The sequence below is a fragment of the Sporacetigenium sp. TC11 genome (genome assembly GCF_058146105.1).
On the sequence record NZ_JBYVNY010000002.1, the window covers coordinates 346029 to 403699 of the forward strand.

Genomic DNA, 57671 nt, shown 5'->3' on the forward strand with positions numbered 1-57671 from the left:
AATTAAATAATGTAAGTTATGAACTAAAAAATGTAGAGCAAGGAGTATTATTTACTATAATATTTTAAAATATATATTTACAAATTTATAATTTGTGTTATAATTAACTTTATTAAAAATAAATACAAAAAGATAGAGGTCGCGTTACCAAATAGTACTATTGTGGAGATAAGCACAGTGAAACGATAGGAAAGGTGTTGACGCCGAAATGTATAAATGATGCTTTAAGTTTATATGTTGGTGTTGTGTAAAATATGTACAACATTGTCACAAAGAGATTTGTGGAGAGCTATCTTAAGTTCGTGAATGCTAATAAGCAATATTTTTGAATTAGTATTTAAGGGCCTAAGGATAGTATGTTCCTTGGGCCTTTTTTATTACGAAGATTAAGATGTTACTGCAGAATCTCCATCTTATCAAAATTTATGGAGGGATTAATTATGATTGAGACAGTGAATGGGACGCTATACTTTGATGGATGTAATACTGTGGAGTTAGCTAAAAAATATAAAACACCGCTATATGTAGTTTCAGATAGTATATTAAGAGAAAAGGGAAGAGAAGTAAGAAATAGTTTTTTAAACAAATACGAAAATGTTAGAGCTGTTTATGCATCAAAAGCATTATTAAATTTAGCTATGTGTAAAATCGTACAAAGAGAAGGTCTAGGCCTAGACGTAGTTTCAGGAGGGGAATTATATATTGCTATAAGTTCTAATTTCCCTATGGAGGATATAATATTCCATGGAAATAATAAGTCAAAAGAAGAACTTATTATGGCGGTTAAGTATGGAGTAGGTAGAATAGTAGTAGATAGCTTAAGTGAGTTAGAGTTATTAGAAGAAATTTGTAAGAATTTAAACAAAGAGGCTAATATATTATTTAGAATTACTCCAGAGGTAAGTGCTAATACTCATAGACATATAAGTACAGGACAAAAAGATTCGAAGTTTGGAATTCCATTACTTCAAATAGATGAGGCTATAAAAATTGCTATATATTCAAATTATATAAATTTTAAAGGTATTCACTTTCATGTAGGATCTCAACTATTTTCAAATGAATCACACTTAAAAGCTTTAAGAGTAGCTATAGGTTGGATAGAACACATAAAAAATGAATATGACTATGAAATAGAGGACTTAAATATAGGTGGAGGATTTGGTATAAAATACGTTGAAGGAGATATAGAAGTTGGTTTAAATGAGTTTTTAGAACCAGTAATGAATGAATTAGAATGTGAATTTGAAAGAAGAAATTTAAAAAGACCGTGTGTAATAATAGAGCCAGGTAGATGGTTTGTAGGAAGCGCTGGAATAACATTATATAATGTAGGAAGTATAAAAAATATAGAAGGCGTTAGAAAATATGTATCAATTGATGGAGGACTAAGCGATAATCCAAGAGTTGCACTCTATGATGCTAAATACTCTGCAATAGTTGCAAATAAGGCTAATACTATAGAAAAAGAAATAGTAACAATAGGTGGAAAATGCTGTGAATCAGGTGATATACTTATAAGAGATATAGAGCTACCTATAGTAGAAAGAAACGATATATTAGCTGTATTAAATACAGGTGCATATAATGACTCAATGGCTAGTAATTACAATAAAGCACTAAGACCTGCTATTGTTCTAGTAAGTGAAGGAAATAGCTATGTTATCAAAAAAAGAGAAAGTTATGAAGATTTAATATCTAAGGATGTTATTCCACAGTGTTTAATAAACCTAGATGAAGTTGCATATAGTGAAATAATTTAAAACCTTATTGTGGATTTTTCCACAATAAGGTTTTTTGTTTTTTATTAACTTGATCTATATACATCTAATCCTACTCCAAGTAAGGACGATAATACAACTAAAGCAAAAAGAGCTATTAGATAGACTCTATCAAAGTCCTTACTAGCAATACTTTTCTCCCCAGCATAGATACAAAATAAGAGTATACTACCTAATACAAATATTATATATGACCCCATACCAAAAGTATTTATAAAAGACTGAATAATGTTAAAAAAAGCGTTAGAATTATTCATAGAATCCCCACCCCACAAAGTAATAATTAGCAATTAAAATATAAATAGTTATATATTTAAAAATATTCAACTATATATAATACTATAGAAAGAATTATATATAGTTGAATATTTTTAAATATTGTAAAAAATCTGAAAATTCAAAAGGCTTGTTATACAATATTTTATGCAGGGGGAAGTAACTTGAGTCATATAAAAAATATAAAAATAGAAAATTTTAGAAAGCTAAAAAGTATAGAGCTAAAAGACACAAAAGATATAAATATACTAATAGGAGAAAACAACAGCGGAAAAACTAGTATACTTGAATCAATAATGTTTTTAGAATATCCAAATGATATAAATAGATTGATTTTATTATATAAAGTAAGAGAAGTATTAAAAAATAACGAAAAATCAAGTTGGTATAAATCATTTATAAACATGTTTAATAAAGAATTTGATAAAAAAAATATATCTTTGAGTGGTGAGGTTGAAAATAAGAAAATACAAATAAGTATAGATGGATATGAAGAATATCTATTTAGATTAGCGGAAGAAGAACTTCCTGTGTCAGTGTTTAGTGGAAAATACAAATTAATTATAAATAATAAGGAATATGAGAAAAAATTTTCAGTAAGAGAAGATGATTACGAAATCTTATACCAAGATAATAATTCGTTTATTCCTATGAAGTATATATCTCCTATAGACCACTATATGCAAAGTAGATATGTTGAGTATATAAGTAAATCTATAAAGCTAGGGAAAAAACAAGATATACTGGAAATGATGAAAATATTTGATAAAAATATAGATGGCTTTGATTTAATAACAGAAAACAATATTACATCTTTATATATTAATCATAAAATAAATGGAATTTTACCTATATCTGCATTTGGTGATGGAATAAAAAAAGCTATAACAATATCATCATCAGTAATAGAAGCTATAGATGGAATCCTACTTATAGATGAAATAGAAACTGCAATACATGCAAGAGCCCTTAAGGATTTCTTTAAATGGCTTATGGAAATATGTAAAAGATACAATACACAGATATTCTTAACTACTCATAGTATAGAAGCTATAGATGCATTAATAGAGGGCGGCATAGATTATATAGCTGATATAGCATGCTATAGATTAGAGAGTGATAATCATGATACTTACGTTAATAGATTTTCAGGGGAGCAATTATATAGTATAAGATCTAATATGGGTTTGGATGTGAGATGATATGAGATATTATTATTTTTTAGTTGAAGGTCCTCATGATGAGGCTGCTATTGGGAAGGTACTTCAAATATTAGGATTAAGACAAATAAAAAATAAAGAAGATACACCTTATATATGGCAAGGATTAATTCCAAATAAATATCCTTTTATTGAGGGTAGATTAGAGAAAATAAGTCCTATTCCAGATTTTTATAAGTCTGAAGATGTATGTGTTGCTATAAAAGCAGCTTTAGGAGAAACGAGAATAATATCAGAACTAAATAACACTATAGCAATAATGCAAAGAGAACAATTAAAGCAATTAAATGGAATATTAGTAGTATGTGATGCAGACAACAAAAGCGCCAATGAAAAGTACAATGATTTCATATTAAATATAACAAAAAGAAAAGAATTAAATTTTGATGAATCTTGCTTTATAAATAGAGAAGGATATTTTAAAGATATAAAAATAAAATGTGATATTTATGTATTTCCTAATAATAAAGACAGTGGAACTCTAGAAGATATATTATTGGAAGGAGCAAAAGTTCAATACGATGATTTATTAGAAAATGCTTTAAACTATATAGAAAATGTTGATAATAAGTACAAAAGTAAACTGTCAGTTTCAAAAAATAAAAAGGCAATTATAGGAAGTATGGCCAGTGTATTAAGTCCTGGAGTTGCAAATCAAGTTTCTATAAAAAATGATAAATGGATAGATCAGAGTAATATATTTAAAAGTGAAAAAATACAAATATTATATAAATTTATTGAGAATTTTATAAAGGATTAATAAAATCCGCATAAATAGATACTTTATAATCTATTTATGCGGATTTTAACTTGCACATTTCTAAAACTCTAAGCATATCATATTTATAAATCTATATATTATAATATTTAGATAAAATAATTTGGGGGGGTTGTTATGGTGTCATTTAACATTAAGACTAATCGTGCATTTACATTTATTAGAAAATGGGCATGGATTTTTACTTTGTTAGTAGCTCTAGGTGGGCTTTACTATCCTAGGTTAGGTATTTTGGTTTTACCTATTATGTTGTCACTCACTATTATGTCTTTTTTCAAGGGTAGATATTGGTGCGGAAATTTTTGTCCACATGGAAGTTTATATGATACTGTTTTATTAAAATACAGTAAAAATAAAAAGATACCTAAATTTTTTAGAAGTAGAATACTAGGAATTTTATTTTTTTCCTGGTTTGGATTTAATATTATAAGAAAATTAATTAAAGTATCTTCAATTTATGGTACAGCACCGTTTTTAGATAAATTAGGGTTTATATTTGTTGCAAGTTATTTAATGGTATTGATTATAGGTGTTCCTTTAAGTGTAATTTTAACACCACGTACATGGTGTCAATTTTGTCCAATGGGGATGCTTCAAACACTATCATATAAACTAGGGAAGTTATTAGGAGTAGCAAAAGTAACTGATAAGAAAATAACTATAAAGTGTAAGGAGATGTGTCATAACTGTGGTAAATGCTCTAGAGTATGTCCAATGCAGTTAACCCCATATTTAGAATTCAATAATAATAATCAATTTGATAATGAAAAATGTATAAGATGTTCAACTTGCATAGTTAATTGTCCAGCAAAAGTACTTTCATTATCAAGTAAAGAAGAATCATGTAGGTTTATAAATGAGACTGATATTACATCTTGTAAAGACAGAAAAAATATAAAAGCTAAGATTATTAATATAAAAGAATTAACTGATAACATCATAGAATATACATTTAAATTTATAAGCCCTAACACGGTAAGTTATAAGGCTGGTCAGTTTATTCTTATAAACATACAGGATAATCCTTATATGAATCGAGCTTATTCAATATCATCATTTAATAAAGATGATTCTGTGTTAAGTATAACAGTAAAAAACATGGCAAATGGATATGGGACTCAACTAATGTACAAAACCTTTAAAATTGGAGATTATGTTGAACTTCAAGGTCCAATGGGAAATGAACTTGTTGTTGACAAAACAGCAGAGAAAATTCTATTACTTGCAACAGGTATAGGAATAACGCCATTTTTACCAATAGTTAAGGATATAATAAAAAATCCTAGAAACATAAAAAATGTTAAACTCGTATATGGTGCAAGTTATGAAAGGGATTTTATATATGACGATGAATTTACTAAAATATCTTGTGATAACAATGTTTTTGAATATATAAAAGTGACTTCACGTGATAAAAACTTTAAAGGGGCACATGGGCGTATTACAGATGTTATTAAGGATATTGACTTAAATGATTATAAAATTTATATATGTGGATCAGAGTCTGTCGTTAAGTCAATAATAGAATTTTTATGTGACTTTGGAGCTAATAGAATAAATATATTTACTGAAGGTAACTAAAATTATATAAAATTTTCTAAGCAATAATATAAGAGGCTTTAGATTTAATCTAAAGCCTCTTATTATTATCCAACTATTACTAACTCTTTGTTAGCTTTATTTAATATTTCGCAACCATCTTCAGTTACTAAAACTAGGTCTTCTATTCTAACTCCAACTTCTCCTGTTAAGTATATACCTGGTTCTACAGAGAATATCATACCAGGTTGTACTGTATCAGTATTTATAGAAGATACATCACCCATATCATGACATTCTATACCTATAGAGTGACCAGTTCTATGAGTAAAGTACTTACCATAACCTTTAGACTCTATATAATCTCTAGCAGCAGCATCTATATCACAGAATCTAACGCCAGGCTTAACTATTTGTATAGCTCTTTTGTTAGCTTCTAATACTATATCAAACACTTCTCTTGATTTATCTGATACAGATTTGTAGAATACAGTTCTAGTCATATCTGAACAATAAGAATCTTTTACACATCCGATATCTATTATAACGCTATCTCCTTCTTTAACAATAGTATTATCTGGTTCATGATGAGGGTCAGCGCCATTAGCACCAAAACCTATTATTGGGTCAAATGAGAAACCGTCAGCTCCTAATTCTTCATATATAGAAGTTAGTTCTTGAGCCATTTGCTTTTCAGTAAGTCCTTTAGGCAATAACTCTATCATTCTTTCTACAGCCATATCGTTTATTCTTGAAGCTTCTCTCATGAAATCCTTTTCTTCATCATCTTTATACATTCTAGCTCTATCAACTATTTCAGAACCATTTACAAATGCACTTCCGCCTCTTAAGTCCATAAGTTTTAATAAGAAACGAGCTGGCCAATTTTTATCAACACCCATTGGTTTAGTTTTATCAACATATTGAGATATTATCTCTACACCATCTTGAGTATCGTTAAACCATACTTTTTCAACGCCTAAATCTTCATAAACAGGGAATAATTCATTTATAAATAATTTGTGATTTCCATCTAAATTTAAGTATAGCGCTAATAATCTTTCGCCAGTATGAATCCATTTGCCAGTTAAATAGAATATAGCTGATGGGTCTGCAACTAATAATTGAGGAATATTTTTCTTTTCCATTTCGCTTAGTACATAATTAAGTCTTTGATGTTTCATAAAAATTGCCTCCTAAAATTTGCTTATATTTAGCGTATATGTAATTAAAATGCAATTATATAATCTCGATTATTATATAATTGATTTTAATTATATCATATTATGCAACTTTTCTTGTAGTATTTTGTTATTTTTTTTTCAATTTATTCAATATATCTAAGTTAATAAATATTATTTAGAAAAGTTATTATTTAATATATAATATACATAATTATTGAACTATTATGAATAGTATAAGAGTAGAGTCTGTTTTTAGGGGGTTAGGATATGATAGATGTTTTAAATAAGGAAATAACTAAAATAAGAGAGAAAATGAGAACAAGGGATAAGCTAAAGCAGAGATTAAATAAACTAGAAATAGAATTAGATGAAGAAGAAGAAAAATTAGAAAGTTTTAAAATAGAACTAAGTAAAGAAGAGAAAGATGTCGAATCATTAGAAGGAAAAACTTTAAATTCTCTCATACAAACTTTGTTAGGAAAAAAACAAGCAAAGTTAGAAATAGAAAGAGAAGAATATATAGTAGCTAAAATAAAGTATGATGAATGTAGGAATAAAATCAATACGTTAATTATTCAAAAAAATAATATAAAGCTTAAATTGGAAGACTATAAAAATGTAGATATTATATATAGTAATTTATTACTAGAAAAAGAATATGAAATAATGAATAGTAATAAAGTAGAGAATATAACACTAGGAAGAATAATAGATAAGATATCTAATATTAATTTAGATATTAAAGAAATAAGTGAAGCTTATAGTGCAGGAAATAAGTTGCTAATGACGGTTTATGATACTATAAATTTCCTCCAAAAAGCAAAAGATTGGGGAACATGGGACATCATTGGTGGAGATGTGATTTCGACATTAGTTAAGCATGATTACATAGATGAGGCAAAACGCAATAGCTATAAGATAAAGGAGTCTATAAGTTCTTTTAAAATGGAACTAAGTGATATAAATATAAATTTAAACATAGATATAGATTTAGATTCTTTTACAGTTTTTGCAGATTACTTCTTTGATGGTCTGTTTGTAGATTGGTATGTTCAATCTAATATAAATAATGCACTTTACAACGCACGAGAACTAAAACAAAATATTATAGTTATATTACAAAACTTAGATAATAAAAAGAAAATATCTGAGGAAAAACTAGATAGATTAAAAGAAGAGTACATGCAAATTATAGATAAATACTAATATTATTTCCGGGGAAAATAAATTATAGGTGAATACAATGGAAAAAATAATATTAAATAATTTTAAAGATAAGATATTAAAGCTTAAAGATAAAAACCAATATGATAAAGAAGAACTCTTAATTGAAGACTTTTTAATTAATAAAGAAGATAATATAGAGATATACTATGCAGCGCACAATGAATATATAAATAAAGATGCTAAAATATTTATAGTGAGCATAACTCCAGGCTGGCTTCAAATGGAAAGGTCTATATATACAGCTAGAAAATGCCTAATCCAAAATATGAATTATGATGAAATAACAAAAATATGTAAAATAGAATGTAGACTGTATGGTACTTCAAGGACAAATACTATAAATATGCTAAATGAGCTAAAGCTTAATAATTATCTAGGGTTAGATGATTGCGAAGAATTATTTGGATATGAAAATGCATATCTTCATACTACATCAATTATAAAGCATACTGTATTTATAAATGAAAAGAATTATACAGGTCATAATCCTAGAATATTAAAATCAAATATACTTAGAGAATATGTATATAATGATTTTTTAGATGAATTACAAATGTTAAACAACAGTTTTATAATACCTCTTGGAAAATCAGTAGAGGAGGTAATGAAACAATTAATAAATGAGAATATAATAAGTGAAGATCAATGTTTATTTGGATTTCCACACCCATCAGGAGCCAATGGACATAGAAAAACTCAATTTAATAAAAATAAAGAAAATATGATGGAGAAGATAAGTTCATATTTAAAATGATAATTTAAAAAGAGGTGCAATAATCTGCACCTCTAATTTTTATTAAACAATATTATTTTTCAAACAAATTCTTATCTATATTTTTAACAGCTTTATCTGCAAATTCTGTAGTAACTATATTGTCGTAGTCAGCACGCTCATCTAATTGACCAGCAAGTTCTATTATATCCATTAAATGTTCTAAGCTATCCTCAGTCAATACTGGTGTATCAGACCAAGCATCTATAGCTTTATATCTATCAACAACAGTTATTAAATCTTCTAAAGATAAGTCAGTAAAAAATGGTTGAACAGCTTTAGCTATATCTTGAGAAGAATTGTTTTGAACCCATAACTGACCTTTGTATATAGCATTTGTGAAACTTTGTATTACTTGAGGGTTTTCTTCTATATATGATTGTGTAGCAGAGTAAGCAGTATATGGTAAGTCTCCTGATTCTTCACCTATTGATAAAACTATATGACCTTTACCTTGCTTTTCCATTTGAGTTGCAACTGGTTCAAATAAAGAAACATAGTCTCCCTCGCCAGCTGCAAATGCTCCTGCGAGTACCCCAAATTGCACATCTGTACGAATGTTTACTTCGCCAGTTGCTGTATTTTCACCTATTTTTAAATCATTGTTTTTTACAACATATTCTAGTGCCATTTCAGGCATTCCACCAGCTCTTCCGCCTAGTATTGTTTTTCCTTTTAACTTATCAAATGAGAAGTTATCATCTGCTTCTCTAGCTACTAAGAAACTTCCATCCCTTTGTGTAAGTTGAGCAAAGTTTATAGCATGATTATTACTATCCTTGGTAGATACATAAACAGAAGCTTCTGGCCCCATAAAACCTACATCAACTTCTCCAGAAAGTAGAGCAGCCATGGTCTTATCTGCGCCTTGTGTATTTATAAGCTCTATATCAAGACCCTCTTCTTCAAAGAAACCCTGACTTATAGCAGCATATTGTGGAGCATAAAAAATTGAGTGTGTAACTTCAGCTAGTTTTATTTTTGTAAGTTCTTTAGGTTTGCTTTGAGTACACCCTGTAAGTGCTAATACAAATATAAGCATAACACTTACAATTGCTGACAATTTTCTAAAACGTTTCATAGATAATCCTCCTTGAATATTTTGTATCGTATACACATATAATATTAAATTATGTTATTTTATGTGCTATTTAGATTTATATATTTTTTCAATTAGGTTCACAGCTTGATACATTACAAGGGCACATACAGCAAGAACAGCAACACCCATCATAACAATATCTAATCTAAATACTTGACCACCGTAAACTATTAAATAACCTATTCCATATCTTGAAACTAAAAATTCTCCAACTATAACCCCTACCCATGACATACCTATATTTATCTTTGTAATGTTTATTATGTTTCCTATATTTGAAGGTAGTATAAGTTTAGTTAAAACCTGATATTTACTAGCACCGAAGCTTTTTAGCATTTTGATTTTTTCTTCGTCTACATTTGTAAAGTAATTATATGCAGATAGAATTGTAACAACTAATGATAGTGTTATTGCTATTACTACAATACCTTTAACTCCAGCACCTGCCCAAATTATTAATATTGGAGCTAGTGCCGTTTTTGGTAGAGCATTTAATACAACTAAAAATGGATCTAATATCTTTGCAGCTGTTTCAAACCACCAAAGTAAAATGGCAATAATTATACCAAGTATGGTACCTAATACAAACCCTAGGACTGTTTCCCATACTGATATACCTACGTGTTTAAATAGTTCACCGGTTTTTACATACTCTACAAATAAGTTTGCTATATCACTTGGTTTACTGAAGAAGAATGTTTCAATTATATTAAAATCTGCAAGTAATTCCCATAAAATTAAAAATATTATTAAGGTCGCAATTTGCCAAAATAATATCTTGTATTTTTCTCTTTTTTTAGATTTTACGAATTCTGTATATGCCGAGGTTATATTAGATCTTTTCATAAACATCAAGCTCCTTCCATAATAAATCGAAGTAGTCTTTGAATTCTGGAGCTTTACGAGCAGCAAGAGGAGTTTTTTCTTCGTCGATTGTTAGATTTATATCGTAAACGTTTTTTATTGTGGTAGGGCGTTTCGATAAAACAGCTACTTGATCTGCCATGGATATAGCTTCTGGTATATATTTTAAATGGCAACTAAAGTCTAATAATCTAGAATAGATATTTATGTATATTTTTAATATGTAGGATAATATTCTAGAGTTGCTTTGTGTTAGGTTAAAGGAGAAAAATTCTTATACATAGAATAATTTAAGATATAGAATTAAATTATTTATAATTATATGCATTGTAAAGTTCATAAAATAAGGGAGAACGAGTAAAAATGAAGTTTATTCAAGGTTGGGTAAATAATAGAGGCGTGAAAATACAATATATTGATAATGGCATAAATGATACTAAAAAAGCTACATTATTAATTTGTTCAGGATTATCAGAATCAGCAGAAATATCTGAAGATACAAAATATCAAGATGAGTAAAATATATGTTGTAATTTACCAGTAACATTGTATTTTAGGAGGAAGTATATGAAAAGTAATTTATTAAAAAGATTAATCCCATTATCAGTAATTTCAACAATTGTTCTAGTGTCATTTTCAGGATGCGCTAAATCTGAAGAGAGTAAAGAGAATGTTAAAGCAACTTCGGTGACTCAAGCTACAAGCGAAGTTTATAAAAGAGATGAAGTTGTTACTTCAATTAGCACTGCAAAACAATTATTAGTTGATGGGAACAAAAGATATGTATCTGGAAAGGTTTTGAATGATGATTTAAGTAATGAAAAGAGAAAACAATTAGTTAGTAAAGGACAGCATCCTTTTACAGTGATAGTAAGCTGTTCTGACTCCCGTGTACCACCTGAAGTTATATTTGACCAGGGTCTTGGTGATTTATTTGTAATAAGAGATGCAGGCAATATTGTTGACACTGTAACTTTAGGAAGTATTGAATATGGCTCAGAGCATGCAGGCGCGGTACTCGTTGTGGTTTTAGGACATGAGAAGTGTGGTGCTGTAAAAGCTACTGTAGATGGTGGAGAAGCACCTGGCAACATAAAGGACATTGTTGAAAAGATTAAACCTGCTTATGAAAAAGTTAAAGATTCGAGCGATAAAAAAGAAGATTTATATGAAAAGTGTACTGATGAAAATATCAAAAACACAATTGCAGATATAAAGAAGAGTCCAATTATTCAAAAACTTGAAGAAGAAAAGAAAGTTGAAGTTATAGGAGCTAAATATCATATAGAAACAGGAGAAGTAACTTTTACTGAATAATCAGCTAGTATTAACTTTTACAGAAATAAATATTTTTTAAAAAGTAGGGAACCACCAAATTTTCATTGGTGGTTTATTCTTATTTAATTCAAATTCTATATATCTGTTCTTAATAGTGCATTTAGATAAATTTTTAGGGTGAAGTCCAAGTTTTCTAAATTTATCTCTATACATTCTTCCTAGTATAAGTACTGTTATATAAATAAAGTTGCCATCATAGTAGGAATAACATCACAAGCTTCATTAGCATTTTTATTAGCTATATTAAATTGGAGAAATAAATTTATATAAATACTATATTCTCAGAGATTCACCAGGTTTAAGTATCTCAACTAAACAATCATCTAAATGATCACTCAATTTTATAGGATCTTGTTTTATAAAATCAAATGTATCGTAGTGGATAGGTATAACTTTTTTAGGTTTTATAAATTTACAAGCAACAGAAGCATCTTTTATATCCATAGTAAATGTTCCACCTATAGGTAACATAGCAATATCTATATTTTCAAATTCTAGTAATTTCATATCCATAGTAAGGCCTGTGTCTCCAGCATGATAAATAGTAATATTTTCGTTACAAATTAAAAATCCACATGGGTTTCCCGCATATATAATATTATTATCTTCTTCTATAGATGACCCATGTAGCGCTGGTGTCATTTTTACAATGCCAAAATCAGTAAGTATTTTTCCTCCAATATGCATAGGAAGGGTATTTATATTATATTTAGATAAATATAAATGTATTTCATAATTACATATAACTTTGGAATTAAATTTTTTAGATATTTCTATTGTGTCTCCCAAATGATCACTATGTCCATGAGTAACTAATATATAATCTATACTAGGTAAATCATATATATTAATAGGACAGATAGGATTGCCTGATATAAATGGATCTATTAATATAGATAAGTTATTATAGTTAATTAGAAATGCAGCATGACCTAAGTACTTAATATTCATATAAAAAACCTCCTAATAAAATGTTACTTTTAAGTATAGTCTTAATAACAGAATTAGTAAACAAACAAAAATTAAGTCATTATATAGTCATTCACAAATATAGTTGTTATATAATAATGACTTAATTTTTCATATTAATCATCACAGCATCTTTCACACTCTACATGTCTAGGTGGAACGGGTTTGCCATATATCCAACAGAAAATAGTTTTACAAGGTTTGCTACATTTTGCTCATATTGTATGTCAAGGTAGAACGGGGGCATAACACATCGAACAGAAACTAGTTTGAGGAAGTTTATTTATTTTACAACTTTGTATATATTTATCAATTTTTAAATTAGAGATTAATATTTCTCCATTATTATTGCATTTTCTTTATCTGTAAGCTTTTCATATGACAAAGTAATGCTTTTTTCTTTTTCACATCCAGATAATATTAATAATGATAATAAAATAGTTAATATTAAATATAATTTTTTCAAGGTTATTCCCCCCTTTATGTTATTAAGGATAATTATACCATGATATGTATTTTAAATTTTGAGATAATTTTACTATATTTAAATACTAAAAAATCAATACGTTTGATATATTTAAGAAAATAAGTTTTAATATAATAAAGGTATAAATAATGCTCATATAACAATATGCATTTTAAAAAAAGTAGGGGGAATAACATGGAAAAAGATGATATTTGGATTACAGTAGTAATTATTTTAATTGTAGCTTTATTATATTTATTATCAGTTAGTCATAAACAAGCTAGTATATTGACTACTATTTTTTTAGAAGAAACAGGCAGTATGACTAATCTAGATGATCAATCACAAGCTATTGAAAGCGTAATCAATAAAAAGGTTACTAACAAAGAAAAAAATGAAATACTTAAAAGAGAGAAAGAAAATATATGCTCAGTAGCTTCTTGGTTAATTAGTTTATATAGATACTCTATTGATAACAAAGATATTAGGCATTTATCTGTTGAAGCAGCAGATGGCAGTTTAAAGATAACAGACTACATAAACACTCTTATAGATAAAGATATTAGTGATTTTGATGAAAAAGATATAAGTTTTTTGAAAAACTATAAAGCTAAGTTGCCTATAGTATCTAAAAATGCTAGTGAAATTATAAATAAAGTTGAAGAAGCATTTATAATTCCTTTTTATACTGAAAATCACATAAAAGACAATATTCTTAGTATTTCAAATACTGTTATAAAGTAATCATAATACAAAAGACCATATAGCATAAACTATATGGTCTATTATTTTTACAAGATGCTGAGGATTTCAAAAGCAATTTCCTTACTCAATTTGATACAACTGAACTAATTACAGAAATAACACTACCCATCATGAGTATACATGCCAACTTACACTTTCAGAAAACTTCTTCCAATTAAGAATATCAACTACTAGTGAAAACATAATAACTAATCCTATAATAGATACAATAGTAACATCTAAGGCTTAAGCTCATGGGTCCTCTATTCTATAAGTTTTAATAAATCTATCTATTTTTGTGTTATTTATATTTTGATTTTGGTTACGATTTTAAGTGCTATTTTACATTTTGCACCCCAAAAGTAAACTTGTTAATATTTATGATGATCTTTTAGGTTTACAATATAAGAATAAAATGATAAAATAAAACTGTATTAGCTGTATTACTATCGATAATACAGTTGATACAAAGGAGGGTGAATATGTTTGAAGTAGATTTAAGAAGTAGGCTTCCTATTTACGAGCAATTAGTAGATAAGTTTAAAGAACTTATAATAAGTGAAGTTTTGAAGACTGATGAACAACTTCCATCAGTTCGAAGCTTAGCACAAGAGTTAACTATAAACCCAAATACTATTCAAAAGGCTTATAGAGAGTTAGAAAGACAGGGATATATATACTCATTAAAAGGAAAAGGAAACTTTGTAAATAGGTCTATACAAAATGTTAACTCAGAAAAACTAAACAAATTAAAGGAAGAACTAAAAAAGATATTATCAGAAGCAATTTATCTCGGTATGAAAAAAGAAGAAATAGTAGACATAGTTTGTGAAATAGACAAAATGCTAAAAGGGGGGGAAATCCATGATTTCGATGAAGAATGTAAGTAAAGCTTATGAAGACGTATATGCTTTAAATGATGTTGATTTAAGTATAGACAAAGGGTCGATTTATGGTCTTATAGGATCAAATGGAGCGGGAAAAACTACTCTTTTAAAAATCATGAGTGGTGTTTATAAACAAGATAGTGGAAGTGTATTAGTAAATAGTGAAACTGTTTTTGAAAATGAAGATATAAAGTCAAAGCTTATATTTATTCCAGATAATCCTTATTTTTTTCCACAATATACAATAGATGATATGGCAAAGTTTTATATGAGCATCTATAAAAGCTTTAGCCGTGAAAGATACGAAAAGCTAAAAGATGTTTTTAAAATCGAAACCAATAAAAAAGTATCGAGCTTATCTAAGGGGATGAAAAGACAGGTTGCATTTTGGTTAGCTTTATCAATAATGCCAGAGATTTTAGTGTTAGATGAACCGCTCGATGGACTAGACCCAGTTATGAGACAAAAGGTGAAAAATCTAGTTATACAAGATGTAGCAGATAGAGAAATGACTGTAGTAATATCTTCTCATAACTTAAGAGAACTTGAGGATTTATGTGATCACATAGGTATATTACATGGGGGTAATGTTATAGTTGAAAAAGATATAGATGATTTAAAATCTGATGTTCACAAAATACAGGTTGCATTTAAAGAAGATATTCCAGATGAGTTTTATAATAATTTAAATATTGTTTATAAAGAAGAAAGAGCAAGTGTAAGAATTTTTGTTATTAGAGGATATAAGGATGAGATAATAAAACATTTTAAACAATATAATCCTTTAGTTTTAGATATGTTACCTCTGACGTTAGAGGAGATATTTATATATGAAATGGGGGATATCGGATATGAAGTCAAAAACATCATTGTTTAATAAAGGGATATTAATCAATTCTCTAAAAAGATTTTCGTGGATAGGGATATTTTACTTTATAGCTTTATTTTTAACAGTTCCTATGAAGATTTTAATGTATCATGATAATAATTTTAAGTATATAGATAGACCTTTTGATAATATTTTTAATTTTAACCCAGAAATACAGGCATTCTTAATATTAACTGTGCCAGTTATAACGGCTATGGCATTGTTTACATATCTTCATAGTAAGAAATTAGGGGATTTAATTCATTCTCTTCCTATAAAAAGGGAAAAAATTTATGACAACTACATAGTAATAGGAATAATGATTTTGATAATTCCTTTAATTATCAACGGTATAATCTGTATAATACTTAATTTAAGTTTAAATTTAGATAAATATTATATTATAAATGATGTACTTGTATGGTTTTCAGTAGCAAGTGTTATTAATATTACAGTTTTTTTAGTAAGTGTTTTTGTAGCTATGAATACAGGTATTTCAATAGCACAAGGGATATTAACTTGTATAGTTTTATTTTTACCTGCAGGCTTATTCATGTTTTTAGTTTATAATTTTCAGCTGTTTTTATATGGATTTAATGCAGATTATTATTTATTACAAAGTACAAAACTACTATCCCCTATAATTAGGTCATTTGAACTGGGGCATCAAAAGTATCCAATGACACTTACAGAAGGTTTTATATATGTATCAATATGTATAGTACTATACTTTCTATCTAAGTATTTATATAAAATTAGAAAAGTAGAAGTTTATTCTAATGTAATTTCATTTCCAAAACTAAGACCTGTGTTTAAGTATGGAATAACATTTTGTACTATGTTATTGAGTGGAACTTATTTTGGGCAAACTCAAAACAGCATAAAATGGGCATTGTTTGGATATTTTATAGGTTCGTTAATAGGATATTTTGTTGCACAGATAATAATTAAAAAGTCTTTATATGTTTTTAAGGATATAAAAGGATATATTATATATTCTTTTGTAATTATCTTAGTGTTGATTGGTTCTAAAATAGATATAATTGGATATGAAAAATACGTTCCAGCACTTAATGATGTCAAAAAGGCGTATTTAAGTGAGTCTGTATATTACGAAAATGAAGAGAATAGACCAAAGTTCTATTTAGATAAAAATAATATAGAGAATATAGAATTATTACACAAAAAAATTATAAAAGATAAAAACTACAATGAAATAGATAATAATAGACATGTTAAGTATATGAATTTTGTATATGAGTTAAAAAGTGGTAAAAGAGTAGTGAGAAGTTATGAAATTCCATATAAAAACTATTATAGTTATCTTAAGCCTATTTATGAATCTAGGGAGTACAAAAAAATTAATTATGAAATTTCAGAAATAGATGACAAGGACATAAATAAGATTGTAATTAATTCAATTTTAGATGCATCTAAAAATATGAATTTAGTTGATCCTAATGAAATAAAAGATGCTATTAATAATTTAAGGGAAGACATAAATAATGAAACCTATGAAGAAATAATAGATAACAGAGAGCCTCATGCTACTGTTATTGTTTTATTATCAAATGGAAAAGAAATTTATCTTCCATGGTATAGAAGCTATGATAAGTTTGAGAATTGGCTAGATAAAAAAGGATATATAGAAAATATTAAGGTTATGCCAAAGGACATCAGTTACGTTACTGTAGAAAAAAGAAGTAGTAAAGATGTTTATGTCATAGAGGAAAACAAGAGTAGTGATAGTCTAAAAATAAATGACAAAAATCAAATTAATACTTGTTTAGAAAATTATACGCAAGGAATTAATGAAGAAAGCGAATATATTATAGGTTTTTATTTAGATAATGGAGGCAATGTTTCAGCTACATTTGATAATAGCAATGTACCTGATTTTGTTAAACATTATTTTAATAAATAATATATATTAATATCTACTCTAGGGGTAGTGTAGATTAATATATTAATTGTATAAGGGGTGCTGGTTTTGGTTGTTATTTTTTATCATGTATTACTTTTTGTTGTACTAATGTGTACTATTTCCGCAGTAATACTAGGTAAATCAACATTTGTACTTATAGGGATTTGTGGGATAGTATTTTGTATAGTTGGTATATTAAAAAGAAATTTAAAAAAAGCTATAAAATAGTGGATTTTTTATTTGTTATATCATCTTTAGGAATTACATTACCTTTTATTTATAGATTTATACGATAGAATAAATAAGTGACCTAATTGAGGTCACTTATTTTTTAGGTAAAAAATAGAGGTATAACTGATTATCATCAGTTCCAAAATATTTTATTAACTTTAATGATATTTTTGGCAAAAAACCATACGTGCAAATTTTGTACTTAAATATTGCTTACAATAAAATTGCCTTCAATTATTACTTTACCTGTACCTCCAATTTGTACTTCAATATCTCCACCAACTCTACAAGCATATATATTAATTGCACATGGAACTTTAATTATATATCCCTGCTCAGCATTTATTGATAGGCTTTTTCTGTCAATATAATAGTTATTTAGCAAATATGCACCTAATGCTGCATTTCCAATTCCACATGCTGCATCTTCAATTCCTTCTCTTGGACATATATTTCTTGTATGTATATCAAATGTATCAGTTTTAGTTTCAAAGCAAAATGCTTGTACTTCCCTTACACCAATAGAATCACATAGACTTTTTAGTTGATTTATGTTCCTTTTAACTTTCATTAATCCATCGAAAGATTTTATAGGTACAACCAAGTGACCTAATCCGGTATTAATACATTGCATTGGTAAATTACTCATTATATCATCTTCACTAATACCTAAAACTTTAGCTACTTTGTTCTTTTCCTCAATTATTAGCCCAAACTTTGGTTTTTGTTGTTTCAATTTAACAAAAATATCTTTTTCATTCTGCTCAACAGTAACTTCTTTTATTCCATTTTTTGTCTTAACTAAATATATATCTTTTATTATAGGATTTATTTTTCCTTCCTTTACAAGTGCAATAAATGCAGCAACCGTAGGATGTCCTGCAATTGAAACTTCATTTTCTGGAGTAAAATATCTAATATCAAAATCTATTCCTTGTTCTTTGCTTTCGCTAATATATACTGTTTCAACTAAATTAAGTTGGCGAGCAATGTTTTGCATAATATAACCATCTAACTCTCCTATATCACTAAAGACAGCTGCTGCATTTCCTCCTTGTCCATTATATGTGAAACTATTTATAACACAAAATTTTTTAATTATATCCATGTTATCTCCCCTTCCAACTAGAGTTGCATTCAGCAACTGCTATTATTCTAACTTGATTTTGTTCACCCATTTCAAATATTTCCCTTTTATATTTATAGTTACATTGTAATCATAGCAGTAAATATATTAAATTAGTATATTAAAAATATAGTATAATTATTTAGGTAATAGATAAAATTTAAGATTTTAGTAGTTAGTAGATATATTTAGATTGTATTTTAAAAAAATCTTATTTTTTAATATATATTAATTTGTGATTTGCCATTTAGGGTGTATAGCCTCTGCTATGTCCCCTGAATGACAAAATGTTAATTAATAAAGAATTACTATAATTTAGAGATAATAGAAAAAAGATATAGTATAAGGAAATAAAATTAGAAACAGTATATCTTATTGATTTTGGTTAGGCAAGATTGGCAGATAATAATAAACATCCTTATGATATAGAATTTTCTTATTTAGGGGATTTTTTACTATATTTACTTTATTCTTCATTTGAAGGAAAAGAAGTCATAAAAAATTGCCATGGTATGAAGAATTAACACTAACAAATAAACAAAAACTATTTTTGAAAAAATTTTAGGCTTAGAGCCAGTATATGAAAGTATTAGCGAGATTGAAATAGATTTTATAGGAGCATATAGTGTTTAAAATTATCACTATTATTTAAAATAATGAAGACTCATAGGGCTTATAAGATACTAGTCCTATGGGTCTTTTGATATATATATTTATATTTTAATAAATTTATGGTAGCATATGATGTGGATATAGGTTCAGATAGTTTTGAAACAAGCAGTTTACATAAAACACTATAACTAACAAATTAATTATTAAGGATGGGTCTAGAATGAAAGAAAAGACAAAAGGGTACATATTAGTAATAATTGCAGGAATTTTGTGGTCCACAATAGGATTATTTGGAAACCGATTGATGGAAGAGGGATTGATACCACAGCAAGTAGCATTTATAAGATTATTTTTAGGTTTTTTAGTACTATTGATATATAGCATTATAAAAAATCCAAGAATATTAATTATAAACAAAACTATATTTGTGTATTGTGTTATGATCGGAATTATATGTCAAGCTGGATTTAACTTATTTTACTTTAATGCTGTTGATACTTTAGGGGTATCTGTAGCTGCAATTCTTCTTTATACATCACCAGTATTTTTAGCTCTATTTTCTAAAATAATATATAAAGAAAGTTTAAATAAAAATAAGATTCTTTCTTTGACTATTTGTTTAATAGGATCAATATTGGCAGTTACAGGCGGGAATCTGGACTTATCTAATTTAAGTAGTGTCGGAATGATTTTAGGTGTTTTATCAGCTATAACTTATGCAATTATGTCTATAATAAGTAAAAAAGCATTGAATGAGTGTAGTGGAACAACTATATTATTATATGGATTTTTATTTGGAGCAATACTAATGATGCCATTAGCTAAACCTTTGGAAATAATAAATACAGCTAATGTTAATATTTTACCGTATATACTAGGGTTAGGTGGTATATCTACAGCAGGAGCTTATATATGTTATATAGAAGGAATAGGAAAAAATATAGATTTATCTATAGCTGGTATTTTAGCATCTGTTGAATTAATAGTATCAGTAATTATAGGATGGGTATTATTAGGTGAGGATTTTTCTTTAATAAAATTATTAGGTGTAATGTTCATGATGATAGCTGCTTTAATAGCTGTTGTTATAAAGCAGACTGATACATGTGAAGACGGAGCCATTTATGAAGATTTAGAATATGTTGTTGGTATTGATTAAGAGCCACAATTATTATGATTCTTCCACACTATTAAATTTACTCTTTAATTTAAAAAGTTTTATCTTATTTATTTCATATGGATTGTTAAATTTGACCTTCATATTGTGACATTATTTTATAATTATGCTATATAAATTTGTATTGTAAAATAAAAAAATATCTATTAAATTAAGTTTAATCTGTTATCAATTTTAGATTGATTTATAGAATATATAAAATAAATATAAGATATTGAAATCTATTCTAGTTTAGTATAATATTTTATTATATTAAGGTACTCATAGAGTACCTTTTTTACAATACATAAAAAAGTACATAAATCAGTTGTTAATGATAACTTTTATTTAAAACAATAAAAAGAAAGAGGGATAGAATATGAGTTTTTTTTCATCAAGGTCATCAAAGGGAAATCATTATAGAAAAGGTAATTATGGAAGTAACCACTACAAAAAGAAAGGTCTTCTAGGAAATTTATTAAATATAATTGCTTCAAGAAGTAGTTCACATGGAAAATATAATAAAAATGGACATTATGGAAGTAACCACTATCAAAAGAAAGGTACTTTAGGAAACTTACTTAGCATAATTACTTCAGGAAGTTGGTCTCACAGCAACCATAAAAATCACTATCCTAATACAACTATACATAATCAACACTCACCAAATCAAAATTCTATGATGTGTAGTTGCTGTAACCATCAAATACCAGCTGGTTCAAAATTCTGCTTACAATGCGGTCAAAAAGTTAGTAATGCATTATTTTGTATGAGTTGTGGTGAGAAATTACCTCCAGGTGCAAAATTTTGTCTTAAATGTGGGAAGAAAGTAAACGATTAAAATTATGTTGTTAAATAAAAAACTAAAATATTCTGGTAAACAATTTGGTAATTATATAATTGAAAGACCTATTGGCGAAGGCCGATATGGATTGTGTTTTATTGCAAAATCAGACATGGAAGAGAAGGTTGTTATAAAGAAGTTTAAACCAGGTATTTTGAAAAAGTATGGAGAAAGAAACGTATATGAGGCAGTTATACTATCAAATCTCAGTGATAAAAGAATACCAGAGCTTTTAGGCGTCATAAATGAAAAAGGTTTTTATGGGTTTGTTTTAGAATTTAAGAATGGAGATACTGTAAAAGACTTGATCTTTAAGTATAATCAAAAATTCACTAAAGAAGAAATTTTAAATATAGGTATTAAGCTTATTAAGATTATAAAATATATTCATGAAAATGGCGTTGTTCATAGAGATATTAGAATTCCCAATGTTTTGATAGATAAAGAAGAAGTATATCTTATTGATTTTGGTTTGGCAAGGTGGGCAGATAACAATAAATATCCTTATAATTTAGATTTTTCTTATCTAGGGGATTTTTTACTATATTTACTTTATTCTTCATATGAAGGGAAAGAAAATCATAAAAAGTTGCCATGGTATGAAGAATTGACACTAACAATTAAGCAAAAACTATTTTTGAAAAAATTACTAGGCCTAGAACCAGTATATGAAAATGCTTACGATATCCAAATAGATTTTATAGATGCATTTAGTGTTTAAAATTATGACTATTATCTAATAAAATAAGACCCATAGAGCTGTAAGATATAAGCCCTATGGGTCTTTTTATTTATAGATTTATCTTCTTATCGATCTATGATAGCATATAATTAGAATATAGACTTACTTTGAATATAAGTAATTTACATAAAACACTATAAAATTGGTTATTAAGGATGGTATGAAATGAAAGAAAAGATGAAAGGGTATATATTAGTAATAGTAGCAGGAATTTTGTGGTCTACAACAGGATTATTCGGAAATAGATTGATGACAGAAGGATTTATACCAGAGCAAGTAGCATTTATAAGATTATTCATTGGCTTTTTAGTATTATTAATATATAGCATGATAAAAAATCCAAGAATTTTAAATATTAACAAAACTATATTAATATATTGTGTTATGATCGGAATTATATCTCAAGCTGGATTTAACTTATTTTACTTTAAGGCTATGGATAGTTTAGGGGTATCTGTAGCTGCAATTCTTCTTTATACATCACCTGTATTTTTAGCACTATTTTCTAAAATAGTATTTAAAGAAAGTTTAAATAAAAATAAGATTCTTTCTTTGATTATTTGTTTTACAGGATCAACATTGGCAGTTACAGGAGGTAGTCTAGACTTATCTAATTTAAGTAGCATAGGACTTATTTTAGGTATTTTATCAGCTATAACTTATGCAATTATGTCTATAATAAGTAAAAAAGCATTAAATGAGTGTAGTGCAACAACTATATTACTATATGGATTTTTATTTGGAGCAATACTAATGATGCCATTAGCAAAGCCGTTGGAAATAATACATACAGCTAATTTTACTGTTTTACCGTATATAATAGGATTAGGTAGTATATCTGCAGCAGGTGCTTACATATGTTATGTTGAGGGAATAGGAAAAAACATAGATTTATCAATAGCTGGTATTCTAGCATCTGGTGAATTAGTAGGCTCAGTAATTATAGGATGGATATTATTAGGTGAGAATTTTTCTTTAATAAAATTATTAGGTGTAATATTGATGATTATAGCTGCTTTAATAGCTGTTATTAAACAGAATGATGTAAGTGAAGATAAATATACTTATGAAGAATTAGAATATGTTGCTGATACTGATCAAGAACTAGAAAATGTAGATAGTAAATACGTTGAATAAACATATAAGTTAAAGTCACTAAGTTTAATCTTTTAGAATAAACTTAATGGCTTTATTTTTTGTACACAATAATTAATCTTGCCAGAGATTATTGAAAAATAAACAATATAACATGCTATAATATGAATATCAGATTCAAATATATAAGCCCTTGAAATGCTGTTATAATATTTAATTGCTAAAGGAGAAGTTAGATGATTGAGATTGTTATATACATATTAGGTTCTTTATCTTTATACACTATTTATTCTCTGTATAATTATTTTAAGTATCTAAAAAATGCAAAGAAAGAGATAGACGAGAACTTTGGGAAAAAAAGAAATACAAAAGATATCAAAGCAGATATGAAAAGAATAGCTAGTTACTTTAATAATAAAAAATCGGAGCAAGAATTTTTTATTGATGATATTACATGGAATGATACAAATATGGATAAGATATTTCTTAATATGAATTATACTCAAAGCTCTGCTGGAGAGGAAGTTTTATATAATATTCTAAGAATGCCAATATATAACGATGTTAAACTTAAAGAAAGAGATAATCTTATTAAATTTTTCCAAACTAATGAGAAACATAGAGTTGAGCTACAATATAATATTGCAAAGGTTGGTAAAATAGGATATGTAAATGTTTCGGACTATTTTTACAACAAAATAGAATATCATTCTAGCAATTTGTTGTTATATAGGGCGTTATCCTTAATTCCTATAGGAGCTTTATTATTAACAATAATAAGTAAATATGGGTTAATACTATTTATAGCATCTTTACTTTTTAATGCATATTTAAATAACAAAATAAAACGTAGAAGTGGTTATGATATAGAAGCTTTTATGTATATAATTTCATTAGTAAATTGCACAAAAAAAATACAAAAGTTAAATATAGAAGAAATAAAAGCTCAATTTCCAAGAATAGATGGAAATATTAATGAAGTAAAGGGAATTAGGAGCAAATGCTTTAATCCTGTTGCATATTCTACTATAAGTGATGCTATGATGATGGGTGAATACTTAAATATGTTTTTTCTTAAGTCAGTAATAAAATTTGAGAAAATAAAACATATAGTCTCAAATAACAAAGAAGATATTAAAGCAATATATGAATTTATAGGAAGTATAGATTCGTATATTTCAATTGCATCATATAGAGAAAGCCTAGATTACTATACTAAGCCTGTATTAACAAATAGTAGTAAAATTAGTGATAATCATTTAGAGTTTATAGATATATATCATCCTTTTGTTGAAAATCCTGTGTCTAATTGCGATAGTTTTTCAAGTTCAGTTTTGATTACAGGGTCTAATGCTTCTGGTAAATCTACTTTTTTAAAAACACTAGCTGTAAATGCAATTACAGCACAAACTATATACACATGTTTTGCAAGAGAATATAAGTCTTCTTATTTCCAAATTTATTCCTCAATGGCTTTAAAAGATGATATTTTCAGCAATGAAAGTTATTATATGGTTGAGATAAGATCTCTAAAGAGAATTTTAGATAGTATTAACAATGAAATCCCTTGCTTGTGTTTTATAGATGAAATACTAAGGGGTACTAATACTGTAGAGAGAATATCTTCATCTTGTGAAGTATTAAAGCATTTAGGTAATAGTAATTGCATATGTATTGCAGCAACACACGATATTGAACTTACATATATACTTGAAAATAACTTTAAAAATTATCATTTTCAAGAGTACATTACAGATAATGGAATTACCTTTGATTATAAATTGCACCCTGGACGTACTCAAACAAGAAATGCCATAAAACTTTTAGAATTTATGGGTTATGATAAGGATATAGTACAAAGGGCTGAAGAGAGAGCAAGTAATTTCTTAAACACTGGTGTATGGAGTGAGTTAGAAAATAGTAATTGAAATAAATAAAAAACACAAATTAGGGGGCTAGTATAAATAGCTCCCTAATTTGTGTTTTATAGTTAATTATTATATCCAGAGATATACACTTCTAATTTTTCTCCATCCCAAATAATTTTATCAACAAGCTGATTAAGATATTTTTTCTTTTCTTCAAAAGGTAAATTATCTATATTAGAAGAAAAATTATTTAGTAAATCTATATATAAATCAATATCCATTTTTTCAAGTAAAAGAGTTTCTTTATCATTATTAAATTTTTCAATTTCTTCTTTTACTTTACTTATTTTTTCATCAAATTCCTCAATTTGAGCTATTATATACCTAGAAGCTGAAGAGTCTTGATTTTGAGATAATTGTAATGTTAAGTTAGAAATTGATTTTTTGTAATCATTTAGCTCCTTTGCAAGATCAGATCTTTTATTTTCTACATTTTTAGATGATTTCTCAATAGATTGTCTATTATTATTGAGCTTAGAATACATGCTTTCTTTTCTAAAATTTATAGACTTTATCTCATCAATAACTGACTTGTCTGCCAAATATCCATTTAAATTAGCAATATCACACCTAGTTCCTTTAGAATGTTCTTTCATTAGACACCTATAGTAATAGTGAGTTCTAGTTTTTTTTCTATATATACTTACCCTCATTTTAGAACCACATTTGCTGCATCTAAGTAGAGGAGTTATCAAACCTAATGTACCCGTGTCTTGTCTAGGTGCTTTTTCGTAGTTTTCTTCTATAATACTTTGAACTAATATCCAATCTTTAGATGAAATAATACCTTTGTGTTTGGCTATTGAAACTATCCATTCAACTTTGTTTTTACGCTTTATTTTGCCTTTATTACTTTCATCATGTTTATTGTAAACCATAATTCCATGGCTACCGTCAAATTCATTTTTAGAGGATGCAATATCACATTTATTTTCTTTTAAATATTCATATAAAATATCATCAGCTGTAGAATACACAGGATTTGTAAGTATTATTTTTAAAGAACTTTTATCAAAGTCGTTATTATTTTTAGTTGAAATTCTATTTTCTAAGGTCCAACTTTCAAGCTTAGTTAGAGACCTAAACTCAATATATTTTTTATAAAGAATTTTTACTATATCTAGTTCTTCTTTAATAGGGGATAACTTAAACATTTTCTTCTTGTTCATTTCACTATCATAATACATTATAGGTTCGCTTCTAAATCCTGTAGGTGTTTGACCACCAAGCCATCTACCAGATCTAGCTAGTTGATACATATTATCTTTAATTCTTTCTGCAATAGTTTCTCTTTCTAGTTGGGCAAATACAGATGCTATATACATCATGGCCCTTCCCATAGGTGTAGAAGTATCAAATTGCTCACGGACAGATATAAAAGATATATCATTAGATTCAAGAAGGTCAATTATACTAGAAAAATCAGATATATTTCTACTTATACGATCAAGTCTATAGCATATTAATAAATCAAATTTCTTTTTCTGTGCATCTTTTAACATTTGTTGAAACTTGGGTCTATTAGCATTTCCACCTGAATACCCTTCATCTTCATAAATAACAAATGTTGAATCTGGAAAGTGGTTATTACAATATTGTTTACAAATATCTATTTGATTTTGTACAGATTCACCTTTATCTGTAAATTTTGATTTACGTGAATATATAGCAATGGTTTTCAGACAAATCACCTCATTTAATATAAAAAGCTAGAAAGAATTAGTTATATTAAATGAGATATTATTATAAAAGTAAGATTATGATTAATTGATAAAAATTTTATTTTTGTTCTAAAATTAATAGATATGCATAGTACAAGATAGAACATTCATAATTTAAAGAATAGGGGAGTGGTAGTTATGAAAGAAAACCTTGAAGTTGTTTTAAAGATTCCAGATAATGAACTAATGATTCAAGATTTAATGGAAAATGCTTTAATACAAATTATCATTGACAGAATAAATACATTTCCCGAAGAACAAATAGAATATATTTATGATGAACTACTTGATAAATTAAAGAAAACTTGTTAGATATATGGGACTGAGAAACTTTCAGTCCTATATGTCTTTTAATATTTAAGATGTTATATTAATAAATTAATAATTATAGTGATGAAATATTATACTCAAATTTTGTTTAATGTTATAATGTTAGTATATAATAATAAACTTTAAATAAGCTTAGTATTTAAACTTATGAATATTTTAATGAATACTTAGGGGGTTAAAATGAAAAAACACATAGATGTATTAGATGATGAAATTATAAGAGAATTAAAGTATTTAAAACTATTATCAAAGCAATATCCAACTATAGCTAAAGCTTCTAAAGAGATAATAAATTTAGAATCAATACTAAATTTGCCAAAAGGGACAGAACACTTCTTAACAGACATACATGGAGAGCATGAACCTTTTGTTCATGTGCTTAAAAATGGTTCAGGTGTTGTTAAAAGAAAAATAGAAGAAATTTTTGAAGATTCACTCAGAGATTGTGAAAAAAAGAGTTTAGCTACACTTGTATATTATCCAGAGCAAAAGTTAGAGATAGTATTAAAAGAAGAAGAAAATATAAATGAGTGGTATAGAATAAATTTATATAGACTTATAAAACTTTGTAGATATGCTTCTTCTAAGTACACAAGATCTAAAGTTAGGAAGTTACTTCCTGATGACTTTGGATATATAATAGAAGAATTAATGCATGAAGATTTTGGTAGAGAACATAAGCATGAGTACTATGAAAGAATAATAAGTACTATAATAGAAATTGACAGAGCAAAAGAATTTATAATAGCATTATCCAAGCTTATTCAACGACTAGTAGTGGATAGATTACACATATTAGGTGATATTTACGATAGAGGTCCAAGACCAGATATAATTGTAGATACACTTATGGATTATCATTCTGTTGATATACAATGGGGAAATCATGATATTCTTTGGATGGGGGCTGCGGCAGGTGAGAGAATCTGTTTAGCTAATGCTTTAAGAATATCAGCTAGATATGCAAACCTAGATATAGTAGAAGATATATATGGAATAAATTTACTACCTCTTGCTACATTTGCATTAAAAACATATAAAGATGACCCTTGTGAAGCTTTTGTGCCAAAAATATCAAACCAAGATGTTAGCAGTACAGAAATATCATTGATTGCTAAGATGCATAAGGCTATATCTATAATACAATTCAAGCTTGAAAGTGAAACAATAAAAAGAAGACCTGAGTTTAATATGGACCATCGTATTTTATTAAATAACATAAATTTTGATGAAGGCACTATATCACTTAAAGGAAAAATATACAAATTAAAAGACACAAATTTCCCAACTATAGATCCTAAAAATCCATGTAAACTAAATGAAGAAGAGAGTATTTTAATAGAAAAATTGGCATCTTCATTTGTAAATAGTGAGAAGTTACAAAAGCATGTTGCGTTTTTATTTTCAAAAGGAAGTATATACTTAAAATTTAATTCAAATTTACTATTCCATGGTTGTATTCCATTAAATGAAGATGGGTCTTTTATGAGTATGAAAATCCAAGGTAAGGAATATATGGGTAAAAAGCTATTAGAAAAACTGGATACCTTAACTAGAGAAGGGTATTTTTATAAGAAAAATACTCCACAAAAATCTTATGGAATGGATATTATGTGGTATTTATGGACAGGATCGGCATCACCATTATTTGGAAAAGATGATATGACTACTTTTGAAAGATACTTTATAGAAGAAAAAGAAACTCATAAAGAAAACAAAAATCCATACTTTAAATTGAGAGATGATGAAAAAATGTGTGATATGATATTTGATGAATTTGGTTTAAATCCAAGTGAATCGCATATAATAAATGGTCATGTCCCAGTAGAATTAAAAAAAGGTGAAAGTCCAATAAAAGCTAATGGAAAATTATTAGTAATAGACGGTGGATTTTCAAGGGCTTATCAGAAAAAAACAGGTACAGCAGGATATACCCTTATATATAATTCATATAGTCTTCAATTAGTATCACATCAACCTTTTGCATCTGCAGAAGAAGCTATTGTAGAGGAAAGTGATATTTTTTCTACTACAGTAGTTGTAGAACATCAGCAAAAAAGAAGACGTGTAAGAGATACTGATATAGGAATCGATATTCAAAATCAAATAGATGATTTAAAATTATTACTTTTAGCATATAGAAAAGGTTTAATAAAAGAAATGTAGGAAACTAAGACCCATAGAACTGATAACTTATCAGTTCTATGGGTCTTTTAATATTAATATATTCTCTTTTCTTCATACTTTTTTAATATATTTGATATACTAGCAGAACTTTTAATCTTTTTTAGTTGGGAATTATTGAAATTATCTATAGTATATATACCCTCAACTTCATTATTGTTGTCAGTTACTATAAAAACTTCATCTCCATAATACATTTGTCCTGAATACTTAGCTGTAACTTTACCTAAGGTATCGTTATATGTTTCAGATAATAATATTGGAGCAAAGTTTAAGTCCATACCTAAAGCTTCAATATCATATTTTTCTAGGTCTATTCCTGTTATTTCAAGTTCATTAAGATTAGATTGAACCCTTTTGAGATTAGTATATTCTTCTACTACACTAACTGAAGAATTAGCTCTATTTATTTGTTTTTTAAATAGATTTATAGTAGCTTTATCTTCAACTTTCTCATAATAAATAGTAGAATAATCATCTATATCTAATTTATATAAATTGTTATCAACTATCATAACTTCAGTTCCTGTAATTTGTAATGGATTAAATATGGATTCTTCATTTTCTTTTGTAACTATTTTTTCAGGATTTATTCTATCGGATATAGATATTTTAGATCCATTAAAAATATCAACTGGAGATACAAAATCTCCCTCACCATTAAAGTTAATATAACCACTTATTTTTAGTTTTTCTAATATATTATCTACTTCTGCAACTTTTAAATTTTTACTAGATTCAATAGGTTTGCTTTTAGTTAAGTTATCGCTAATTTCAACCTTATATACTACTTTATCTATAGTTTTTTCACTTATATTTGAATCTTTTATTATAGGATTAGCTACTTTAAGTTCAGAAATTTTATTTGTATCAATAGTGTCACTACTAAAAGTTATATCTTGAACCTTAGAAGTTTCCATTGTTTTATTATGTTCATTAGGTAATGCTGTTGCTGAATTATATCCAGCTAATAACGCCCCTGAAGTTATTGTGAAAATAATACCTTTTTTAATTATAGCTTTCTTTTTTCTTTTATTTTCCCTTTTCTTTTTTGCAACTCTCGACAAATCTATTCCTCCTAGTTGTAAATTACTATATTAAGTAAAAAATGTAATAATTTGTATATTTATGTAGTGCACTGATTAATACGTTTATAATTTAAAAAATTAAGGGGGTGTTTTTATAAAAAATTTATAAAAAAGATTAACATTTATTTATGATTACATTATTTTAATTGTTAGTTCCTTATCAATCGACATTGACAAAACTTTATCTTTCAAATTTAAACACAAAATATACATAATAAAATAGACAATTTAATATATATTGAAGTAAATAAAAATAACTTAATTGCCATTGTTAATATTATGAGCATTAAACAATTAAGTTTATACTACATAAATTCAACTCCAAAATATTTTAAAAAGGGGGGTATATTATGTCAACTGAGAGACTTTCTTTTAAAGAAGCATTACATAATCCAGAAATAATGTCTGTAACTTGGGAATTGGTACCTGGAAGAGGTTCACATGAAGAAGCTCAGGATAGTGTAGTAAAAATGGCAGAATTAGCATCTAAGGATCCAAGAATTCATTCAATTACTTTAACGGACAATCCAAGTGGAAAACCTGCGATATTACCTTATCCATTAGCGCTTGAGGCAAAAGAGGTAGGAATTGAAACACTTATACACTTTACTTGCAAAGATAAAAACAGAAATGACATAGAAAGTGAGCTGCATGCTCTTTCTAGATCAGGTCTTTCTAATCTACTGGTGATGACTGGTGACTATACTACAGAAGGTTTTTCAGGAAGACCACAGCCTGTATTTGACCTTGATGCAGTTCAAACCCTTAGATTTATTAACAAAATGAACGATGGACTTAATATACCAGCGCGTAAAGGATCTAAAAAGCTTAAAAATACTGATTTCTTTGCTGGAGGAGTAGTATCTCCTTTTAAATCACAAGAATCAGAAGTAATGGCACAGTATTATAAACTTCATAAAAAAATAGAAAATGGTGCACAATTTATTATAACTCAATTGGGATATGATGCTAGAAAGTTTGACGAACTGAGAAAATATATGGATCTTAACAATTTAAATGTTCCTCTAGTAGGAAATATATTTGTATTATCACTGCCTGTAGCAAAGATGATGAATAAAAATCTTATTCCAGGTTGTGTAGTTACTGATTGGCTGGTAGATACTTTAGAAGTTGAAAAATCTAAAGGAAATGCGAAAGAGCAACAATTATTGAGATCTGCAAAGCTATATGCTGTATTAAAAGGATTAAAATATAACGGCGTTACAATTGCCGGACATGGAATAGGTTATGAAGATGTTAAGTTTATAATTGAAAAGGGAGAAGAATTAAGTGCTAACTGGTTGGATTTAGTATCAGAATTTAACTATCCTCAAAAAGACGGATTTTATTTCTTTGAAAAAGATGAAAAAACGGGATTAAACACGACTCAACCTGTAGATACAAGTAAAACCAAGACTGGTAAAACTACAGCTATGGATACAATGTTTGGTATGGTTCATAAGATGGTATTTAGTGAAGGGGCTGTATTTTATCCTATTGTAAAATCTGTGGCTCAAAAAATTGATGATTCAGCTTTAGAAAAACCATTTACTAAATTTGAGTATTTAACAAAAACTGTAACAAATGAATGTCGATTCTGTGGAGACTGTGTTATGCATGAATTGAGTTTCCAATGTCCTATGTCTCAGTGTGCAAAGCATCAAAGAAATGGGGCATGTGGAGGTAGCCGTGATGGATGGTGTGAAGTGTATCCAGGGAAGAAGAAGTGTATCTACGTAAATATGTATGAAAAATTTAAAGCTGCAGGAAAAGAAAAAACTATGAAGGAAGGGTACGTCCCTCCTATAAACTGGGATTTATATAGAACGTCATCGTGGTTAAATTTCTTCAATAAAAGAGATTATAATTATAGAAAAGATCAGGATTAAAAAATTATATTTATCGGAGATAATAAGGGACAGTAAATCTGACCCTTATTATTTTATTAAGAATAAAGGTATATTATAATAATCGGAGAATCAAATATAGGAGATTCGCAATGGAGGTAACAGTATGATTGAACTTAAAGGGAAATATAATTATGCAAAAATCTTTGCAGACAACATAGATGAAAAGGCAAAAGAACAGATAATAGAATTATGTAACCAAGAGTTTGTACAAGAAGGCAAAATAAGAATAATGCCTGATGTTCATGCAGGAGCAGGGTGTGTAATTGGATTTACTGCAAATATAGGAGAAAAAGTAATTCCAAATATAGTAGGTGTAGATATAGGTTGTGGGATGCTTACTATAGAGTTAGGTAAAATAGATATAGACTTAGCAAAATTAGATGAAGTTATAAGGGCATATGTACCATCAGGTAAAAATGTTCATGAAGGAAGAATATATAAATATCCTAGACTTCAAGAATTACACTGTTATAGAGAACTTAAAAAAGCTAAGTGGATAGAACGTAGTATAGGAACCTTAGGTGGTGGAAATCACTTTATTGAAGTAAATGTAGACAAAGAAGATAATAAATATTTAGTAATACATTCTGGAAGTAGAAACTTAGGAAAACAAGTAGCTGAGTATTATCAGGATTTAGCTGTAGATATATGTAGTGGTAAGGAAAAGTACTATGAAGAAAGAGAAAAATTAATAAAAGCATATAAAGAAGCTGGAAGAAGAAATGAAATTCAAAATGAGTTAATAAAATTAAATGAAAAATACAATGACTTAGTACCTAAATTTCCAAGAGATTTATGTTATTTAACTGGAAAGTATAGAGAACAATATTTACATGATATGGATATATGTCAAGAATATGCAAAGATAAATAGAGAAGTCATGGCCAATATAATAATAGACCATTTATTTAATAATAAAATAATTAATTATAGCTATTTTCATACAATACACAACTACATAAATTTTAAGGATAATATTATAAGAAAAGGAAGTATATCTTCATATAATGGTGAAAAGGTTTTGATACCAATAAATATGAAGGATGGTAGTATACTAGGCGTAGGAAAAGGAAATGAAGATTGGAATTTTTCAGCTCCTCATGGGGCAGGGAGATTAATGAGTAGATCTAAGGCAAAAGAGAATCTATCACTAGAAGAATTCAAAAATATCATGAAAGATGTATGGTCTACATCTATAAACGAAGAGACATTAGATGAAGCTCCTATGGCATATAAATCTATAGATGATATTATAAAATATATTGGTCCAACAGTAGAGATAATAGATGTTTTAAGACCAATATATAATTATAAAGCTTATTAACTTAAATATTATTAATACAATTGAGCTCTGAAATCTTTGACATTCAGAGCTTTTTTAATATTCGAATATAATACATACAGATTGTATAATATAGAATATTAAATTTTAAAACTAATTAAGAATAAGTTGCCATTTAGGAGATATAGCTTCTGATATATCATGAGTAACCATTATTGTGGTCTTGTTCTCGTTCTTTATTATCTTGTAAATATCGTCACTAACCAAAAGTCTTGTTTGATAATCAAGTGCAGAAAATGGTTCATCTAAAAGCAGTATATCCGGATCAACTGCCAATGTTCTAATTAAAGCAACTCTTTGTCTCATACCACCTGACAATTCTTTAGGATATCTATTTCTAAATTCCCAAAGATCATACATTTTCAAAAGTTCGTCTATTCGTTCTAATGATTCTTTTGTAAGTTTTTTTTGAATTTCAAGCCCTATTTTTATATTGTCTAAAATAGTTCTCCATTCAAGTAAATGGTCTCTTTGAAACATGTAGCCAATTTTCCCATTTACAGTAACTTCGCCCTTTGTAGGTACTAAAAGATTAGTTAAAATATTTAATATTGTAGATTTACCGCAACCAGATGGTCCTACTAATGTTAATATTTTACCTTCATCTAAAGTAAAATTAATGTCTCTTAGAACCTCAAGCTCTCCTTCCATAGTATAAAAATTCATATAAATATTTTTTGCTTCTACTATAGGATTCAAGAAACCACCTCCAGAAGATAAAAGAATGTCCTATGATGTTATAATATTAATTAAGTCAGATTCTGTTACTATTTATACGTTTTTTAAACCATTTGTTTTGGTTTTGCTATTACCCATTGTTGTAAAGACTGTTCTTTAGGCAAAACGTCTTTATCAAACCACATATAAAAAAATCTTTGTGCAGAAAAAATATAATAACCATCTTGTACATGATCAGTTGTATCATATGAATCTGCAAATATTATAACATCATCTGCAATTGAATCAGTACCCATAGTATCGTATCCTATTATAGCGTGCCAGTGGCCTCCCCAGTCTATCCATTCTACCATAATAGGGATATTGTTTTTTAAATTATCTATAACCCAATCTTTAAACTGGGTAGGATCATCAAAAGTATAACCTTCACCTAATTTTCCTTCAGTTAAACTAGAAGCCACATCCCAATCAATTACTTTAAAAAATTCAACCATTTTATCAGTAGAAGCTCCATTGCTATTTAAATCTATACTACATCCCATTAATTTTGCTATTTGTAGTTCATCATAACTGGTTTCCCCAAAATGATTTAATACCATAAGAGCAGTAGCTGGTCCGCATGTATATTCTGTAGTTTGCTGATAAGTTTTAAAATTAGACAATATTGTCAATGTTTCAGTAGGTTTTAAATTAAATATATCAATTTGTAAGAAATACGGTGATTTGCTTTGTTCTACTGCTCTTAAGTAAGAAGAGATTCTAGATAATAGAGTATCTTCTAAATGTGTTATTTTTTCCATATACTACCTCCTATTATATATGTATATAGAACTTAATAGAAAACAAGGGAATGTCCTATTATTCTATGATATTAATTAAGTAAGTTTTTGTTACTGAGATATATCTAGAACATAATTAAAATAGCAATGCCTTACATTTTATGGTAGAATATAGTTGATTATATCGATATTCTGAGGGTATAATAATAAACAGACAAAATTATAAATAAAAGGGGATGTATATTATGAAAATAACAGTAGATAAAAGTGCTATAGAAGCTTTAAAAGAAGTTTTAAAAGAACATGTAGATAAACCAAACAATATAAGAGTACATTTCGCAGGTGCTGGTTGCAGTGGACCATCATTTGGTCTTGCTTTAGACGAGCAAAATGAAAATGATTTATTTTATGAAGTTGAAGATCTTAAATTCATAATGGATAAAAAAGAATATGATCAATATGGAGATATAGTAATTCAAGATACTGGATATGGATTTAGAGTAGCTCCAGAAAATATGGATACTTCTCAAAGTGGTTGTAGTGGTTGTTCAGGCGGATGTAATTAATACATAGAAAGCTCTGGTTTTTACCAGAGTTTTTTATTTATATAGTTATTTGTAATGAAATAAGAAGATATATTAAGGGCATAATAACAAAGACACCAAATTTTAAACAAGAGAGGATGGATGTTATGAAAGTAACATTAGACAAAAGTGCCATAAGCACTTTAAAAGATATTTTAAAAGACAATGCAGATAAACCAAATAATATAAGAGTACATTTTGCAGGTGTTGGTTGAGGCGGCCCATCATTTGGCCTTGCTCTGGATGAGCAAAAAGAAAATGATTTAGATTTCGAAGTTGAAGAACTTAAATTTATAATGGATAAAAAAGAATACGATCAATATGGAGATATAGTAATTCAAGATACTGGATATGGATTTAGAGTAGCTCCAGAAAATACAGATGATTCTGCTGGCGGCTGTGGTGGCTGTTCAGGAGGATGTTAATAACTAATAGGCTCTGGTTTTTACCAGAGCTTTTTCAATTATATAAACTTTTATAAAAAAATATGGTAATATATATTGGTGTAATAAAAGAACTATATCTATAATAAGGAGCATAAAATGAGAAGAAGAAAGAAAAAGGGAGCAGACGAAAAATTATTAAGTTATATAAATTATATTATAAAAGACGATGCAACAAATTTAAAAGGAAAATGGAATGATATGTTCCAAAATAATAATCCTATACATTTAGAATTAGGAACTGGTAGAGGAAAATTTGTAACTACTTTGGCAAAACTAAATCCAGATATAAATTACATAGGAATAGAGATGAAAGAAGAAGTTTTACTAAAAGCTGTAGAAAAAGCCTATGAAAATGAATTAAATAACATTAAGTTTATATGGGGAGATGTAAACTTAATATTAGAGTATTTTGATGAAAAAGAAATATCTAGTATATATATAAATTTTTGTGATCCGTGGCCAAAGAAAAGATGGGATAAAAGAAGACTTACTCATAGAGGGTTTTTAGATAAGTACAAGATAATATTAGATGAAAACGGGAAAATAAATTTTAAAACGGATAACGAAAAATTATTTGAGTTTAGCTTAAATGAATTTGCGGAGTCAAATTTAAATTTAAGAAATATTACTCTTGATTTAGCAAATAGCGAATTTGAAGAAAATATAACTACAGAATATGAAGAAAAATTTATGTTACAAGGTATGAAAATATATAGATGTGAGGGAATAAAAGGAAAATAAGGAAAAATAATTATATCGAAAAATGGTTTAAATGGAATAATTGTACAAAATTTAATAATAATAAATAAAAAGGAATATAGAAATGTCTATATTCCTTTTTATTTGGCGAAGGCTTTCCTATGATAATTAAAGGTGAAATGCTTTATTTAATAGAAAGTATAAATAATATTTTTATTTTATTATTTTTTATTTTGTTTTTAGTGTAGGAGGGGTAGTAGTGAAATTAATACGAAAGATAACAATAGGACTATTAATTAGTGCATTTATATTTAGTAATATTACTTATTTATATGCACAATTACCTTATAAGCTAGTTGAAAAACCTTTTGTTATATCTAGCAATGATATTAATAAAGAATATTTACAATTACAAAAGTTAATAAAAGAAACTGAAAATTATTTAAATAATCCAATACTTGAAAAAATGGTATCTGATGAACTTATAAGAATAATAGAACAAGCTAAATCTTTAACTAATAAATCACCTAAAACAGAAATTATAAAATCTATAGGTAAATTAAATTATGTAATAGATGAATTTAACGCCCTGAAACAAAATGTAATACCTAGTAGAATATTAGAAGAGGTAATCCCAGACGAAAATTTAAGAAAAGTTATAAGTAATCATACGAAAGATCAATATATAACATTAAATAGTTTAGAAAATATAAACGGAGAGATATATGCATCATATGAGAATATATCTAGTATAGAAGGTATAGATATTTTAAAAAATGTTGAGTCTATAGTACTTTGGAAAAATAACCTAACTACCATACCACAATCTATATTAAATCTAAAAAAATTAAAGTATATAAACTTAAAAAATAATTATATTGTAAATAGCGAAGTTATAGATATGTTAGAAAATAGTGGAGTCGATGTACAAAAGGATCTTAATTTTATTAAGGACAAACCTAACCAATATAGTATAAAATCTAAAGAAAATATTATAGTTATTAATAAAGGAGATAGTGTTGATTTAACAAAGTATATATACAAAGATATACCAAAATATACTGAATCCTGGGAAATTACAAATGAAATAAACATAAATAAATTTGAAACAAATGCAGAAAATATAAATATAATAGATGTTAATGATATAACTATTAAGGGTAAAAATATAGGAAATACTAAAATTCATATCAAAATTAAAGAAGTTCATAGCCCTAATATGATAACACTCACTGTAAAAGTTAAATAAATGTAAGAACTTCCTCAAATCATAGTTCTTAATAAATGCAAATTTTTACATTTATTTGTAACCAATGTTACATACTATGAATGAAAAGATATGTATAATATAAACATAATAAGAAAGAGGAGGAAACAAACATGAGTTTATTTTTAGCACCTATACACAGTTGGTTATTTAATAAAATAAGATTATACGAGGAATTAGAGCAAAATGTAATAAAATCTCATTTAGAAATTTTCGGAGAAGATGTTAATAACATAGTAAATGAGGGTATAAATAAATATGGAGATTTTCTTGAAGAAAAACCATTAGAAGATATGATAGATTTATCTAATATACATGGATGGCTTCAAGGAAGAATACAGACAGAAGAATCAAGAAGTGCCTATGTATTTGGTAAATTACATGAAAAATACGGACAACAAAGTAAAGAAATAACTATAAAAGAATCTGAAAAACAAGCGGCTGGGTGTGCAAATAACGAATCTGGTCTTGAAAGTGCTGAAGATGTTTATGCAACATTAAACAACTATATATTAGAAGGCATGCCATGTGATAGAGTAAATACAGTAACAGAAAAAGATGATAATCATCTAGTATATGTACAAGGATCATGTATACACAGACCAAACTATGAATTAGGTCAAGGTAATTTAGAATATATGTATGATCTTAGAGATTCATGGGTTAAGTCTTTTATTGAAAACTTATCACCTAAATATACTTATAATATAAAAAGAGAAGGCGAACAAGCCGTTCATACTATAACGAAGGCATAGAAAGGAAGTGAAGTCCCATGGCTCTTTATGGTAACTTACAACAGATAAGAAATGGAAAAAGAACTTACTCTATAACTCCCCATATACCAGGAGGCTTCACAAATCCTCAAACTCTTAAAAAAATAGCTGAAGTATCTGAAAAGTACAAAGGAATTATAAAACTAACATCAGGTCAAAGAATAATGATAACAAATTTAAGAGAAGAAGATTTACCAAGTATTTGGGAAGAATTAGGTATGGAACCTGCAGTCAAAAATCAATTTTCAGTAAAAAATGTTGAGATGTGTCCTGCTGGATTTTGTAAAAGAGCTAGACACAACACTATTGGAATTGGAATGAAAATAAGTAAAAATTTTCATGGTAAGGAAATGCCTAATAGAACTAAAATAGGTGTTGCAGGTTGTAGAAACGCATGCACTAGTGTTTATTCAAAGGACGTTGGTGTTGTATCAGATTTTAATGGAAAGCTTATAGTTACTGCAGGAGGATCTGCAGGTTTTTATCAAAGAACATCAGATATAATAGCTCAAAATTTAGAAGAAGATCAGGCTTTTAATTTAGTGAATTCTATATTAGAATATTATAAGGAAAACGCAGAAATGGGAGAAAAGCTTGGAGATTTCATAGACAGAACAGGTATAGACAAGTTTAGAGAAGATGTTTTAAAAAAATCAAATTTATTTTAGGAGGTAGTTATTATGAAAATAACTAAAGATAGTGTAATAGGAGAAGTTTTAAGAATAAATCCAGGTGCTGCACCTATATTAATGTCATTTGGTATGGGATGCCTAGGATGCCCATCATCTCAAATGGAAACATTAGAACAAGCTGCAGCTATACATGGTATAAACCTAGATGATTTATTAGCTAAATTAAACAAAGGATTAGAATAATATTTAGTTTAAAGCCGTTAAGTATACCTTAGCGGCTTTATTTTTTTATTAGAAGGAAAATTTATTGTATACATAGAATTAAAGGCTTATTACGCTCATAATATATATTAAGTTGATAGCATTAACCAGGGGAGTGAGAGCATGAATAGTAAATATATAAGAATCGTTGGTTTTTTAATGGTATGTTCATCTATTATTCTTATGGATAAAGTTTGGTTTTCTCCTGCTTTAGGAGCCTTAGGAATAGTATGTATTTTTTATAGCCCAGAGTATTATCAACTTAATACAAATGAAAAAGACGTATGCATAAATATAGATTATCTAAATAAATTAGTTGATGTTAATATAGCTCAACCTCTAGGTTCAATTGATGAAGAGTATGGATATATATATCCTATAAACTATGGGTACATCAAAAACACTATGTCTGGAACCGATGAAGAATTAGATGCATACATATTAGGAGAATTTAATCCTATTGAAAAATACAATGGAAGAGTAATTGCTATAATAAAAAGAATAAATTGCAATGATGAAAAATTAATTGTATGTAATAAAGATAAAAGATATACAAAAGAACAGATCAAAGTATTAGTTGAATTTAGGGAGAGATATTTTGATTATATTATTATAAAATAATAAAGAGAATACAACAACTTTTGTAATCTAGTTAGTTCCAAATCATTCCCTCCATTCAAGGGTACAAAATAGCCTACAAGAAAATAGCTTATCATACTTTTCAAAAAATCAATAAATAATTTGAAAAGTATATAAACTTTGTTATAATTGGTTTAGTGATAAAAATTGCTAAAAGTAGGTGAATATATGTTTTTTATAGGAATATTTGGAGTGGATAATAAAGTAGAAGAAATAAAAAATACACTAAATATTAATTGCAATCACTGCGATAAGCAATCATTAAGTTTGTTAAAAACTTATAATAGATTTCATTTCTTTTTTATTCCGTTGTTTAAGTGGAAAATAAAATATTATATTAAATGTAACTCTTGCGATTCTGTATATGAAATATCAAATGAAAAAGGTGAGAAGATAGAAAAAGAAGGTTATGATTTAAATTACTGGGATATGAAAAATGCCCATGAAGTTTGCGTCAGTCAAGAAGTAGTGTGTAGTCAATGTAATAATCTTATAGATAAAAAATCTAAATATTGTCCTAATTGCGGAACTAGGATTAATAAATAAAAAATGGAGCTTTTTAGACTCCATTTTTTTTAACGTTATATAAAGAAGGAAATAATATAAGCAAAGAAAGTATACATAAAGATATATGAACAAGTTGCATAGCTGTATTATTTGGATTGTCAGGAAGTACAACCAATGTTATTGCAATTAAAAATAAAAGAGATGTTGTAGCTATAGTTGTGTCAGATTTAAAGATCATTGCATTGCCAATCCATATTAATGATGTTAAAAAAAATAAACATTCAAATAAAAATTTAATATTATGTAACATATTTAATGCTCCCATTCTTTCAGTGGATTTAATTTTATTATTTCCAGATATATTATAATTAAACTATTTGTTTTTGCTCTTATATATTTATTTGTTAGTATTTGTCATTTAGTTAATGTAATTGCGATAATTATATCAAGGATTTAACTCTAATTAGTAGAAATAAATAATAGAGTATAAACAACCTGAATATTGACAATAATCTAACAAATAAACTATGTAAAGGAGTTGGCCTATGGAAGAAGCTATATCTAAAAAAAATGAAGATTTAAAGTATCTGCTATATGAAGAGTATATACAAAAAAATCAAGAACAACAAGAAAAAAATTTAGAAGACAGCCCTTATAGGGTTGATCAAACTGTATATCAAAATATATTTGATAAAAAATATAAATAATTTTAAATTGTTAATAATATAAAGAGGTTGTATTTCAATCTCTTTTATTTTTATTACAAAAAAATTTACAGAAAATTAAAAAAATATATAGTCAACTAGGTATATAAATATTATAATATAAACAGGAAAACGATTACTGAAGGAGTTGATTCATATGTGTAAATCAAATTATGAAATAAATAAAAATTATTCTCCAGACCTATCACATGAATATATAATATTATCAAAAATATATAAAGCTTTAGATTGTAACGATTATAAAACAGTTAACAGTCTTACTGAGATTTTAATAGAGATTCAATATAAAAAAGGGGATATGGAAAAGGCTAGTATATTGTCAAAAGGAATATATAATAAATAAAAGTAGTTGCTAAATATTAGCAACTACTTTTATTTTTCAAGAATTAAAATATTTTTTATGAATATTATATTAAATATAGTTATATAAATTTTATTTTAAATATATCTATTATATAGGGGGGAAGGTATAATGGATAAGAATTTTTTAAGAAACTATTTACAGATAGTGGGGGGATCTTTTTGTCTTTTGGCTACTTGCCTTGGTTATGTATCTGGATTTATGTTAGTAGGAATACAAAAAATAGTTGAAAATTTCAAATATATAGGTATAACAGGAACATTAGCAAGTTATACTTTAATACCTTTATGTATGGCGGTTATTATATTAGGTATAGTTGACAAGGAAAAAATATCTAATGTAAATAAAACAGTATGTATTTCTACTATTATAGTTGGTTTTATGGGAACTCATTTTTATTTTATAATACCGTCTGCTATTATATTATATGTATTACACTTATATTATAAAGTAGAAGAGCTTGAATATAATGATAACGTTGATAAAACAGAATACACTGTAGAACACAAAACAGCATCATTAAAAGATTCAACATTAAACACTAAGATAGAAATGGCAAAAGAACTTTTAGAAAAGAATTTTAATAAGAACTTTATATCTGAAGTAACAGGATTGACATTAAAGGAAATAAACTTAATAGAAGAGTTAAATAAAAGAGACTAAAGTTAATTAGTCTCTTTTATTTAACTCTTGTTTTAGGCGTATAACTTCACTATCAGTAGAGAATACCTTAGTAGCTATAACATTGGTACTTAAAACTAAGTTATCTATACCATTTACAAACTCTTTTACATTATTTTGGTCTAGAGTTTTAACTTCAAACTTTATATTTCTAAGTTCAGATTTTACTTCATTAAGATTGGAATTTAGATTTTCAATTTCAGAATGTATTTTTTCTAATAATTCTAATAATTTTTCATTCATTATAGACAACCTTTCTCTTTGGTATTTTTATAAATTATAACATATAGATAAGTTATTTTCTATTCATTATTATTTACAGAAATTCAATATAGCTAGTGCTGCTTGAAGACGAACTTTTTCATTCTCAGACTTAAGTGCATTTTTTACTACCTTTAATGCTTCATTTCTTAAATATTCTTTTTCTTCTATTAAAGCAGGAGATCCTATTAATGTACCAAGTTCTGAAGTATCAAATGGATGAGCAAATTTTGTTATAGGATTTCTGCTTTTTAAAAAGTCTTTTACATAATTATTTAGCTTATCTTTTTCAAGCTTTTTAACCCAATAAACAGGTCTAATATGACACGTTCCAGTTATATCAGGTTCGTATACATATTCATAACCTCCAATTATACCTATATGAGCCCAGTCATTTTCAAGTATGATCACTACGTCACCTTTTTTTATTGTATTTATAAATGAATTTACAACACGGGTATGGTATCTCAATTGACTATCTATATACCCATAATTACTTTCTAATTTGTATTGTATTTCTTCTTTATCTTTATTAGTTAAATCTCCAATATCCGAATATCCTATACATATAAATGATTTTTCAATAAAATCTTGTACCATTTCAATTCCATTCGGTTTAGTTTTTATATGGAATATATTCATTAATTGTACCCCCTTATTTATTGTTCTTATATATTATGAAAATAATGCTTTAAGGGTTAACTCCTAATTCATTACAAAAAAAGTTCCTATAAATAATAATGAAACACCTATAATCTTATATAAGTGTAAAACTTGTTCTTTTAATACAAATACATCTATAGCAAGGCCAAGCATCATCTGAAATGCTATTATCAATGTTAAAGTATTAGATACTCCTAGACTTGGGATGGCCTTTATAGTAAAAAATATAATCAATGCTCCGAATATTCCACTAAAAAGGAATACAGGATGTATATGTACAAGTTTGCCTATGTGCTTCATATTCCCACTAAAAATTGCAGCTGCTAAAAAAAACAAAGCGCCTGTTGCCAACGTAAAAAAAGTTGCTATAACAGGTGTAGTATGACGACCTAATTCGCCGTTTGTAAATGCTTCTAATGCGGTACATATTCCAGCTAGAGCAGCATATATTATAGGAATTATTTTACTCATAAGTACCTCCTTTAACTCATCATATTTTAAGCATACTTAATTGTACGTTAGATACTGTTTATATATGCCTGATGATGTATTTAGTATTTTTGAAATTTTACAAAAATAATATTGAATACAAGATACTTTAACCTTATAATATAATAATATACAAAAATATATAAAAATATATAAAACTAAATGACCGGGGGACGATGCTTAGGATGAAGGACAAAATAATTAGTTTTTGCGAAATATTAAATGATATAGACATTATAGATACAGATGAGTTAACAAAGTTTATGTTAGGAGTACAAAAAACTTATAATCATATAAATAAAAATAACAAGATCATTAATGGTGAATACGATATTGAAGAAACTTTTTATATAATGAAACAATATGTTGAACCAGAGTTAGGATACTTTAAAGGTGATAAAAACTTATTTTATGATTTATTTAAAATAGGACAAGAAATAGATATTATAGAATTTATAAAATACATATATAAAAATAATAAAAACAAGGTATTATTAACACCAAGTGCACTAATAAATTATATATCAGATATTATAAGTAATAAAAATTTCAAAAGTATACTTATTACAGATGCATACAAATCCCTCGAGCATCTAGAAAAACTTATTAGTGAAAATGAAGACAAGATGTTTACATTGACCTCACAACACTTTTTAGCATATCAGGTTTTAAAGTTAAAATTTGAAGACTATAAAAATGTAAATACAATTTATGTATCTATTTATGAGGATATGAATTTAAAAGAAAAATACGATTTTATATTTTCAGTTCCTACATTCGGACGAAAGTTTGATAAAAGTGAATACCTGAGAAAATTTATAGCAAGAGAAGCTGAAGGAATTGCTACACAAAATTTATTAAATTATATAAGGGATAATGGAACTCTATGTATTATACTTCCTGCTAAATTTACCTTTGCAGGAGATGAATATGAAAATTTGAGAAATTACATTATCCAAAACTATAAAATAGAGTCAATGCATGTTTTACCTGATGAAACATTTAAACCTCATTCAAGTATAAAATCATATTTAACTTGTATTTCAAATAAATCATTATCAAATACAAAGATAGGTGAATTAAGGTCAGAGCATGGGAAATTTCAAGTACATAATGAGAAATCTATATCATATGAAGAATTTTTAAGTTATAATTCTTGGCAGATAGATATGATACTTGAAGAAAGTGAAGAATTATCAAAACTAAGAAAATTAGACTTGCCTAAAGTTAAGCTAAAAGAAATAGCAGATATTTTCAGAGGTAAATCTATAATGAAAAAAGATATATCTCCAGGGAAAATAAATGTATTAAATATATCTAATATAGAAGACGGAGAAATAATCTTTGGCAATATGGATACTATAGATGAAGAAGAAAGAAAAATAAAGAGATACGAGCTTAAAGATGGAGATTTAGTTTTAACTTGTAGAGGAACAGTCAATAAAGTTGCTATATATAGAAAAGTTGATGATAGGATAGTAATAGCTTCTGCAAATATAATAGTTATGAGATTTAAAAAACAAATGTTAAGTGAAAGTGTTAAAATATTATTAGAAAATTCATTAGGCAAGATATTGTTAAAGAGTTTTCAAAGGGGTACTAATGTAATGAATATAAACCCTAGTGATTTAGAAGAACTTGTTTTGCCAGTTCCTTCTATTAACATACAGGAAGAAATAGCAGAAGAATATAATAAGGAATATTTATTATATAAACAATCAATAGCTCAAGCTAGAAATAAATGGATTAAAAATAAGCAAAAAATTTATGAAGACTTATTTGATTTAAAATAGATATATAGGTGTATATAAAATTTTTAGTTATATACACCTTTTTGTTTTAAGAAAGAGGTGATTATATGAATAAATATAAAAAGTTTATAAGTATATTAAAAGAAAGACAACTTTCACATGAAGAAGAGTTTACAAGAGAATTTTTAAGAGTAAAGTTAACTAATGCTTATATATATAATAAGAATATTCAAATCGATGATAAAAGTAATTTATTCAGTATAATGAAGGAAGTTACTAATATTAAATTAGGTTACTTTCCAGGAGATGATGACTTATTTTACTTTCTATTTAACATAGGAAAAGATATAGATCTAATTGAGTTTATTAAAGAAAACTATGCTAATCTGAAAAAGATAAAGCCATTGCTTCCGGAAGCTTTAACTAAATATGCAAATGAAAGCATGGAGAATGAAAGTGTAAAAAATATATTAATAACAGATACAGATAGAATAAATATAGAAGGTATACAATATTTTGTTGAAAAAAATATGGATAAAAAAATAACATTATTATCTGAAGATAATTTAGCATGTGAATTTTTAAAACTATATCTAGAAAGGTTTAATAATATAGAAATAATTTATGTATCTTCATATGAAAATCTAAATATAAGTAAAAAGTATGATTTGATACTTTCTTCTCCTTTGTTTAATACCACTAAATATGAAGGCTCAAAGGAACCTGAAATAGTTGCTATAAAGAAGCTATTAAACTATATAAGTGATAATGGTCATATGAAAATAATTGTGCCAGCTAAATTTACTTTTGCTGGAGATGAACATTTAGAAATAAGAAAATATATAATAGACAATTATAATGTAGATTCTATATATATGCTTCCAGAAGAAACGTATAAACCCTATGCAAGTATAAAAACTTATATTGTATCAATATCTAATATTAAAAAAGAATATCTACAAGTTGGAAAATTAGGAATAATAAAAAATGAAGTAACTTGTTTAAAAGAAAAAGAAGTGCCTATGGAAGTGTTTAGTAAATTTGCATATTGGAGAATAGACTTATATATTGAGGAAAGCATAAAAACATTCCTTGAACTAGATAATAAATTTGATAGAGTAAGAATAAAGGAAATAGCAGAAGTATTTAGAGGTAAATCCATAATGAAACATGATGTAGAACCTGGCAATATATATGTCCTTAATATATCTGATATAGAAGATGGAGAAATAATGTTTGATAATATGGAGACTATAGAAGAGGAAGAAAGAAAAGTAAAAAAATATGAACTTGAAGATGGAGATTTAGTTTTAACTTGCAGAGGAACAGTAAATAAATTTGCTGTATATAGAAAAAAAGATGACAAAGTAGTAATAGCTTCTGCAAATATAATAGTTGTTAGATTTAAAAAACATATTTTAGGAGATTATGCTAAAATTGTATTTGAAAGTCCTATAGGAATTGTTTTAATAAAAAGTTTGCAAAGAGGAACAACTGTTATGAATATAAATCCAAGTGATATTGAAGAATTACCTATGTATCTAGTTCCTATTGACGATCAAGAAAAGTCTATAATAGAATACAAAGAATTACATGAAGAATACAAGGATAGTATTAAAAAAGCTCAAACTAGATGGAGTAAATCAAAAAAATCTTTACATAAAAGTTTATATAATATAAATTAAAAACAAAAGGAATTATTACATAAGAGGCGAAAGTCTCTTTTTTTAATTATAAGAAAATTATAATTTATCCGGTCTATGGATAAGTTGTAATTTCTAACTGCTAACCTTGAGCAACGGACCATCTTTTCAAGGTCGTTGGCGACATGAGCGTAGCGAATTTTTTATATCACTTTAATATATATTTTCATATTATAAAATAAACATTACTATATAAGGGGGATTAATGTGGATTATTCCAAATTTGATATAAATATGGTAGATTTTATGAATGAAAACAAAGTACAAAGTAAAACAAATTATGCCCTAACAACATCTTTAAAAACTAAGTATACTTATGTGTTTAAAAAAAATATCCAAACTGGTAAGTGGGAACTACTTCATAAATGGATAAGTACAATTGGGAAACCTTCAACACCTACTATAACGGGAGAATATGAGGTTGACAATAAGATACCTAAGTTTGGTATGAATAAAGGATATCAAGCTAAATGGGCAACTCAAATAAAGGGGAATTACTTATATCACTCAATATTATATGATGTTGCAGGAAAATATGTTATAGATGGAAGGTTAGGGCAAGAATTAAGCCATGGTTGTATAAGGTTAGCTACGGAAAACGCAAAATGGATATATGATAATGTTCCTAGAGGAAGTAAAATAATAATACATTAGATGAATTTTCGAAATTTTAGAATTATTGAAGGGATTAATGTTTTATTATCGAATATATAATTCAAAGTATATAACATTTTTGTCTTTACATCTAAAGAAGGTATAATGCCTTCTTTATTTTTGTTTTTGTAGCAGTTTCATTGCCCAAGCTTATCAGAAGTATATTATAACTTCTATAGAACGAATAAGTTATAATATACTTATAAATAAAAAGAAGCTGCTAAGCAGCTTTCTTTTTGTTTATATGAGTTTTTGAATTTTGATTTTTAAGTTTGTTATATACATAAAACGGCATACCTATTAACATTAACATAAAGCCCCATAAAACTGTTTCTGCACCAGTACCATATATAGTATAGCAAGCGTATACAAAGCCTAAAAGAGGTACGATACTTGTTATTATAAAAGTAGTAACATTTTTAACATTTTTGCCTGTTAACATTATGTCAGCTACTGCAGTCATTGCATATATTGGAAGATATGATAATGTAGCTAATAACATAGCGAAGTTAAATGCTGAAACTAATCCTCCTTGGAAATTCATTAATAATAATAAGTTAGTTAATATACTAGATATTATTAATGCCATATAAGGTGTATTATATTTTGGATGTGTTTTGGCAAATATCTTTGGGAAAACACCATCAATCGCAGCAGCATAAGCTATATTTGCAGTAGTCAATATCCATCCTATAATACTACCAAGTGTAGCAATAACTATAGATATAGAAACTATTATACCAGCTTTACTTCCAAGTATTAAACCTAATATATCTGATATAGGAGCTGAACTTGAAGCTAGTTTATCTTGAGGCATAGCACCCATAGCAGCAATTGAAACCAATAAATATATAGCTATAGTAATTATTATTCCGTATATAGTACTTAATCTAACATTTCTTTGAGGATTTTCTATTTCTCCTGCAGAAACTGTTGATGATTCAAGTCCAACAAATGCCCATAATGTAGTTGCTATAGCTAGTGGAAGACCACCAAATCCCGTAGAAGCTGAAGCATTAGATGTATATAAGTTAGAAGCATCAAAATTAAATAAAGCAACTATAATAAATCCAGCAAATAATACTACTTTAAATACAGTTGAAGCAGTTTGCCACTTGCCAGCTTCTCTTGCTCCAAGTACATTAAGGAATGTAAGTATCCATAGTATAGCAGAACCAAATATAAATGAAACTAACGGATTATCAGAAAGTATCGGAAATACAAGTGAAGCATAACTAGTTAATGTTAATATTATCGCAGCATTTCCTATCCAAGATCCATTATAGTAAAGCCATGCATTCAAAAATCCAGTAAATTCACCAAATGCAAGCTTTGTATATTCATAAGGTCCTCCAGTTTTTGGGAATCTAGAACTTAGCTTCCCGAATGAAAGAGCTAAAAGTATAGACCCAAGACCTGTTATAACCCAGGCCATAAGTGTTGCTGAAATTGAAGCTTGAGATGCCAATGATGCAGGCAACATAAATATACCAGAACCAACCATATTTCCAACAACAAGTGCTGTTGCCATTACTAAACCCATTTTTTTCTTAGTGTTTGTCATGAAACTTTTCCTCCAATTCTCTAGAATATTATTTAAATAAAAGAATAGATGACTAAAATAGACCAACAAAAAAGCCTAGAAGTAATAAGACATGGATATGCTACTACTCCTAGACTTTGCTTTAGTTTAGATATAAAATCTAATGCAATAATCTGAAGATAGCTCTCCACAAGTTTCCTTGTGACAGGACTGTACATATTATATACAACCCCAACATATAAACTCAAAGCATCATTTATACATTTCGGCATTAACACCTTTCATATTGCTTCATAGTGCTTAACTCCACAATAATACTATTTGGTAATGCGCCTCTATCTTAGTTTTATATTCGGTTATTTGGTATGAATCATATTATAACAGAAATTTAAAAAATGTAAATAGGCAAGATAAAATTGTAGAAAATAATCACAAAAAGTCGAAAAATTGTAAAAGTAGAAAAATATTCGTTGCAAATATGCCAAAACGCTACAATATAGAAGTGTTAATAGGATATTTAATAATAGGACTTATTGAATGCAGACTTGAAGTATAATATTCTGTGCAAAATTAATGCTTTTATAAATTAATACTTGAATTTATGAATATTCTAATATTTTTTATGAAAATTGATATCTATACCTATACAGAATATACATAAACAAATATATTTGTGAATAATTATAGGTAATAGCTTGAATTTTAGGGGGTATACTATGGTAACTAAAACTAAGTATCTTTTATCAGGCGACAGAGGATTAATAATTGAATTCGAAAACAAAATAAGTGAAAAAATAGGTACTCAAGTAAGGTCTATGATGATAGCTATAAATTTAAGCGACATAAAAGGCATAGTAGAAATGATACCTTCATACAGATCACTTCTAGTAATATATAATCCTATAGTAATAGATATAATAAAATTACAAAATGAGATTAAATATTTAGAAAAAACAATAGAACATATAAATATTCCTAAACCGAATGTAGTAGAAGTACCTGTTTTATACGGCAGAGAAGTTGGCATTGATATAGAAAACGTAGCGAAACACAATGGATTAAGTGTACAAAATGTTATAGATATTCATTCATCTAAAGAATATTATATATATATGTTGGGATTTACTTTTGGATTTCCGTATTTAGGAAAGGTAGAAAATAGTATAACTGTACCGAAATACAAAAAAGTAAGAAATAATATAAGTTCTGGATCTATAGGTATTGGAGGGGTACAAACTGGAATATATACTGTTGATTCGCCGAGTACATGGCAAATAATAGGTAAGACTCCTCTTAAACTATTTGATCCGAATAGGAACCCTATAATTATTCTAAATCAGGGAGATTATGTGAAATTTAAACCTATAACAGAAATCGAATATAAAAAAATAGAAGAAAAAATAGAAAAAAGAACTTATGAGTATAAAATCTACTCAAAATGAGGAGGTGTAAAAAATGGGAAGAGTTAAAATAGTGAATCCAGGGTTTTTTACTACTGTACAAGATAGTGGGCGTATAGGATATCAAAAGTATGGAATACCAGAAGGTGGAGTTATGGATATATTCTCCTATAGAACTGCTAATATATTAGTAGATAATGAAGAAGATGAAGCTGTACTTGAAATAACCATGATAGGTCCAACTATAGAATTTATAGATAACATGACTATAGCTATAACTGGTGGAAACTTATCACCCTGTATAAATAACGAAGAGATAAATATGTGGGAAAGTATAAATGTTAATAAAGGAGATATACTTAGCTTTAATAATTTAAAAAGCGGATGTAGGGCTTATATAGCTTTTAATGGAAGCATAAACATCAATAAATTTTTAAATAGTAGGTCTGTATTAACAAGGTATAAATGTAACGGTGTTTTAGGAAGTTGCCTTAAAAGTAAAGATGTATTGACAATATTAAATAGTGGTATACAAGGAAATAAAAAATCTATACCTAAGCAATATATAATGTCTTATATAAATGAAACTAATAAACATAATGTAAGGGTTATAATGGGACCTCAATATGATTATTTTACAGAAGGAGGAATAGCTTCATTTTTAAATGAAGAATATATTGTTACAGAAAAATCCGATAGGATGGGAGTGAGGCTTCAAGGGCCTATTATAAACCATATATACAATGGAGATATAATATCAGAAGGAATAACATTAGGGTCTATACAGGTAACAAACGATGGTCAACCTATAATAATGATGGTAGATAGACAAACAACAGGAGGATATGCAAAAATAGCTAATGTTATATCTGTCGATTTGTACAAAATAGCCCAAGCAAAGCCAGGAGATACAATAGCTTTTGAATCTATTACTTTAAAACAAGCACATAATGAGCTAAAAGAAAGAGAAAATATAATAAACAACATAAAGAACATATAGAGCTCGCTTTTGGCGAGCTTTTGAAATTAATTATTTTTTTTATTTAAAAATAGTTTTTAATTTTGTATTTTATAAATGTATAATAATTACCTTGTATGTAAAAAATAATAACAAAAATACAGGAGGTAGAGAAACTATGCAAATGAACACTCGCGATATAGTTATGAAAAAATTATTAGATGCTCAGGAGAATGTACGTGACTATGAAACATATTCAAAACAAGTAGAAGATAAGAAAGTAGCTTCAATGTTTAAAGATTTCGCAGAAGAATGTGGTTCTCAAGCTAGTAAATTACAAGTAATAATGGACAAAATAGATAAATACTAAAATATAAAAATTAAATAAATATATTTTATATAAATTAAAATGACTATATTTAACATAAGTATAAATATAGTCATTTTTTATTTGAATTTTGATAATAAATAAGTAATTTTAGGGGGATATCTTATGAAATATAAATTCACTAATAATACAAAGATATCTATTAAGTTTATATTTTTATATCTGCTTACTGTATTATTTTTTGCCATTACCTATACTAGTATAGTAAACCAGTTTTATCATTCCACTTCAAAATATGAGAACATATTAAATGAAGAACTAATGGTAATAGAAAGTGAAATAAACACCTCTATAACTGAAAATTTTAGAGAATATTATAAATCCAGTGTTATATACTTAGATGAAAATAAAAACTGGATATTTTGCATAGATGACTTAGAAGTAAAAAAAATAAATTTAAACGTAGATGAATTAATTTTTGATATATCTGTCCTTATTAGAAATATGTCAGATTTTGAAACGAAATATACAACTACCTTTTATTTTAAAGTTAACAGAGAAGATAAATTTGCCAAAGGGGACCATGTTTATAGATTAGGAAGAGTTAGTTTTAAAGATAATACTACTTATATACCAGAACTGAAAAATATAAATTTTTCTCAAATATTTTATGTACAAGGGAATAACATAAAAAAAGAACTTATAGGACTTAAATTATCAAATAAATTAGAAAAAAATATAAATGAATTTATAAATAATACAGATGGATTGCCTAGTAGAAATAAAGAAAATTCCATAGCTAGATTTAAATTATACTTTCCTAGAATGTTGTATTTAAGCATGGTCACTATAACTACCTTAGGATATGGAGACATTGTTCCTTTAACTAACGCAGCTAGAATATTAATAGGAATAGAATCAACTTTAGGAATAATAATTATGGGGTGGTTTGTAAATTCAAAGGTAAATGGAAAATAAAAATTACATATACTGTTCCTTACTCATTTATAAGGTATATATATACACTTAAGTGTATATAATTAGGTAATAAATGAATATTTGGACAGGAAGTGGTTTTTATGAAAAAAATTGCATTCTTTATTATATTAATTTATATATTGAATGTTTATACTAACGTAGATTTTAAAGATATTTATAATGAGAGCGTAGATAATGCTATATTATTAGGAGAAAATATAGATTTAATAAAAGAAGAATTATTAAAAGATAAATATACAATTAAATCAAATCAAAATAAATTAGATGAGGATATAAATCAAGTAGAACCTGTTGTACAGTCAAGTACATTGAATACGAAAATAGATAATTTTGATAAAATAAACTTAGGAGACATAGAAAGTAAAGTTATATCAGCAATAGGAAATCCTTCAAGAATAGATCTAAGTGAATATGGATTTAATTGGTATGTATATAATCAATATAAAAATAAATTTGCAATGGTTGGTATTGATAATGGAAAAGTTGTAGCATTATATACTAATTCATTAAAGTCAAATTCAATAGAGAATATAGATCTTAATAAAGATAGAACATATATTTTAAGTAATTATGAACCTTTAGAATATAAGAAAAAAGGATATACTAGGTTTATAATAAGTTCAAAAGGAGAGTACGATGTTTTAGAATTTAAACATATGTATGTAACAGTGTTTTATGATATTTATAATAATCATAAGATAACGTCTTATCAAATAATAGATAAGACTATAGAGGATAAATTAAAAGATATATATCCAGAATATAGTGATGATTTAAAAGAGAGTTTTGAAAAGGAAGTTATAGACTTAACGAATAGTGTAAGAGACAGATATAATTTATCAAGAGTAAAATATGACAGTAAAGCTCAAGCTAGTTCTAGAAAACATAGTTTGGATATGAAACAAAATAATTTTTTTGACCATATTAATCTAAAGGGTCAAGATCCTTTTGATAGAATGAAAAAAGAAAATATAAATTATAAATCGGCTGGAGAAAATATAGCTGCAGGTCAAACAAGTGCTATATTTGCACATGAAGCCTGGATGAATTCTGAAGGACATAGAAAAAATATCCTAAATAACTATGAAAAATTAGGTGTAGGAGTAGAATTTGGAGGGAATTATAAGATATATTATACTCAAAATTTTTACACTAACTTAAGATAAATTTATAGTAAAAGGAGACATAATTATGGGCAGAAAAAAACAAATACTTTTATTCACACCAATAATATTAGCTGCACTATTATTGTTTGCTATCCAAAGGACAAATATATATTCCCAGGATAATGATAATTTAATAATAAAAAATGGTCCAAGAAATGAAAAAATCATAGCTATTACATTTGATGATGGACCACATCCAAAAGAAACTAATCAAATATTAGATGTTCTTAAAGAATATGAAGTAAAAGCTACGTTTTTCGTTGCAGGGAAACACGTACAATGGTATCCAGAAGCTGTAATAAGAGCTACTAAAGAAGGTCATGAAATAGGAAATCATACTTTTAGTCACCCGGACATAAAGTCAATAAATAAAACTCAATTAGAACAAGAATTATTAAAAACAGAAAGTATTATCTATAATAAAACAGGAAAAAAAACTACATTATTTAGACCACCTTATGGAAGCTATAATAAAAATATTGTAGAATTGTCAAAAAAGCATAACTATAAAATAGTGTTATGGTCTACGCTAGATGCAAAAGATTGGTCCACAACATCATCAAACAAAATAGCAAATGTTATATTAGATAAAGTTACAAATGGAGATATATTAGTTCTTCATGATTATGGTACTATACATCCTAATCCAACTGTTCAAGCTTTGAGAATATTTATTCCTGAGATGAAAAAGAGAGGATATAAGTTTGTAACAGTATCTGAATTAATAAATTACACCGAAAATAAAAAATCTAATAATCTGAATGATATACAAATAAAAGATAGTAAAAAATAAAGTCTAGGATTTTAAATCCTAGACTTTTTTATTTGTGATTAAATAATTTATTAAAATTTCAAACTTTTAAAAACATTTTATAGCAAGTTAAATATTATATATAGTAAGAAACAAATATATCCAAGTAATACATGAATCTCTTAAAAGGGATGTGATTTTAATAAATGTTTAATAAGATATATGAAAAAAAAGAATTTATAATCTTTCATATAAAAGGGGGATATATAGCTTATAATAGAAAGAAAGACTTTCAGGAGGGACATACACACTTAAGGAATTTCAACTCAGCTAAAACAGCAATAGACCTAGTATCAAAACAGAAAGTTCCTAAAAGTACAGATAAATATTATTTAACAAGTCTTATGAGGCTTTCTAATGACGAAAAATATATTAAAAAAATAAAGGAATTGATAATATCTATAGAATAAAAATATAAATACAAAAAAAGGAGCATTTGCTCCTTTTTCTATTCCCATTTTGGAGTATTAAATTTTTCTGCGTTTTTTATTCTCAACCCTTCTTCTTCAGAAATTATATAGCTAGAAATTCCTTGGCTATCATATTCTTTAACGTGTCTAATAGCTTCTTCTCTATTCATAGGTTGAGAAATAGATTTATTATCAGATCTAATTATAACATATCTATCCATATTCACTCCTCCAATTTAGATAGATTTAAAATCACAAATCTTTTTGATATTATAGTTTGTTTTATTTATAGTTTATATACGTTAATTATAAACCAAAAATTTTACAAAAAAATAGCATATAAAATAACTAATATTGACAATGTTTTCCGAACACATATATAATGAAGTTATAAAAAGCAAATTTATAAACGTCATAATAATAAACAATCTATTACTTTATGGAAAATTAAACGGATTTGTAGATTCTTATATGGACTCTTACAGAGTAAATACCATGCGTTAAGTGTTAGGAGCTGGGAAGTTGCTTCTAAACGAAGAAGAGAATATCTTCGCGGTATGGTATTGCGTCCGCTGTGAGAAGGATGTAGTTTATTTAAAACACCCTTCTAATTTAGGGGTGTTTTTTATTTTTATATAATCATAATTCAAAGGGGGTATAAAGAGTGATATTAATGATAGATAATTATGACTCTTTTGTTTACAACTTAGTTCAGTTCTTAGGAGAACTAGGAGAAGAAATAGTGGTTAAGAGAAATAATGAAATAACAGTAAAAGAAATATCAAAATTAAATCCAGAGATAATAGTTTTATCTCCAGGACCTTGTTCACCTAATGAAGCTGGAATTTGTATAGATATTGTAAATTACTTTAAAGATAAAACACCTATATTAGGTATATGTCTAGGACATCAAACAATAGGCCATGTATTCGGAGGAAACGTCGTTAGAGCTATAAGACCAGTCCATGGAAAAGTACATCCCATAAAACACAATAATAGTGGTGTATTTAAAAACTTAAATAATCCTTTAAATGTAACAAGATATCATTCATTGATTGTAGACAAAAATTCTTTGCCGGAAGAACTTGAAATAACAGCACAAACACTAGATGGTGAAATAATGGGATTAAGACATAAAAAATATCTTATAGAAGGCGTTCAATTTCATCCTGAAGCTATACTCTCAGAACAAGGCCATGATATACTAAGAAACTTTATAAATGAGGCAAGGTTACAAAGGGGGGAATAACATGAT

Annotated in this window: 65 protein-coding genes and 3 riboswitches (2 of these 68 cut by a window edge); of the genes, 47 read left to right on the forward strand and 18 right to left on the reverse strand. The window is 27.1% G+C overall.

Annotated elements, in window-relative coordinates:
- Positions 1-68, forward strand: partial view of a sensor histidine kinase gene (locus ACUSRV_RS04645; RefSeq protein WP_490140754.1) — the end only. Its footprint begins 1357 nt before the window's first position; the window shows 68 of its 1425 coding nt (coding positions 1358-1425); its start codon lies beyond the left edge, outside the window; its stop codon occupies positions 66-68.
- A 57-nt stretch (positions 69-125) separates the two neighbouring features.
- Positions 126-300, forward strand: a riboswitch (Lysine riboswitch).
- 140 nt (positions 301-440) lie between these two features.
- Complete coding sequence (lysA, locus tag ACUSRV_RS04650) at positions 441-1763, forward strand: diaminopimelate decarboxylase (RefSeq protein ID WP_490140755.1); 1323 nt, start codon at positions 441-443, stop codon at positions 1761-1763.
- Positions 1764-1807: 44 nt separating this feature from the next.
- Here lysA and ACUSRV_RS04655 read toward each other — a convergent pair whose 3' ends face one another.
- Entirely contained in the window at positions 1808-2038 is a 231-nt protein-coding gene (locus ACUSRV_RS04655; protein WP_490140756.1) for a hypothetical protein, read from the reverse strand.
- A gap of 183 nt (positions 2039-2221) precedes the next feature.
- Here ACUSRV_RS04655 and ACUSRV_RS04660 point away from each other — a divergent pair, with 183 nt between their 5' ends.
- The 3 genes from ACUSRV_RS04660 to ACUSRV_RS04670 all read left to right on the forward strand — a co-directional run bounded on the left by ACUSRV_RS04660 (position 2222) and on the right by ACUSRV_RS04670 (position 5636).
- Positions 2222-3259: an AAA family ATPase gene (locus tag ACUSRV_RS04660; protein WP_490140757.1), complete on the forward strand. Its 1038-nt coding sequence runs from the start codon at positions 2222-2224 to the stop codon at positions 3257-3259.
- Between the two features lies 1 nt (position 3260).
- Entirely contained in the window at positions 3261-4037 is a 777-nt protein-coding gene (locus tag ACUSRV_RS04665; protein ID WP_490140758.1) for a DUF3226 domain-containing protein, read from the forward strand.
- Between the two features lie 135 nt (positions 4038-4172).
- The gene (locus tag ACUSRV_RS04670) at positions 4173-5636 is read left to right on the forward strand and encodes a 4Fe-4S binding protein (protein WP_490140759.1); all 1464 of its coding nucleotides are present in this window, start codon (positions 4173-4175) and stop codon (positions 5634-5636) included.
- Positions 5637-5701: 65 nt separating this feature from the next.
- Here the strand turns inward: ACUSRV_RS04670 and ACUSRV_RS04675 are convergent, their stop codons facing one another.
- Positions 5702-6778, reverse strand: a complete 1077-nt coding sequence (locus ACUSRV_RS04675) for a M24 family metallopeptidase (RefSeq protein ID WP_490140760.1) — start codon at positions 6776-6778, stop codon at positions 5702-5704.
- Between the two features lie 267 nt (positions 6779-7045).
- Here ACUSRV_RS04675 and ACUSRV_RS04680 point away from each other — a divergent pair, with 267 nt between their 5' ends.
- Together ACUSRV_RS04680 and ACUSRV_RS04685 are read left to right on the forward strand one after the other, a co-directional pair.
- The gene (locus ACUSRV_RS04680) at positions 7046-7984 is read left to right on the forward strand and encodes a hypothetical protein (RefSeq protein WP_490140761.1); all 939 of its coding nucleotides are present in this window, start codon (positions 7046-7048) and stop codon (positions 7982-7984) included.
- A gap of 37 nt (positions 7985-8021) precedes the next feature.
- Positions 8022-8759, forward strand: coding sequence for a hypothetical protein (locus ACUSRV_RS04685; protein ID WP_490140762.1), 738 nt, complete (start codon positions 8022-8024; stop codon positions 8757-8759).
- Positions 8760-8811: 52 nt separating this feature from the next.
- On the opposite strand, the gene ACUSRV_RS04690 is transcribed toward ACUSRV_RS04685, so the two are convergent.
- The 3 genes from ACUSRV_RS04690 to ACUSRV_RS04700 form a co-directional block, all read right to left on the reverse strand.
- Positions 8812-9858, reverse strand: a complete 1047-nt coding sequence (locus tag ACUSRV_RS04690) for an ABC transporter substrate-binding protein (RefSeq protein WP_490140763.1) — start codon at positions 9856-9858, stop codon at positions 8812-8814.
- Between the two features lie 66 nt (positions 9859-9924).
- Positions 9925-10725, reverse strand: a complete 801-nt coding sequence (locus ACUSRV_RS04695; protein ID WP_490140764.1) for an ABC transporter permease — start codon at positions 10723-10725, stop codon at positions 9925-9927.
- A complete protein-coding gene (locus ACUSRV_RS04700; protein WP_490140765.1) occupies positions 10712-10885 on the reverse strand; it encodes a hypothetical protein in 174 nt (57 codons plus the stop codon). Before ACUSRV_RS04700 ends, ACUSRV_RS04695 begins: the two co-directional genes overlap by 14 nt.
- A 221-nt stretch (positions 10886-11106) precedes the next feature.
- Here ACUSRV_RS04700 and ACUSRV_RS04705 point away from each other — a divergent pair, with 221 nt between their 5' ends.
- Complete coding sequence (locus tag ACUSRV_RS04705; RefSeq protein WP_490140766.1) at positions 11107-11262, forward strand: hypothetical protein; 156 nt, start codon at positions 11107-11109, stop codon at positions 11260-11262.
- Positions 11263-11370: 108 nt separating this feature from the next.
- The gene (locus tag ACUSRV_RS04710) at positions 11371-12060 is read left to right on the forward strand and encodes a carbonic anhydrase (protein WP_490140767.1); all 690 of its coding nucleotides are present in this window, start codon (positions 11371-11373) and stop codon (positions 12058-12060) included.
- A gap of 294 nt (positions 12061-12354) precedes the next feature.
- On the opposite strand, the gene ACUSRV_RS04715 is transcribed toward ACUSRV_RS04710, so the two are convergent.
- Both ACUSRV_RS04715 and ACUSRV_RS04720 read right to left on the reverse strand, forming a co-directional pair.
- Entirely contained in the window at positions 12355-13032 is a 678-nt protein-coding gene (locus ACUSRV_RS04715) for a metal-dependent hydrolase (protein WP_490140768.1), read from the reverse strand.
- Positions 13033-13378: 346 nt separating this feature from the next.
- The gene (locus ACUSRV_RS04720) at positions 13379-13516 is read right to left on the reverse strand and encodes a hypothetical protein (RefSeq protein WP_490140769.1); all 138 of its coding nucleotides are present in this window, start codon (positions 13514-13516) and stop codon (positions 13379-13381) included.
- Between the two features lie 195 nt (positions 13517-13711).
- On the opposite strand from ACUSRV_RS04720, the gene ACUSRV_RS04725 reads away from it, so the two are divergent.
- The 5 genes from ACUSRV_RS04725 (at position 13712) to ACUSRV_RS04745 (ending at position 18167) form a co-directional block, all read left to right on the forward strand.
- Positions 13712-14260: a hypothetical protein gene (locus tag ACUSRV_RS04725; RefSeq protein ID WP_490140770.1), complete on the forward strand. Its 549-nt coding sequence runs from the start codon at positions 13712-13714 to the stop codon at positions 14258-14260.
- Positions 14261-14742: 482 nt separating this feature from the next.
- Positions 14743-15150 (forward strand): GntR family transcriptional regulator, encoded by a 408-nt coding sequence (locus tag ACUSRV_RS04730; RefSeq protein WP_490140771.1) that lies wholly within the window; start codon positions 14743-14745, stop codon positions 15148-15150.
- Entirely contained in the window at positions 15125-16024 is a 900-nt protein-coding gene (locus tag ACUSRV_RS04735; protein WP_490140772.1) for an ABC transporter ATP-binding protein, read from the forward strand. The genes ACUSRV_RS04730 and ACUSRV_RS04735 overlap by 26 nt, the downstream gene beginning before the upstream one ends.
- The gene (locus tag ACUSRV_RS04740) at positions 15999-17939 is read left to right on the forward strand and encodes a DUF6449 domain-containing protein (RefSeq protein WP_490140773.1); all 1941 of its coding nucleotides are present in this window, start codon (positions 15999-16001) and stop codon (positions 17937-17939) included. Before ACUSRV_RS04735 ends, ACUSRV_RS04740 begins: the two co-directional genes overlap by 26 nt.
- 66 nt (positions 17940-18005) lie before the next feature.
- Complete coding sequence (locus ACUSRV_RS04745; RefSeq protein WP_490140774.1) at positions 18006-18167, forward strand: hypothetical protein; 162 nt, start codon at positions 18006-18008, stop codon at positions 18165-18167.
- 205 nt (positions 18168-18372) lie between these two features.
- Here the strand turns inward: ACUSRV_RS04745 and ACUSRV_RS04750 are convergent, their stop codons facing one another.
- Entirely contained in the window at positions 18373-19278 is a 906-nt protein-coding gene (locus ACUSRV_RS04750) for a PhzF family phenazine biosynthesis protein (protein WP_490140775.1), read from the reverse strand.
- 850 nt (positions 19279-20128) lie between these two features.
- Between ACUSRV_RS04750 and ACUSRV_RS04755 the strand changes: the two genes are divergently transcribed.
- The 5 genes from ACUSRV_RS04755 to ACUSRV_RS04775 all read left to right on the forward strand — a co-directional run bounded on the left by ACUSRV_RS04755 (position 20129) and on the right by ACUSRV_RS04775 (position 25673).
- A complete protein-coding gene (locus ACUSRV_RS04755; protein ID WP_490140776.1) occupies positions 20129-21067 on the forward strand; it encodes a DMT family transporter in 939 nt (312 codons plus the stop codon).
- 376 nt (positions 21068-21443) lie between these two features.
- Positions 21444-21905 carry a zinc ribbon domain-containing protein gene (locus tag ACUSRV_RS04760; RefSeq protein WP_490140777.1) on the forward strand — a complete coding sequence of 154 codons (462 nt, stop codon included), beginning with the start codon at positions 21444-21446 and terminating at the stop codon, positions 21903-21905.
- Positions 21906-21909: 4 nt separating this feature from the next.
- Positions 21910-22629, forward strand: a complete 720-nt coding sequence (locus ACUSRV_RS04765; RefSeq protein WP_490140778.1) for a protein kinase domain-containing protein — start codon at positions 21910-21912, stop codon at positions 22627-22629.
- Between the two features lie 186 nt (positions 22630-22815).
- A complete protein-coding gene (locus ACUSRV_RS04770) occupies positions 22816-23787 on the forward strand; it encodes a DMT family transporter (RefSeq protein WP_490140779.1) in 972 nt (323 codons plus the stop codon).
- A 194-nt stretch (positions 23788-23981) separates the two neighbouring features.
- The gene (locus tag ACUSRV_RS04775; protein WP_490140780.1) at positions 23982-25673 is read left to right on the forward strand and encodes a MutS-related protein; all 1692 of its coding nucleotides are present in this window, start codon (positions 23982-23984) and stop codon (positions 25671-25673) included.
- A 62-nt stretch (positions 25674-25735) separates the two neighbouring features.
- Here ACUSRV_RS04775 and ACUSRV_RS04780 read toward each other — a convergent pair whose 3' ends face one another.
- The gene (locus ACUSRV_RS04780; RefSeq protein WP_490140781.1) at positions 25736-27364 is read right to left on the reverse strand and encodes a recombinase family protein; all 1629 of its coding nucleotides are present in this window, start codon (positions 27362-27364) and stop codon (positions 25736-25738) included.
- Between the two features lie 168 nt (positions 27365-27532).
- Between ACUSRV_RS04780 and ACUSRV_RS04785 the strand changes: the two genes are divergently transcribed.
- Together ACUSRV_RS04785 and ACUSRV_RS04790 are read left to right on the forward strand one after the other, a co-directional pair.
- Positions 27533-27706, forward strand: coding sequence for a hypothetical protein (locus ACUSRV_RS04785; RefSeq protein ID WP_490140782.1), 174 nt, complete (start codon positions 27533-27535; stop codon positions 27704-27706).
- A 198-nt stretch (positions 27707-27904) separates the two neighbouring features.
- Complete coding sequence (locus ACUSRV_RS04790; protein ID WP_490140783.1) at positions 27905-29890, forward strand: fructose-1,6-bisphosphatase; 1986 nt, start codon at positions 27905-27907, stop codon at positions 29888-29890.
- A gap of 53 nt (positions 29891-29943) precedes the next feature.
- Here the strand turns inward: ACUSRV_RS04790 and ACUSRV_RS04795 are convergent, their stop codons facing one another.
- Positions 29944-30975, reverse strand: a complete 1032-nt coding sequence (locus tag ACUSRV_RS04795; RefSeq protein WP_490140784.1) for a hypothetical protein — start codon at positions 30973-30975, stop codon at positions 29944-29946.
- Between the two features lie 371 nt (positions 30976-31346).
- Between ACUSRV_RS04795 and ACUSRV_RS04800 the strand changes: the two genes are divergently transcribed.
- Together ACUSRV_RS04800 and ACUSRV_RS04805 are read left to right on the forward strand one after the other, a co-directional pair.
- A complete protein-coding gene (locus tag ACUSRV_RS04800) occupies positions 31347-32885 on the forward strand; it encodes a methylenetetrahydrofolate reductase C-terminal domain-containing protein (protein ID WP_490140785.1) in 1539 nt (512 codons plus the stop codon).
- 124 nt (positions 32886-33009) lie between these two features.
- Complete coding sequence (locus ACUSRV_RS04805; protein WP_490140786.1) at positions 33010-34230, forward strand: RtcB family protein; 1221 nt, start codon at positions 33010-33012, stop codon at positions 34228-34230.
- A gap of 111 nt (positions 34231-34341) precedes the next feature.
- Here the strand turns inward: ACUSRV_RS04805 and ACUSRV_RS04810 are convergent, their stop codons facing one another.
- Together ACUSRV_RS04810 and ACUSRV_RS04815 are read right to left on the reverse strand one after the other, a co-directional pair.
- A complete protein-coding gene (locus tag ACUSRV_RS04810; protein WP_490140787.1) occupies positions 34342-34947 on the reverse strand; it encodes an ABC transporter ATP-binding protein in 606 nt (201 codons plus the stop codon).
- Between the two features lie 83 nt (positions 34948-35030).
- A complete protein-coding gene (locus ACUSRV_RS04815; RefSeq protein WP_490140788.1) occupies positions 35031-35726 on the reverse strand; it encodes a C39 family peptidase in 696 nt (231 codons plus the stop codon).
- A 224-nt stretch (positions 35727-35950) separates the two neighbouring features.
- Here ACUSRV_RS04815 and ACUSRV_RS04820 point away from each other — a divergent pair, with 224 nt between their 5' ends.
- The 9 genes from ACUSRV_RS04820 to ACUSRV_RS04860 all read left to right on the forward strand — a co-directional run bounded on the left by ACUSRV_RS04820 (position 35951) and on the right by ACUSRV_RS04860 (position 41552).
- Complete coding sequence (locus tag ACUSRV_RS04820; RefSeq protein WP_490140789.1) at positions 35951-36271, forward strand: Fe-S cluster assembly protein HesB; 321 nt, start codon at positions 35951-35953, stop codon at positions 36269-36271.
- 314 nt (positions 36272-36585) lie between these two features.
- A complete protein-coding gene (locus ACUSRV_RS04825) occupies positions 36586-36714 on the forward strand; it encodes a hypothetical protein (protein ID WP_490140790.1) in 129 nt (42 codons plus the stop codon).
- 117 nt (positions 36715-36831) lie between these two features.
- Positions 36832-37476, forward strand: a complete 645-nt coding sequence (gene trmB, locus ACUSRV_RS04830) for a tRNA (guanosine(46)-N7)-methyltransferase TrmB (protein WP_490140791.1) — start codon at positions 36832-36834, stop codon at positions 37474-37476.
- Positions 37477-37693: 217 nt separating this feature from the next.
- Positions 37694-38683, forward strand: coding sequence for a leucine-rich repeat domain-containing protein (locus ACUSRV_RS04835; protein WP_490140792.1), 990 nt, complete (start codon positions 37694-37696; stop codon positions 38681-38683).
- 131 nt (positions 38684-38814) lie between these two features.
- Positions 38815-39456, forward strand: a complete 642-nt coding sequence (locus ACUSRV_RS04840; protein WP_490140793.1) for a hypothetical protein — start codon at positions 38815-38817, stop codon at positions 39454-39456.
- Between the two features lie 17 nt (positions 39457-39473).
- Positions 39474-40142 carry a nitrite/sulfite reductase domain-containing protein gene (locus tag ACUSRV_RS04845; protein WP_490140794.1) on the forward strand — a complete coding sequence of 223 codons (669 nt, stop codon included), beginning with the start codon at positions 39474-39476 and terminating at the stop codon, positions 40140-40142.
- A 12-nt stretch (positions 40143-40154) separates the two neighbouring features.
- Positions 40155-40349 (forward strand): DUF1858 domain-containing protein, encoded by a 195-nt coding sequence (locus tag ACUSRV_RS04850; RefSeq protein WP_490140795.1) that lies wholly within the window; start codon positions 40155-40157, stop codon positions 40347-40349.
- 141 nt (positions 40350-40490) lie between these two features.
- Positions 40491-40988 carry an inorganic diphosphatase gene (locus tag ACUSRV_RS04855; protein ID WP_490140796.1) on the forward strand — a complete coding sequence of 166 codons (498 nt, stop codon included), beginning with the start codon at positions 40491-40493 and terminating at the stop codon, positions 40986-40988.
- A 186-nt stretch (positions 40989-41174) separates the two neighbouring features.
- Entirely contained in the window at positions 41175-41552 is a 378-nt protein-coding gene (locus ACUSRV_RS04860) for a zinc ribbon domain-containing protein (RefSeq protein ID WP_490140797.1), read from the forward strand.
- A gap of 13 nt (positions 41553-41565) precedes the next feature.
- On the opposite strand, the gene ACUSRV_RS04865 is transcribed toward ACUSRV_RS04860, so the two are convergent.
- Positions 41566-41823, reverse strand: coding sequence for a hypothetical protein (locus ACUSRV_RS04865; protein WP_490140798.1), 258 nt, complete (start codon positions 41821-41823; stop codon positions 41566-41568).
- Positions 41824-42058: 235 nt separating this feature from the next.
- Here ACUSRV_RS04865 and ACUSRV_RS04870 point away from each other — a divergent pair, with 235 nt between their 5' ends.
- From ACUSRV_RS04870 to ACUSRV_RS04880, 3 genes are all read left to right on the forward strand, one after another.
- Positions 42059-42220, forward strand: a complete 162-nt coding sequence (locus ACUSRV_RS04870) for a hypothetical protein (protein ID WP_490140799.1) — start codon at positions 42059-42061, stop codon at positions 42218-42220.
- 154 nt (positions 42221-42374) lie between these two features.
- Positions 42375-42581, forward strand: coding sequence for a hypothetical protein (locus tag ACUSRV_RS04875; RefSeq protein WP_490140800.1), 207 nt, complete (start codon positions 42375-42377; stop codon positions 42579-42581).
- 129 nt (positions 42582-42710) lie between these two features.
- On the forward strand, positions 42711-43262 hold the full coding sequence (locus tag ACUSRV_RS04880; protein WP_490140801.1) for a hypothetical protein: 552 nt from the start codon (positions 42711-42713) through the stop codon (positions 43260-43262).
- A gap of 6 nt (positions 43263-43268) precedes the next feature.
- Here ACUSRV_RS04880 and ACUSRV_RS04885 read toward each other — a convergent pair whose 3' ends face one another.
- The 3 genes from ACUSRV_RS04885 to ACUSRV_RS04895 all read right to left on the reverse strand — a co-directional run bounded on the left by ACUSRV_RS04885 (position 43269) and on the right by ACUSRV_RS04895 (position 44675).
- Positions 43269-43523 (reverse strand): hypothetical protein, encoded by a 255-nt coding sequence (locus ACUSRV_RS04885; protein ID WP_490140802.1) that lies wholly within the window; start codon positions 43521-43523, stop codon positions 43269-43271.
- Positions 43524-43592: 69 nt separating this feature from the next.
- Positions 43593-44183 (reverse strand): hypothetical protein, encoded by a 591-nt coding sequence (locus ACUSRV_RS04890; RefSeq protein ID WP_490140803.1) that lies wholly within the window; start codon positions 44181-44183, stop codon positions 43593-43595.
- A 63-nt stretch (positions 44184-44246) separates the two neighbouring features.
- Positions 44247-44675 (reverse strand): DMT family transporter, encoded by a 429-nt coding sequence (locus ACUSRV_RS04895; RefSeq protein ID WP_490140804.1) that lies wholly within the window; start codon positions 44673-44675, stop codon positions 44247-44249.
- Positions 44676-44878: 203 nt separating this feature from the next.
- Between ACUSRV_RS04895 and ACUSRV_RS04900 the strand changes: the two genes are divergently transcribed.
- The 3 genes from ACUSRV_RS04900 to ACUSRV_RS04910 all read left to right on the forward strand — a co-directional run bounded on the left by ACUSRV_RS04900 (position 44879) and on the right by ACUSRV_RS04910 (position 48801).
- The gene (locus ACUSRV_RS04900) at positions 44879-46486 is read left to right on the forward strand and encodes a restriction endonuclease subunit S (RefSeq protein ID WP_490140805.1); all 1608 of its coding nucleotides are present in this window, start codon (positions 44879-44881) and stop codon (positions 46484-46486) included.
- A 65-nt stretch (positions 46487-46551) separates the two neighbouring features.
- Positions 46552-48129: an N-6 DNA methylase gene (locus ACUSRV_RS04905; RefSeq protein ID WP_490140806.1), complete on the forward strand. Its 1578-nt coding sequence runs from the start codon at positions 46552-46554 to the stop codon at positions 48127-48129.
- 225 nt (positions 48130-48354) lie between these two features.
- On the forward strand, positions 48355-48801 hold the full coding sequence (locus ACUSRV_RS04910) for a L,D-transpeptidase (RefSeq protein WP_490140807.1): 447 nt from the start codon (positions 48355-48357) through the stop codon (positions 48799-48801).
- 220 nt (positions 48802-49021) lie between these two features.
- Here the strand turns inward: ACUSRV_RS04910 and ACUSRV_RS04915 are convergent, their stop codons facing one another.
- The gene (locus ACUSRV_RS04915) at positions 49022-50365 is read right to left on the reverse strand and encodes an amino acid permease (protein WP_490140808.1); all 1344 of its coding nucleotides are present in this window, start codon (positions 50363-50365) and stop codon (positions 49022-49024) included.
- A gap of 151 nt (positions 50366-50516) precedes the next feature.
- A riboswitch (Lysine riboswitch) is annotated at positions 50517-50690 on the reverse strand.
- A 370-nt stretch (positions 50691-51060) separates the two neighbouring features.
- On the opposite strand from ACUSRV_RS04915, the gene pxpB reads away from it, so the two are divergent.
- From pxpB to ACUSRV_RS04950, 7 genes are all read left to right on the forward strand, one after another.
- On the forward strand, positions 51061-51786 hold the full coding sequence (gene pxpB, locus ACUSRV_RS04920) for a 5-oxoprolinase subunit PxpB (RefSeq protein WP_490140809.1): 726 nt from the start codon (positions 51061-51063) through the stop codon (positions 51784-51786).
- 13 nt (positions 51787-51799) lie between these two features.
- A complete protein-coding gene (locus ACUSRV_RS04925) occupies positions 51800-52744 on the forward strand; it encodes a 5-oxoprolinase subunit C family protein (protein ID WP_490140810.1) in 945 nt (314 codons plus the stop codon).
- A gap of 136 nt (positions 52745-52880) precedes the next feature.
- Positions 52881-53072, forward strand: coding sequence for a hypothetical protein (locus ACUSRV_RS04930; protein ID WP_490140811.1), 192 nt, complete (start codon positions 52881-52883; stop codon positions 53070-53072).
- A 123-nt stretch (positions 53073-53195) separates the two neighbouring features.
- A complete protein-coding gene (locus tag ACUSRV_RS04935; RefSeq protein ID WP_490140812.1) occupies positions 53196-54008 on the forward strand; it encodes a potassium channel family protein in 813 nt (270 codons plus the stop codon).
- Between the two features lie 101 nt (positions 54009-54109).
- Positions 54110-55195 carry a CAP domain-containing protein gene (locus tag ACUSRV_RS04940; RefSeq protein WP_490140813.1) on the forward strand — a complete coding sequence of 362 codons (1086 nt, stop codon included), beginning with the start codon at positions 54110-54112 and terminating at the stop codon, positions 55193-55195.
- 25 nt (positions 55196-55220) lie between these two features.
- On the forward strand, positions 55221-55988 hold the full coding sequence (locus tag ACUSRV_RS04945; protein WP_490140814.1) for a polysaccharide deacetylase family protein: 768 nt from the start codon (positions 55221-55223) through the stop codon (positions 55986-55988).
- Between the two features lie 164 nt (positions 55989-56152).
- Positions 56153-56416 (forward strand): hypothetical protein, encoded by a 264-nt coding sequence (locus tag ACUSRV_RS04950; RefSeq protein ID WP_490140815.1) that lies wholly within the window; start codon positions 56153-56155, stop codon positions 56414-56416.
- Between the two features lie 38 nt (positions 56417-56454).
- Here ACUSRV_RS04950 and ACUSRV_RS04955 read toward each other — a convergent pair whose 3' ends face one another.
- Positions 56455-56637 (reverse strand): hypothetical protein, encoded by a 183-nt coding sequence (locus ACUSRV_RS04955; protein ID WP_490140816.1) that lies wholly within the window; start codon positions 56635-56637, stop codon positions 56455-56457.
- Between the two features lie 259 nt (positions 56638-56896).
- A riboswitch (THF riboswitch) is annotated at positions 56897-56993 on the forward strand.
- A gap of 87 nt (positions 56994-57080) precedes the next feature.
- Between ACUSRV_RS04955 and ACUSRV_RS04960 the strand changes: the two genes are divergently transcribed.
- Together ACUSRV_RS04960 and pabB are read left to right on the forward strand one after the other, a co-directional pair.
- A complete protein-coding gene (locus tag ACUSRV_RS04960) occupies positions 57081-57665 on the forward strand; it encodes an anthranilate synthase component II (protein ID WP_490140817.1) in 585 nt (194 codons plus the stop codon).
- Between the two features lies 1 nt (position 57666).
- Positions 57667-57671 carry the 5' portion of an aminodeoxychorismate synthase component I gene (pabB, locus tag ACUSRV_RS04965; protein WP_490140818.1) on the forward strand. Its footprint extends 1345 nt past the window's final position, so only the first 5 of its 1350 coding nucleotides appear in the window; its start codon is at positions 57667-57669; the stop codon falls past the right edge of the window.

Excerpts from the sequence above, each read along its gene's own strand:
- ACUSRV_RS04800 (WP_490140785.1), top strand. The coding sequence starts at position 31,347 with ATGTCAACTGAGAGACTTTCTTTTAAAGAAGCATTACATAATCCAGAA.
- ACUSRV_RS04805 (WP_490140786.1), top strand. The coding sequence starts at position 33,010 with ATGATTGAACTTAAAGGGAAATATAATTATGCAAAAATCTTTGCAGAC.
- ACUSRV_RS04900 (WP_490140805.1), top strand. The coding sequence starts at position 44,879 with ATGAAGGACAAAATAATTAGTTTTTGCGAAATATTAAATGATATAGAC.
- ACUSRV_RS04935 (WP_490140812.1), top strand. The coding sequence starts at position 53,196 with ATGAAATATAAATTCACTAATAATACAAAGATATCTATTAAGTTTATA.
- ACUSRV_RS04915 (WP_490140808.1), bottom strand. The coding sequence starts at position 50,365 with ATGACAAACACTAAGAAAAAAATGGGTTTAGTAATGGCAACAGCACTT.
- ACUSRV_RS04850 (WP_490140795.1), top strand. The coding sequence starts at position 40,155 with ATGAAAATAACTAAAGATAGTGTAATAGGAGAAGTTTTAAGAATAAAT.
- pxpB (WP_490140809.1), top strand. The coding sequence starts at position 51,061 with ATGGTAACTAAAACTAAGTATCTTTTATCAGGCGACAGAGGATTAATA.
- ACUSRV_RS04680 (WP_490140761.1), top strand. The coding sequence starts at position 7,046 with ATGATAGATGTTTTAAATAAGGAAATAACTAAAATAAGAGAGAAAATG.
- ACUSRV_RS04790 (WP_490140783.1), top strand. The coding sequence starts at position 27,905 with ATGAAAAAACACATAGATGTATTAGATGATGAAATTATAAGAGAATTA.
- ACUSRV_RS04870 (WP_490140799.1), top strand. The coding sequence starts at position 42,059 with ATGGAAGAAGCTATATCTAAAAAAAATGAAGATTTAAAGTATCTGCTA.
- ACUSRV_RS04730 (WP_490140771.1), top strand. The coding sequence starts at position 14,743 with ATGTTTGAAGTAGATTTAAGAAGTAGGCTTCCTATTTACGAGCAATTA.
- ACUSRV_RS04770 (WP_490140779.1), top strand. The coding sequence starts at position 22,816 with ATGAAAGAAAAGATGAAAGGGTATATATTAGTAATAGTAGCAGGAATT.
- ACUSRV_RS04740 (WP_490140773.1), top strand. The coding sequence starts at position 15,999 with ATGAAGTCAAAAACATCATTGTTTAATAAAGGGATATTAATCAATTCT.
- ACUSRV_RS04785 (WP_490140782.1), top strand. The coding sequence starts at position 27,533 with ATGAAAGAAAACCTTGAAGTTGTTTTAAAGATTCCAGATAATGAACTA.
- ACUSRV_RS04760 (WP_490140777.1), top strand. The coding sequence starts at position 21,444 with ATGAGTTTTTTTTCATCAAGGTCATCAAAGGGAAATCATTATAGAAAA.
- ACUSRV_RS04940 (WP_490140813.1), top strand. The coding sequence starts at position 54,110 with ATGAAAAAAATTGCATTCTTTATTATATTAATTTATATATTGAATGTT.
- ACUSRV_RS04860 (WP_490140797.1), top strand. The coding sequence starts at position 41,175 with ATGTTTTTTATAGGAATATTTGGAGTGGATAATAAAGTAGAAGAAATA.
- ACUSRV_RS04775 (WP_490140780.1), top strand. The coding sequence starts at position 23,982 with ATGATTGAGATTGTTATATACATATTAGGTTCTTTATCTTTATACACT.
- ACUSRV_RS04875 (WP_490140800.1), top strand. The coding sequence starts at position 42,375 with ATGTGTAAATCAAATTATGAAATAAATAAAAATTATTCTCCAGACCTA.
- ACUSRV_RS04685 (WP_490140762.1), top strand. The coding sequence starts at position 8,022 with ATGGAAAAAATAATATTAAATAATTTTAAAGATAAGATATTAAAGCTT.
- ACUSRV_RS04705 (WP_490140766.1), top strand. The coding sequence starts at position 11,107 with ATGAAGTTTATTCAAGGTTGGGTAAATAATAGAGGCGTGAAAATACAA.
- ACUSRV_RS04880 (WP_490140801.1), top strand. The coding sequence starts at position 42,711 with ATGGATAAGAATTTTTTAAGAAACTATTTACAGATAGTGGGGGGATCT.
- ACUSRV_RS04840 (WP_490140793.1), top strand. The coding sequence starts at position 38,815 with ATGAGTTTATTTTTAGCACCTATACACAGTTGGTTATTTAATAAAATA.
- ACUSRV_RS04925 (WP_490140810.1), top strand. The coding sequence starts at position 51,800 with ATGGGAAGAGTTAAAATAGTGAATCCAGGGTTTTTTACTACTGTACAA.
- ACUSRV_RS04675 (WP_490140760.1), bottom strand. The coding sequence starts at position 6,778 with ATGAAACATCAAAGACTTAATTATGTACTAAGCGAAATGGAAAAGAAA.
- ACUSRV_RS04845 (WP_490140794.1), top strand. The coding sequence starts at position 39,474 with ATGGCTCTTTATGGTAACTTACAACAGATAAGAAATGGAAAAAGAACT.
- ACUSRV_RS04865 (WP_490140798.1), bottom strand. The coding sequence starts at position 41,823 with ATGTTACATAATATTAAATTTTTATTTGAATGTTTATTTTTTTTAACA.
- ACUSRV_RS04725 (WP_490140770.1), top strand. The coding sequence starts at position 13,712 with ATGGAAAAAGATGATATTTGGATTACAGTAGTAATTATTTTAATTGTA.
- ACUSRV_RS04885 (WP_490140802.1), bottom strand. The coding sequence starts at position 43,523 with ATGAATGAAAAATTATTAGAATTATTAGAAAAAATACATTCTGAAATT.
- ACUSRV_RS04955 (WP_490140816.1), bottom strand. The coding sequence starts at position 56,637 with ATGGATAGATATGTTATAATTAGATCTGATAATAAATCTATTTCTCAA.
- ACUSRV_RS04930 (WP_490140811.1), top strand. The coding sequence starts at position 52,881 with ATGCAAATGAACACTCGCGATATAGTTATGAAAAAATTATTAGATGCT.
- ACUSRV_RS04820 (WP_490140789.1), top strand. The coding sequence starts at position 35,951 with ATGAAAATAACAGTAGATAAAAGTGCTATAGAAGCTTTAAAAGAAGTT.
- ACUSRV_RS04750 (WP_490140775.1), bottom strand. The coding sequence starts at position 19,278 with ATGGATATAATTAAAAAATTTTGTGTTATAAATAGTTTCACATATAAT.
- ACUSRV_RS04895 (WP_490140804.1), bottom strand. The coding sequence starts at position 44,675 with ATGAGTAAAATAATTCCTATAATATATGCTGCTCTAGCTGGAATATGT.
- ACUSRV_RS04655 (WP_490140756.1), bottom strand. The coding sequence starts at position 2,038 with ATGAATAATTCTAACGCTTTTTTTAACATTATTCAGTCTTTTATAAAT.
- ACUSRV_RS04765 (WP_490140778.1), top strand. The coding sequence starts at position 21,910 with ATGTTGTTAAATAAAAAACTAAAATATTCTGGTAAACAATTTGGTAAT.
- ACUSRV_RS04695 (WP_490140764.1), bottom strand. The coding sequence starts at position 10,725 with ATGAAAAGATCTAATATAACCTCGGCATATACAGAATTCGTAAAATCT.
- ACUSRV_RS04735 (WP_490140772.1), top strand. The coding sequence starts at position 15,125 with ATGATTTCGATGAAGAATGTAAGTAAAGCTTATGAAGACGTATATGCT.
- ACUSRV_RS04665 (WP_490140758.1), top strand. The coding sequence starts at position 3,261 with ATGAGATATTATTATTTTTTAGTTGAAGGTCCTCATGATGAGGCTGCT.
- ACUSRV_RS04825 (WP_490140790.1), top strand. The coding sequence starts at position 36,586 with ATGGATAAAAAAGAATACGATCAATATGGAGATATAGTAATTCAAGAT.
- lysA (WP_490140755.1), top strand. The coding sequence starts at position 441 with ATGATTGAGACAGTGAATGGGACGCTATACTTTGATGGATGTAATACT.
- ACUSRV_RS04905 (WP_490140806.1), top strand. The coding sequence starts at position 46,552 with ATGAATAAATATAAAAAGTTTATAAGTATATTAAAAGAAAGACAACTT.
- ACUSRV_RS04855 (WP_490140796.1), top strand. The coding sequence starts at position 40,491 with ATGAATAGTAAATATATAAGAATCGTTGGTTTTTTAATGGTATGTTCA.
- ACUSRV_RS04815 (WP_490140788.1), bottom strand. The coding sequence starts at position 35,726 with ATGGAAAAAATAACACATTTAGAAGATACTCTATTATCTAGAATCTCT.
- ACUSRV_RS04670 (WP_490140759.1), top strand. The coding sequence starts at position 4,173 with ATGGTGTCATTTAACATTAAGACTAATCGTGCATTTACATTTATTAGA.
- ACUSRV_RS04690 (WP_490140763.1), bottom strand. The coding sequence starts at position 9,858 with ATGAAACGTTTTAGAAAATTGTCAGCAATTGTAAGTGTTATGCTTATA.
- ACUSRV_RS04945 (WP_490140814.1), top strand. The coding sequence starts at position 55,221 with ATGGGCAGAAAAAAACAAATACTTTTATTCACACCAATAATATTAGCT.
- ACUSRV_RS04700 (WP_490140765.1), bottom strand. The coding sequence starts at position 10,885 with ATGGCAGATCAAGTAGCTGTTTTATCGAAACGCCCTACCACAATAAAA.
- ACUSRV_RS04755 (WP_490140776.1), top strand. The coding sequence starts at position 20,129 with ATGAAAGAAAAGACAAAAGGGTACATATTAGTAATAATTGCAGGAATT.
- trmB (WP_490140791.1), top strand. The coding sequence starts at position 36,832 with ATGAGAAGAAGAAAGAAAAAGGGAGCAGACGAAAAATTATTAAGTTAT.
- ACUSRV_RS04715 (WP_490140768.1), bottom strand. The coding sequence starts at position 13,032 with ATGAATATTAAGTACTTAGGTCATGCTGCATTTCTAATTAACTATAAT.
- ACUSRV_RS04890 (WP_490140803.1), bottom strand. The coding sequence starts at position 44,183 with ATGAATATATTCCATATAAAAACTAAACCGAATGGAATTGAAATGGTA.
- ACUSRV_RS04950 (WP_490140815.1), top strand. The coding sequence starts at position 56,153 with ATGTTTAATAAGATATATGAAAAAAAAGAATTTATAATCTTTCATATA.